Annotated in this window: 45 protein-coding genes (2 of these 45 only partly in view); 23 read left to right on the top strand and 22 right to left on the bottom strand. The window is 66.9% G+C overall.

Annotated features, from left to right (window positions below):
* The 7 genes from F0P95_RS03680 to dnaA all read right to left on the bottom strand — a co-directional run.
* Window positions 1-368, bottom strand: partial view of a heme biosynthesis protein HemY gene (locus tag F0P95_RS03680; RefSeq protein ID WP_182335737.1) — the beginning only. The gene continues 826 nt to the left of window position 1, outside the view; only the first 368 of its 1,194 coding nucleotides appear in the window; it begins with the start codon at window positions 366-368; its stop codon lies beyond the left edge, outside the window.
* A 153-nt stretch (window positions 369-521) separates the two neighbouring features.
* Window positions 522-1,328 (bottom strand): M48 family metallopeptidase, encoded by an 807-nt coding sequence (locus tag F0P95_RS03675; protein ID WP_182335736.1) that lies wholly within the window; start codon window positions 1,326-1,328, stop codon window positions 522-524.
* Window positions 1,329-1,400: 72 nt separating this feature from the next.
* Window positions 1,401-2,243: a CPBP family intramembrane glutamic endopeptidase gene (locus tag F0P95_RS03670; protein ID WP_182335735.1), complete on the bottom strand. Its 843-nt coding sequence runs from the start codon at window positions 2,241-2,243 to the stop codon at window positions 1,401-1,403.
* A gap of 73 nt (window positions 2,244-2,316) precedes the next feature.
* Window positions 2,317-4,776 carry a DNA topoisomerase (ATP-hydrolyzing) subunit B gene (gene gyrB / locus F0P95_RS03665; RefSeq protein WP_182335734.1) on the bottom strand — a complete coding sequence of 820 codons (2,460 nt, stop codon included), beginning with the start codon at window positions 4,774-4,776 and terminating at the stop codon, window positions 2,317-2,319.
* A gap of 109 nt (window positions 4,777-4,885) precedes the next feature.
* Window positions 4,886-5,986 (bottom strand): DNA replication/repair protein RecF, encoded by a 1,101-nt coding sequence (gene recF / locus F0P95_RS03660; RefSeq protein ID WP_182335733.1) that lies wholly within the window; start codon window positions 5,984-5,986, stop codon window positions 4,886-4,888.
* A gap of 591 nt (window positions 5,987-6,577) precedes the next feature.
* A complete protein-coding gene (dnaN, locus tag F0P95_RS03655; RefSeq protein WP_054661226.1) occupies window positions 6,578-7,678 on the bottom strand; it encodes a DNA polymerase III subunit beta in 1,101 nt (366 codons plus the stop codon).
* A 321-nt stretch (window positions 7,679-7,999) separates the two neighbouring features.
* Window positions 8,000-9,328, bottom strand: coding sequence for a chromosomal replication initiator protein DnaA (dnaA, locus tag F0P95_RS03650; RefSeq protein ID WP_182335732.1), 1,329 nt, complete (start codon window positions 9,326-9,328; stop codon window positions 8,000-8,002).
* A gap of 254 nt (window positions 9,329-9,582) precedes the next feature.
* On the opposite strand from dnaA, the gene rpmH reads away from it, so the two are divergent.
* The 12 genes from rpmH (at window position 9,583) to F0P95_RS03590 (ending at window position 26,307) form a co-directional block, all read left to right on the top strand.
* Complete coding sequence (rpmH, locus tag F0P95_RS03645; protein ID WP_006404565.1) at window positions 9,583-9,723, top strand: 50S ribosomal protein L34; 141 nt, start codon at window positions 9,583-9,585, stop codon at window positions 9,721-9,723.
* Between the two features lie 38 nt (window positions 9,724-9,761).
* The gene (rnpA, locus tag F0P95_RS03640; protein ID WP_056931421.1) at window positions 9,762-10,223 is read left to right on the top strand and encodes a ribonuclease P protein component; all 462 of its coding nucleotides are present in this window, start codon (window positions 9,762-9,764) and stop codon (window positions 10,221-10,223) included.
* Complete coding sequence (gene yidC / locus F0P95_RS03635; RefSeq protein WP_182335731.1) at window positions 10,223-11,935, top strand: membrane protein insertase YidC; 1,713 nt, start codon at window positions 10,223-10,225, stop codon at window positions 11,933-11,935. The genes rnpA and yidC overlap by 1 nt, the downstream gene beginning before the upstream one ends.
* Window positions 11,936-12,081: 146 nt before the next feature.
* Window positions 12,082-14,742 (top strand): polysaccharide deacetylase family protein, encoded by a 2,661-nt coding sequence (locus F0P95_RS03630; RefSeq protein ID WP_182335730.1) that lies wholly within the window; start codon window positions 12,082-12,084, stop codon window positions 14,740-14,742.
* A 3-nt stretch (window positions 14,743-14,745) separates the two neighbouring features.
* A complete protein-coding gene (gene mnmE / locus F0P95_RS03625) occupies window positions 14,746-16,098 on the top strand; it encodes a tRNA uridine-5-carboxymethylaminomethyl(34) synthesis GTPase MnmE (protein WP_182335729.1) in 1,353 nt (450 codons plus the stop codon).
* Between the two features lie 183 nt (window positions 16,099-16,281).
* Window positions 16,282-17,472 (top strand): tyrosine-type recombinase/integrase, encoded by a 1,191-nt coding sequence (locus F0P95_RS03620; protein ID WP_033936968.1) that lies wholly within the window; start codon window positions 16,282-16,284, stop codon window positions 17,470-17,472.
* A gap of 167 nt (window positions 17,473-17,639) precedes the next feature.
* A complete protein-coding gene (locus F0P95_RS03615) occupies window positions 17,640-17,957 on the top strand; it encodes an HVO_A0114 family putative DNA-binding protein (protein ID WP_025981589.1) in 318 nt (105 codons plus the stop codon).
* A 128-nt stretch (window positions 17,958-18,085) separates the two neighbouring features.
* A complete protein-coding gene (locus F0P95_RS03610) occupies window positions 18,086-19,642 on the top strand; it encodes a type I restriction-modification system subunit M (protein WP_033978286.1) in 1,557 nt (518 codons plus the stop codon).
* Complete coding sequence (locus F0P95_RS03605) at window positions 19,639-20,955, top strand: restriction endonuclease subunit S (protein WP_033072626.1); 1,317 nt, start codon at window positions 19,639-19,641, stop codon at window positions 20,953-20,955. The genes F0P95_RS03610 and F0P95_RS03605 overlap by 4 nt, the downstream gene beginning before the upstream one ends.
* A gap of 1 nt (window position 20,956) precedes the next feature.
* Window positions 20,957-22,099, top strand: coding sequence for an ATP-binding protein (locus F0P95_RS03600; RefSeq protein ID WP_019727090.1), 1,143 nt, complete (start codon window positions 20,957-20,959; stop codon window positions 22,097-22,099).
* A complete protein-coding gene (locus F0P95_RS03595; RefSeq protein ID WP_033936963.1) occupies window positions 22,092-25,193 on the top strand; it encodes an HsdR family type I site-specific deoxyribonuclease in 3,102 nt (1,033 codons plus the stop codon). The genes F0P95_RS03600 and F0P95_RS03595 overlap by 8 nt, the downstream gene beginning before the upstream one ends.
* A gap of 70 nt (window positions 25,194-25,263) precedes the next feature.
* On the top strand, window positions 25,264-26,307 hold the full coding sequence (locus F0P95_RS03590) for a virulence RhuM family protein (RefSeq protein WP_019727088.1): 1,044 nt from the start codon (window positions 25,264-25,266) through the stop codon (window positions 26,305-26,307).
* 3 nt (window positions 26,308-26,310) lie between these two features.
* On the opposite strand, the gene F0P95_RS03585 is transcribed toward F0P95_RS03590, so the two are convergent.
* On the bottom strand, window positions 26,311-27,174 hold the full coding sequence (locus tag F0P95_RS03585; protein ID WP_019727087.1) for a phage integrase N-terminal domain-containing protein: 864 nt from the start codon (window positions 27,172-27,174) through the stop codon (window positions 26,311-26,313).
* A gap of 582 nt (window positions 27,175-27,756) precedes the next feature.
* Window positions 27,757-28,923, bottom strand: coding sequence for an STY4528 family pathogenicity island replication protein (locus F0P95_RS03580; protein ID WP_019727086.1), 1,167 nt, complete (start codon window positions 28,921-28,923; stop codon window positions 27,757-27,759).
* 609 nt (window positions 28,924-29,532) lie between these two features.
* Between F0P95_RS03580 and F0P95_RS03575 the strand changes: the two genes are divergently transcribed.
* Together F0P95_RS03575 and F0P95_RS03570 are read left to right on the top strand one after the other, a co-directional pair.
* Window positions 29,533-31,149: an ATP-binding cassette domain-containing protein gene (locus F0P95_RS03575; protein WP_182335728.1), complete on the top strand. Its 1,617-nt coding sequence runs from the start codon at window positions 29,533-29,535 to the stop codon at window positions 31,147-31,149.
* Between the two features lie 148 nt (window positions 31,150-31,297).
* Window positions 31,298-32,353 carry a glycerophosphodiester phosphodiesterase gene (locus F0P95_RS03570; RefSeq protein ID WP_425515902.1) on the top strand — a complete coding sequence of 352 codons (1,056 nt, stop codon included), beginning with the start codon at window positions 31,298-31,300 and terminating at the stop codon, window positions 32,351-32,353.
* Window positions 32,354-32,360: 7 nt separating this feature from the next.
* Here F0P95_RS03570 and F0P95_RS03565 read toward each other — a convergent pair whose 3' ends face one another.
* Both F0P95_RS03565 and F0P95_RS03560 read right to left on the bottom strand, forming a co-directional pair.
* The gene (locus F0P95_RS03565) at window positions 32,361-33,152 is read right to left on the bottom strand and encodes a rhomboid family intramembrane serine protease (protein ID WP_182335727.1); all 792 of its coding nucleotides are present in this window, start codon (window positions 33,150-33,152) and stop codon (window positions 32,361-32,363) included.
* 99 nt (window positions 33,153-33,251) lie between these two features.
* A complete protein-coding gene (locus F0P95_RS03560; protein ID WP_182336740.1) occupies window positions 33,252-34,211 on the bottom strand; it encodes a TerC family protein in 960 nt (319 codons plus the stop codon).
* A 277-nt stretch (window positions 34,212-34,488) separates the two neighbouring features.
* Between F0P95_RS03560 and F0P95_RS03555 the strand changes: the two genes are divergently transcribed.
* Entirely contained in the window at window positions 34,489-35,658 is a 1,170-nt protein-coding gene (locus F0P95_RS03555; protein ID WP_056931422.1) for a class I SAM-dependent rRNA methyltransferase, read from the top strand.
* A 269-nt stretch (window positions 35,659-35,927) separates the two neighbouring features.
* Window positions 35,928-37,169 (top strand): dipeptidase, encoded by a 1,242-nt coding sequence (locus F0P95_RS03550; RefSeq protein ID WP_182335726.1) that lies wholly within the window; start codon window positions 35,928-35,930, stop codon window positions 37,167-37,169.
* A 291-nt stretch (window positions 37,170-37,460) separates the two neighbouring features.
* Here the strand turns inward: F0P95_RS03550 and F0P95_RS03545 are convergent, their stop codons facing one another.
* From F0P95_RS03545 to leuE, 3 genes are all read right to left on the bottom strand, one after another.
* Window positions 37,461-38,900, bottom strand: coding sequence for an amino acid permease (locus F0P95_RS03545; RefSeq protein WP_182335725.1), 1,440 nt, complete (start codon window positions 38,898-38,900; stop codon window positions 37,461-37,463).
* A gap of 206 nt (window positions 38,901-39,106) precedes the next feature.
* On the bottom strand, window positions 39,107-39,466 hold the full coding sequence (locus F0P95_RS03540) for a DUF488 domain-containing protein (protein ID WP_182335724.1): 360 nt from the start codon (window positions 39,464-39,466) through the stop codon (window positions 39,107-39,109).
* A 22-nt stretch (window positions 39,467-39,488) separates the two neighbouring features.
* Window positions 39,489-40,112: a leucine efflux protein LeuE gene (leuE, locus tag F0P95_RS03535; protein ID WP_182335723.1), complete on the bottom strand. Its 624-nt coding sequence runs from the start codon at window positions 40,110-40,112 to the stop codon at window positions 39,489-39,491.
* A 229-nt stretch (window positions 40,113-40,341) separates the two neighbouring features.
* Between leuE and F0P95_RS03530 the strand changes: the two genes are divergently transcribed.
* The 4 genes from F0P95_RS03530 to F0P95_RS03515 all read left to right on the top strand — a co-directional run bounded on the left by F0P95_RS03530 (window position 40,342) and on the right by F0P95_RS03515 (window position 43,481).
* Complete coding sequence (locus tag F0P95_RS03530) at window positions 40,342-41,907, top strand: DNA recombination protein RmuC (RefSeq protein ID WP_182335722.1); 1,566 nt, start codon at window positions 40,342-40,344, stop codon at window positions 41,905-41,907.
* Window positions 41,908-41,974: 67 nt separating this feature from the next.
* A complete protein-coding gene (locus F0P95_RS03525; RefSeq protein ID WP_182335721.1) occupies window positions 41,975-42,739 on the top strand; it encodes an alpha/beta fold hydrolase in 765 nt (254 codons plus the stop codon).
* Window positions 42,709-43,254 carry a glutathione peroxidase gene (locus F0P95_RS03520; protein WP_182335720.1) on the top strand — a complete coding sequence of 182 codons (546 nt, stop codon included), beginning with the start codon at window positions 42,709-42,711 and terminating at the stop codon, window positions 43,252-43,254. The genes F0P95_RS03525 and F0P95_RS03520 overlap by 31 nt, the downstream gene beginning before the upstream one ends.
* 44 nt (window positions 43,255-43,298) lie before the next feature.
* Window positions 43,299-43,481: an antitermination protein NusB gene (locus F0P95_RS03515; RefSeq protein ID WP_182335719.1), complete on the top strand. Its 183-nt coding sequence runs from the start codon at window positions 43,299-43,301 to the stop codon at window positions 43,479-43,481.
* 67 nt (window positions 43,482-43,548) lie between these two features.
* Here the strand turns inward: F0P95_RS03515 and F0P95_RS03510 are convergent, their stop codons facing one another.
* The 6 genes from F0P95_RS03510 to F0P95_RS03485 all read right to left on the bottom strand — a co-directional run bounded on the left by F0P95_RS03510 (window position 43,549) and on the right by F0P95_RS03485 (window position 47,723).
* Window positions 43,549-44,583, bottom strand: coding sequence for an MlaA family lipoprotein (locus tag F0P95_RS03510; RefSeq protein WP_182335718.1), 1,035 nt, complete (start codon window positions 44,581-44,583; stop codon window positions 43,549-43,551).
* Window position 44,584: 1 nt separating this feature from the next.
* Complete coding sequence (locus tag F0P95_RS03505; protein ID WP_182335717.1) at window positions 44,585-44,893, bottom strand: STAS domain-containing protein; 309 nt, start codon at window positions 44,891-44,893, stop codon at window positions 44,585-44,587.
* Window positions 44,883-45,557, bottom strand: coding sequence for an MlaC/ttg2D family ABC transporter substrate-binding protein (locus F0P95_RS03500; protein WP_182335716.1), 675 nt, complete (start codon window positions 45,555-45,557; stop codon window positions 44,883-44,885). The genes F0P95_RS03505 and F0P95_RS03500 overlap by 11 nt, the downstream gene beginning before the upstream one ends.
* Window positions 45,558-45,559: 2 nt before the next feature.
* Window positions 45,560-46,078, bottom strand: coding sequence for an outer membrane lipid asymmetry maintenance protein MlaD (gene mlaD / locus F0P95_RS03495; protein ID WP_054668498.1), 519 nt, complete (start codon window positions 46,076-46,078; stop codon window positions 45,560-45,562).
* Window positions 46,079-46,185: 107 nt separating this feature from the next.
* On the bottom strand, window positions 46,186-46,935 hold the full coding sequence (locus tag F0P95_RS03490; protein ID WP_054668497.1) for an MlaE family lipid ABC transporter permease subunit: 750 nt from the start codon (window positions 46,933-46,935) through the stop codon (window positions 46,186-46,188).
* On the bottom strand, window positions 46,935-47,723 hold the full coding sequence (locus F0P95_RS03485; protein ID WP_182335715.1) for an ABC transporter ATP-binding protein: 789 nt from the start codon (window positions 47,721-47,723) through the stop codon (window positions 46,935-46,937). Before F0P95_RS03485 ends, F0P95_RS03490 begins: the two co-directional genes overlap by 1 nt.
* 284 nt (window positions 47,724-48,007) lie before the next feature.
* Between F0P95_RS03485 and recC the strand changes: the two genes are divergently transcribed.
* From recC to recD, 3 genes are read left to right on the top strand one after another with little or no spacing between them, the layout of a single operon-like run.
* The gene (recC, locus tag F0P95_RS03480) at window positions 48,008-51,364 is read left to right on the top strand and encodes an exodeoxyribonuclease V subunit gamma (protein WP_182335714.1); all 3,357 of its coding nucleotides are present in this window, start codon (window positions 48,008-48,010) and stop codon (window positions 51,362-51,364) included.
* The gene (locus tag F0P95_RS03475; protein ID WP_182335713.1) at window positions 51,361-54,987 is read left to right on the top strand and encodes a UvrD-helicase domain-containing protein; all 3,627 of its coding nucleotides are present in this window, start codon (window positions 51,361-51,363) and stop codon (window positions 54,985-54,987) included. The genes recC and F0P95_RS03475 overlap by 4 nt, the downstream gene beginning before the upstream one ends.
* Window positions 54,984-56,900, top strand: coding sequence for an exodeoxyribonuclease V subunit alpha (recD, locus tag F0P95_RS03470; protein WP_182335712.1), 1,917 nt, complete (start codon window positions 54,984-54,986; stop codon window positions 56,898-56,900). The genes F0P95_RS03475 and recD overlap by 4 nt, the downstream gene beginning before the upstream one ends.
* A 304-nt stretch (window positions 56,901-57,204) precedes the next feature.
* Here recD and F0P95_RS03465 read toward each other — a convergent pair whose 3' ends face one another.
* Both F0P95_RS03465 and F0P95_RS03460 read right to left on the bottom strand, forming a co-directional pair.
* On the bottom strand, window positions 57,205-57,567 hold the full coding sequence (locus F0P95_RS03465; RefSeq protein ID WP_182335711.1) for a hypothetical protein: 363 nt from the start codon (window positions 57,565-57,567) through the stop codon (window positions 57,205-57,207).
* 33 nt (window positions 57,568-57,600) lie between these two features.
* On the bottom strand, window positions 57,601-57,671 hold the end of the coding sequence (locus tag F0P95_RS03460) for a LysR family transcriptional regulator (RefSeq protein WP_182335710.1). The gene runs 859 nt beyond the window's last position; the window shows 71 of its 930 coding nt (coding positions 860-930); the start codon falls outside the window, past its right edge; the stop codon is at window positions 57,601-57,603.

Below are 57,671 nucleotides of genomic sequence, written 5' to 3'. Positions count from 1 at the left end.
GCACTGTCGTCCAGGTTGTAGGCCGCCTGCGAGGCGAGCTGGTTGGCGACCGCCTTGTCGTACTCGTTGGCGCCCTCGGCGGCGATGATCTCATCGGCCAGCTTGCGGGTCTCCTCGTATTCTTCCTTGTTGTAGGCGGCGAACAGCTTCTGCAGCTTGCCATTCATCTTCGAGGACGACTTGCCATTGGGTTCCTGGCGGGTTGCCTCCGGATACAGCACCTCGGCCTTGGCCGCACCGCGGCTGCGGCGTTCGCCACCACGGTCGGACGAACGCGCCTGGGCGGCAGCATCGGCAACCACGACACCACCAAGCACGGTCGCGATGAGGACGGAAAGCAGGGCCTGCTTATGGCTGCGGGAGATCATGGGTCACCTCGATGGAACCGCGGGGGCGGGGCTGTAGACGGACTGTCTGTGGAGACAGAGCCGCCAAACGTAACAGAAAAATTTTGACGGAGAAATCACTTCCGATGCTGTAGTGCACCAATGTCCAGGGCCCGGGACGGTCATGTCCACGGGTCAACCGCAGCGCGGCGTCCTTCCGGACTGCCGCGCCTGGCGGTAGACGGGTTCCAGCATGGCCACATCGCGTTGCAGCTCGCGGATCCGGTTGGTCGGGTCCGGGTGGGTCGACAGCCACTGCGGGGGGCGTCCGCCGCCGGCCGCCATCATGTTCTGCCACAGGTCCACGGCCTGGGCGGGATCGAATCCGGCCTGGGCCATCAGCCGCTGGCCGACCACGTCGGCCTCGCTTTCCTGGGTGCGCGAGCCGGGCAGCAGGATCAGTCCCTGTGCGCCCATGCCGCCGAACTGGTTGACCGCACTGGCGGCGGTATCGCCATAGGCGGCACCTGCCAGCGCGCCGATTATGCCCAGGCCCAGCTGCGTGCCCTGCTGGCGGGTCAGGCGCTCCTCGTGGTGCCGCGAGATCACATGGCCGATTTCATGGCCGATCACCGCGGCCAGCTGGTCCTGGTTCTTCGCCACCGTGAAGATGCCGCTGTTGACCCCGACCTTGCCGCCGGGCAGGGCGAAGGCGTTGGGTTCCTTCTCGACGAACAATGCCGTTTCCCAACGTACGCCGCGGTACTGTTGCGGCAGCTCGGCGACCAGCGCGTTGACCACGCACTGGACGTATGCATTCTGGCGGGCGTCCCGGCTCAGGGTCTGCTTGGCCTTGGTTTCGGCAAAGGCCTGCGCGCCGAGCTGGTCCAGCTGCTGTGGGGAAATCCCGCCCACGACCTGGCGGCGCCCGGTGGGCGAGGTCGTGGTCGCGCAGGCGCCGAGCAGCAGGGCGATGGCGGCGCCGAACAGCAGCGGTTTCATGGCGTACTTACCCTCATTCATGCGGCCAGTGTGCGAGCGCCCGGCTTAAATTTCCGTCAACCCGCGACGCGCTTACTGGAGCCCGAAAAACACCAGCGCCGTCAGTGCGATCGCGTTGTTGAGCGTATGCGCGGCGATGGCCGCCCACAAGGTGCCCGTGCGCCGGTACAGCCAGGCGAAAGCCACGCCCATGCCGCCATAGACCAGCCACAGCTGCAGGATTTCCGGCAGTCCGTTGGCGGTGGTCCCGGGAATCTCATGGATGAAGGCGAAGGCCGCGCCACTGAGCACCATCCCCAGCCACGGCCGGCCCGCCGCCCATAGACGCCCGAACAGCACCCGGCGGAACAGCAGTTCCTCGTAGGCCGGCGCCAGGAACACCGCGAAAACCACCAGGAACACGGGGTAGTGGGCCAATGCCTGTTCCATCAGCGGCAGATTGGTCGGTACCGGCTCGATGCCGAGCTGCTTGCCGATCCAGCTGATCAGGCTGCTGCCGGCAAACACCCCGGCGGCCACCAGCAGGGTCCAGCCCCAGGTGGAACCACGACGGGCGGCGGCGTGGGACGCGGCGCGTTCGGCCTGCGAGGCCGGCCGACGCCAGAAATACAGCACCAGTGCGGCAAGGCCGGTGGACACCAGTGCGATCAGCATCTGCGCCAGGGCGCCGGGCTGGCCCAGCTGCGAACCCAGCTGCGCCGCATCCGGCGCTCCGCCACCTTCGCGCGCCAGCGCCATGCCGACCTCGATGCCGCGCCATAGGCCCCAGGCCAGGCCACAGACCAGGCTCAGGCCCAGCAGGATGCTGGCTGCCAGCAGGATATCCAGTCCGAAGCCCAGCAGTGGCGAACCCGGGCGGGAGACGCGGGGTGCGGCAGGCGGGACGGACAGCGGAACCGGTGGGGGTGCGGACATCATGATCCTGCGGCAGCAGCGGAAGTCGTGGGCAGGCGCCAGCTGCGGCCCCTGCCCGTGTTGCCGGATTGTGTCAGATATCCAGGTTGGTGACCTTCAGCGCGTTGTCCTCGATGAAGTCGCGGCGCGGTTCGACCACGTCGCCCATCAGGGTGCTGAAGATCTGGTCGGCGGCCACGGCATCCTCGATCCGCACCTGCAGCAGGCGGCGGGTATCGGGATTGACGGTGGTGTCCCACAGCTGCTCGGGGTTCATTTCGCCCAGACCCTTGAAGCGCTGGATCTGGCGGCCCTTCTTGGCTTCCTCCATCAGCCAGGCCTGGGCCTGGGCGAAGCCGGTGACCTCGGCCGAACGGTTGCCGCGGTTGATGGTCGCGCCTTCGCGGATCAGGCCATGCAGCAACTGCGACGCCTGGTGCAACGGACGCAGGTCGCCGGATTCGAATGCCGCCAGCGGCAGCACCTGGATGTGTTCCTCGCCCATGTGGCGGCGGGTGACCAGCACCGCGGCCGGACGCTGCTCGGTGGGCTCCTGCAGGACCAGGCTGAAACGCGGCGTGCCCAGGCTGCCCTGGTTCAGGCGCTTGGCCAGCGCGTCCAGGCCTTCGCCGGCCGGGGCGTTGCGCAGGTGCTCCAGGTCCATCGGGGTGAAGTCGACCAGGGCTTCGAGCAGGCTGCGATCGTAGCGGTGGGCGTTGCGGTCGATGGCGTCCTGGGCGCTGGCGTAGGTCATCAGCAGCTTCTCCAGCGCGACCCCCTCGATCGGCGGTTCGCCGCTGGCCGGGATCAGCGAAGCGTTTTCGACCGCGTTGTTGGCCAGGTAGGCATCCAGTGCCGGATCGTCCTTCAGGTACAGCTCGGTCTTGCCCTGCTTGATCTTGTACAGCGGCGGCAGGCCGATGTAGACGTAGCCGCGCTCGATCAGCTCCGGCATCTGCCGGTAGAAGAACGTCAGCAGCAGCGTGCGGATGTGCGCGCCGTCGACGTCGGCGTCGGTCATGATGATGATCTTGTGGTAGCGCAGCTTGTCCGGGTTGTACTCATCGCGGCCGATGCCGGTACCCAGCGCGGTGATCAGCGTACCGACCTGGTCGGAGGACAGCATGCGGTCGAAGCGTGCGCGTTCCACGTTGAGGATCTTGCCGCGCAGCGGCAGCACTGCCTGGTTCTTGCGGTTGCGGCCCTGCTTGGCCGAGCCACCTGCCGAGTCGCCCTCGACGATGAACAGTTCCGACAGCGCCGGATCCTTTTCCTGGCAGTCTGCGAGCTTGCCGGGCAGGCCGGCGATGTCCAGCGCCCCCTTGCGGCGGGTCAGGTCGCGGGCCTTGCGCGCGGCCTCGCGGGCGCGGGCGGCGTCGACGATCTTGCCGGCGATGGCCTTGGCTTCGTTCGGATTCTCCTGCAGGAACTCCTCCAGGCGCGCGCCGAAGGCATTTTCCACGGCCGGGCGCACGTCGGAGCTGACCAGCTTTTCCTTGGTCTGGCTGGAGAAGCTGGGGTCCGGCACCTTCACCGACAGCACCGCGATCATGCCTTCGCGCATGTCGTCGCCGGTCAGGCTGATCTTGGCCTGCTTGGCGATGCCGTTCTGCTCGATGTAGTTGTTCAGCACGCGGGTCAGCGCGCCGCGGAAGCCGGCCAGGTGGGTGCCGCCGTCCTTCTGCGGGATGTTGTTGGTGAAGCAGTACATCGTTTCCTGGTAGGAATCGGTCCACTGCAGCGCCACTTCCACGGTGATGCCGTTGTGCTCGCCGCTGACCGCGATGACATTCGGGTGCAGCGGGGTCTTCAGCTGCGCCAGATGCTCGACGAAGCTCTTGATGCCGCCTTCGTAGTGGAAATCGTCGCGACGGCCCTCGCCACGCTCGTCGGCCAGGACGACCTTGACCCCCGAGTTGAGGAACGAGAGCTCGCGCAGGCGCCGCGCCAGGATTTCGTAATGGAACTCGACGTTGCCATGGAAGGCCACGGTCGAGGGCCAGAAGCGCACGGTGGTACCGCGCTTGCTCGTGGTACCCAGCTGCTTCAGCGGGCCGACCGCGGCGCCGTTGCTGAATTCCTGCTGGTAGTGGAAACCGCCCTGGAACACATCCAGCAGCAGCTTTTCCGACAGGGCGTTGACCACGCTGACGCCCACGCCATGCAGGCCGCCGGACACCTTGTAGCTGTTGTCGTCGAACTTGCCGCCGGCGTGCAGGACCGTCATCACCACCTCGGCGGCGGACACCTCGCGGCCGAGCTTCTGGCTCATCTGCTCGTGCTTGCCCACCGGGATGCCGCGGCCGTTGTCCGACACCGATACCGAGCCATCGGCATGGATCGTCACCAGCACGTTGTCGGCATGGCCGGCCAGCGCTTCGTCGATGGAGTTGTCGACGACTTCGAACACCATGTGGTGCAGGCCGGTGCCATCGTGGACATCACCGATGTACATGCCGGGACGCTTGCGGACAGCCTCCAGGCCTTCAAGGGCGGTGATGCTGTTGGCGTCGTAATTGCCGTTGCTGGCCGGAGTGTTCTGTTCTTCGCTCATCGCGCTTGCCGTTGGCTCCACAGGTCACGCGCCGGCCCGGAGGTCGGGGCGTGAGTAAAGAGGGGATCGTCGAAAGTATACCAGCCGGGCCATGACGCACCCGGAACGGTCATTGCCGGGCCTGGATGGCGCCGTGTTCCACGTGGAACACGGCAGCCGGGTGCAGGTGTTCTTCAAGTACGGCGGGGAGTTCGGTGGCGGTAATGAAAACCTGGGCGGGCGTTGCGGCCAGCAGCTGCAGTACGCGCTGCTGGTGGTGCCGGTCCAGTTCCGCCCCCAGGTCATCCAGGGCGATCACCGGCCACTCGCCCCGCTGGGCCGCGTAATCGTCCGCCTGGGCCAGCAGGCAGGCCAGGGCAGTGAGTTTGGCCTGGCCGCGCGACAACGCATCGCGGCCGGGGATTTCCCCGTAGCCCACCGACCAGTCGGCCCGGTGTGGCCCCACCGAGGTGTGGCCCATGGTGCGGTCGCGCTCACGGGACAGCAACAACGCGTCAGCCAGCGACATCTCGTGCCGGCGCCAACCGGGTTGCAGCTCCAGGCCCTGCAACTGTAGCCCTGGCGCCAGATCCGCGGCGATGGCCACCGCACGTTCCTGCAGGCGATCGAGGTACTGCTGGCGCCGCGAGGTCAATGGAACGCCGGCTTCAGCCAGTTCGTGATCCCAGGCATCCAGCTGGCGTGGGGCCGCCCCGGCCTTGAGCAGGGCGTTGCGCTGCTTGAGCGCCCGCGTGTAACGGCGCCACAGGGGAAGAAAGTCAGGTTCCACGTGGAACAATCCCCAATCGATGAAACGCCGGCGCGGTTCGCTGCCCCCACTCACGAGCGCATGGCTGCCGGGCTCGAAGGTGACCACCGCCAGTGCCGCGCACAGCGACCCCAGCTGCGCCACATCCTCGCCATCAAGACGGCCCTTCCAGGTCTGCCCCCCATGGCGCAGGCCGGCGCGCCGGACCCGTTCCCCACTGGCGGCGCCGGCACGTTCCTGCCATTCGACGAAGACCTCCAGGGCCTCGGCGCCTTTCTGTACCAGTCCATCGCGGACCCGCCCCCGGAAACTGCGCCCGTAAGCCATCAGGTGCAGGGCTTCGAGCAGGCTGGTCTTGCCGGCACCGTTGTCCCCCGTGATCAGGTTGATCCCCGGGCGGGGAGCCAGCTCCACGGAGTCGAACCGGCGAACGCGGTTCAGCGAGATACGGACGATGTGCATTGATGCTCGGGAGTAGAAGCAACGCCCCGGCGTGGCATCCGGGGCAGGATCGGCAGCTTAAAGCATCCGCCCGTCGAACCGGGCGCCGGACCTGCGCTGCAAATCGACACACGCCGCCGCCGGATCCTGTGTGTCGAGGGTGGGGCACCCGTTGGCATCCTGTGGATAGATTTGCTGGTTCTTGCTCCGGAATCGCTTGCCCACAGCTATCCACAGGCTCATCCCCGGCTCTTCCATAGGGGTTTCAGCATGCAAATATCATTTAAAAACAATGAGATAACTGTGTTTTACATGAAATCCAGCCCTACCATCACCACCAAGCTTCTGATTTATTCCCAGATTTAAAGCTTTACAGGCTCACAGGAACAACGTTGGAACGGCATTCGATCCGTTGTCCGGCTCATGACGCAATTCGGGATTGAAAGCCGATGCCAACCTGCTGAGCCGGGCCGTCATGACCAGGATCCTTCCAGGATCGAAGGTCAGCGCGTACAGGTCAGTTCCACGTGGAACTCCCTTTCGGGCAGGCAATAGCCAGGCAAAAAAAAGCCCGGCACTGCCGGGCTTATGTTCCACGTGGAACCAGAACTGTCACAGACGCAGCGGCATGACCACATGCCGCGATTTTTCGCTGCTGGCTTCGCGCACCAGGGCCGAGGAGTTGGAATCGCGCAGCAGGATGACGATGTGCTCGTCGCGCAATGCCGACAGCGCATCGAGCAGGTAGTTGACGTTGAAGCCGATCGCCAGGTCGCTGACCTGGGTTTCCGCCTCGATCTCTTCCTGCGCTTCTTCCTGCTCGGGATTGTGCGCACTGATCTTCAGCTGGCCCGGGGTGACCTCGACGCGGACGCCGCGGTACTTCTCGTTGGACAGGATGGCCGCACGCTGCAGCGACGCACGCAGGGTTTCGCGGTCCACCTTCACTTCGCGGTCGGCGCCGATCGGAATCACTGCTTCGTAATCCGGGAAACGGCCGTCGATCAGCTTTGAGGTGAAGGTGACATCGTCGCGCTTCACCCGGACGTGGCTGCGGCCGACTTCCAGCTCCACCTCGCGGTCGCCCCCCTCGAGCAGGCGCTGCAGCTCGGTCACGCCCTTGCGCGGCACGATGATCTGGCGCTTGGAACCGGTGCTGTTCTCCAGCGCGGTTTCGCACAGGGCCAGGCGATGACCGTCGGTGGCCACGCAGCGCAGCAGCTGGTCGCGCAGGTCGAACAGCAGGCCGTTGAGGTAATAACGCACGTCCTGCTGCGCCATCGCGAATGCGGTGCGCTCGATCAGTTCCTTCAGTGCGGACTCCGGCACCGCCACGCGCTCGGTGGCCTCGACTTCATCCACCGACGGGAAATCGTTTGCTGGCAGCGTGGCCAGGGTGAAGCGGCTGCGCCCGGCCTGCACGGTGATCTTCTCGCCGGTCTGCGACACGGTGACGCGGCTGCCGTCGGGCAGGGCGCGGACGATCTCGAACAGCTTGCGTGCCGGAATCGTGGTTTCGCCGTCCTGCGCATCCTCGACCGCGATGCGGGAAACCATCTCCACTTCCAGGTCGGTACCGGTCAACGACAGCTGGCCGCCCTGCACCTGGACCAGGAAGTTGGCCAGAACCGGAAGGGTCTGACGGCGTTCGACCACGTTGACGACCTGCGCCAACGGCTTGAGGAAGGCTTCGCGCTGCAGTGTGAAACGCATGTGGTTTCGTGCCCCTATGCTTTTAAAGATGTGGGTTAAATCAAAAGCTTGGTGGTGCTGGTAGAGCCAGATTTGGTTTAAAACACACCCAAGTATTTGTTTTTAAAGGGTTTCATTGCATCGAAACCCTCTGTATTACTGGCCCGGAACGGGTGGGGAAAGCTGTGGATAAACTGGCGCCGATCCGGAACCGTATTTTTATCCACAGATTCTCCAGCGTCTGCCCCCGAATGATGCACCGTTTTGTGCGATGACGCCCGCATGGCGCCGATGCATCATCTGCCGGCCCTGCTGCCTGGCCGTTCCCGGTGCCCCGATGACTCACTCACTCAACTTGCGGATGAGCTTGTCCCAGTCCTCGCGCAGCTTGCCGTCGGTCTCCATCAGCGTGCGGATCTGGCGGCAGGCATGCAGGACCGTGGTGTGGTCGCGGCCGGCGAAGGCGTCGCCGATTTCCGGCAGGCTGTGCTCGGTCAATTCCTTGGTCAGCGCCATCGCCACCTGGCGTGGGCGCGCCAGCGAACGGGTCCGGCGCTTTGACAGCAGGTCCTTGATCTGCAGGCCGTAGTAGTCGGCCACGGTCTTCTGGATGTTGGGGATGCTGATCGCCTGCTGCTGGGCGCGCAGCAGGTCGCGCAGGGTTTCCTGGGCGAACTCGGTGGTGATGGCGCGGCCGGTGAAATTGGCGCGCGCGGTCAGCGTGTTGAGCGCGCCTTCCAGGTCGCGCACGTTGGAGCGCATCTTCTTGGCGATCAGGAACGCCACGTCATCGGGAATCTCGGCGCCGCGTTCGCGTGCCTTGGCCAGCACGATGGCCGCGCGGGTCTCGAAATCCGGCGGTTCGATCGCCACCGACAGGCCCCACGCCAGGCGCGACTTCAGCCGCGCTTCCAGGCCCTCGACTTCGCGCGGGTAGCGGTCGCAGGTCAGGATGATCTGCTGCTTGCCGTCGAACAGCGCATTGAAGGTGTGGAAAAACTCCTCCTGGGTGCGGTCCTTGCCGGCAAAGAACTGGATGTCGTCGATCAGCAGCGCGTCCACCTGCTGGAACTGGCGCTTGAACTGGTCCATGGTCTTTTCCTGCAGCGCCCGGATCATGGCGCTGAAGAACTGCTCCGAACGCAGGTACAGCACCCGCGCGGCGGGGTTGGCCTGGCGCATCGCGTTGCCGGCGGCCAGCATCAGGTGGGTCTTGCCCAGGCCGGTGCCGCCGTACAGCAGCAGCGGGTTGTGCGCACGGTCGCCGGGCTTCTGCGCCGCCTGGAAAGCGGCGGCCAGGCCCAGCTGGTTGCTGCGGCCCTCGACGAAGTTGGCGAAGGTGTAGTGCGCGTCGAGGTTGCCGTTGAACGGCACCACCGGCGCGGCCGGCGCCATGCCGGCGGCGGGGGCCAGGGCGGCCACCGGTTCGACCGCGCGCGGGCGCGAGCCGATTTCCAGCTGCACGTCGGTGATGTCGGCGAAATAGCGCAACAACTCCTGGATGCGCGGCAGGTAGCGCTCGCGCACCTGGTCGACGATGAAGGCGTTCGGGGCGTACAGCACCATGCTGTCGGCGCGGTGGTCGGCCTGCAACGGCTTCAACCAGGTGTGGACATCTTCGGGCGGGAACTCCGCTTCAAGACGTTCGATACAACGGGACCAGGCATCCATCGGGAATAATCGTCGAAGGCACGCGGGACGGGCGCAGTGAAGCCGCCCGGCCACGTGCCGGATAGGGGGAAAGTGGATGGCCCAGACTACCACCGCGCGGCGGGGGCGGGAATGCTTGTCCCTGACTTGTTCACAGATCCATCCACAGCCTGTGGATGAAACCCCTGCACGACAGGCGGGATATGGCTTGACGCGGTGGGGGGGAGGTCTATAGAATTTCCGGTTCTTTCCGTCCCATTCATACAGGTGCCCCCATGGCCACCAAGCGCACGTTCCAACCCAGCAACCTCAAGCGCAAGCGCGATCACGGCTTCCGCGCGCGTATGAAGACCGCTGACGGCCGCAAGATCCTGTCGCGTCGCCGCGCCAAGGGCCGCAAAGTCCTCAGCGCTTGATTGCGTTGCCGCCCCGTGCGGCAGATGCAACTCCGATCGTGAGCAGCACCGACCCGCGCAAGCGATTTCCTCGCTCTGCGCGGGTTCGTACGCGTGCCGAATATACAACGGTCTTCAACGGCGCCCGCCGTGTATCCGACCCGCTGATGACACTGCACTGGCTGAAAGGGGATTCCCCCGCCCGGCTGGGCCTGGCCGTGTCACGCAAGGTCGATACGCACGCGGTGGGCCGCAACCGTATCAAGCGTGTGCTGCGTGATGCCACACGCCACCTCCGGGCAGGCATGGCCGGGGGTGACTACGTCGTGGTCGCCCGCTCGGCGGCCAAACTTGCCAGCAACCGGCAGATCCGCGAGGCGTTCGAACGCCTGCTCCGCCGTGCCGGCGCATTGCCCGCCGTGGTCGCTGACGGCACAATGCCGCCGCGCGAGGGCAACGAACCCTCTTCTTCCTTGAACGCGCCGGGCACCCTGCCTGGTCGAGCCGAGCCTGCCTGCTGATGAACCAGACCCGTGTATTCCTGATTTTCGCCTGGCTGATGGTGGCGGTGCTGCTGTGGATGGAGTGGGGCCGCGAAAAGAACGCGCCGGACCCGGCCACCGTCGCCGCGACCCAGCCGGCGGTGCCTGCCGCCAACGACGCCGACCTGGCCCCGCCGGCCGCCGGCAACGTGCCGCAGGCAGCGGTTCCGGGGCAGACCCCGGCCGCCCCGGCGCCGGCCATGGAAGCGGCCACCACCGCCAGCCGCGTGACTGTCACCACCGACGTGCTGAAGCTGGTGCTCGATGGCCGCAGCGTGGTCGACGCCGACCTGCTGCAGTTCCCGCAGACCAAGGCCGCCGGCAGCCCGCCGGTGCAGCTGCTGACCGAGGAAAAGGCGCATCCGTACAGCGCCACCAGCGGCTGGGTTGGCCAGGGCGGCTCGGCCGCGCCGGGCGCCAACGGCTTCCAGCCGACCCAGGGGGCGAAGGAATACACCCTGGCCGATGGCCAGAGCGAGCTGCAGGTGCCGTTCGTCTGGAACGGCCCGAATGGCGTCAGCATCCACCGCACCTACACCTTCAAGCGCGGCGACTACGCCATCGGCGTCAAGGATGAAGTGGTCAATGCCGGCACCACGCCGTGGCAGGGCTATGTGTTCCGCAAGCTGGACCGCGTGCCGGCGGTGCTCAGCCGCAGCATGACCAACCCCGATTCCTTCAGCTTCAACGGCGCCACCTGGTACGACAACGACAAGAAGTACCAGCGCCGGCCCTTCGCCGACTACCTGGAGGACGGCAACCTCAACCAGACCATCACCGGTGGCTGGGTGGCGATGCTGCAGCACCACTTCTTCACCGCGTGGATCCCGCAGGCCGACCAGGCCTCGCTGTATCTGCTTTCGCAGAACGGCCCGCGCAACGTGATCGAGGCGCGCGGCCCGGGCTTCACCGTGGCCCCGGGCCAGAAGGTCAGCACCCAGGCACGCCTGTGGGTCGGCCCGAAGCTGGTCAACCAGATCGCCAAGGAAGACGTGCCCGGCCTGGAGCGCGTGGTCGACTACAGCCGTTTCTCGCTGATGGCGATCATCGGCCAGGGCCTGTTCTGGGTGATGAACCAGGTCCACAAGCTGGTCGGCAACTGGGGCTGGTCGATCATCGGCCTGGTGATCCTGCTCAAGCTGGCGCTGTTCCCGCTGGCCAACGCGCAGTACAAGTCGCAGGCCAAGATGCGCAAGTTCCAGCCGCGCATCGCCCAACTCAAGGAGCGCTATGGCGACGACCGCCAGAAGTTCCAGACCGCGATGATGGAGCTGTACAAGAAGGAAAAGATCAACCCGATGGGCGGCTGCCTGCCGCTGCTGATCCAGATGCCGATCTTCTTCGCCCTGTACTGGGTGCTGGTGGAATCGGTGGAGCTGCGCCAGGCGCCGTGGTTCGGGTGGATCCAGGACCTGACCGCGCGCGATCCGTACTTCATCCTGCCGGTGATCAACGTGGCGGTGATGTGGTTCACGCAGAAGCTGACGCCGGCGCCGGGCATGGACCCGATGCAGCAGAAGATGATGCAGTTCATGCCGCTGGTGTTCGGCGTCATGATGGCCTTCATGCCGTCCGGCCTGGTGCTGTACTGGGTGGTCAACGGCGGCCTGAGCCTGGCCCAGCAGTGGTGGATGACCAAGAAGCACGGCGAGGACGCACCGACGCCGCCGGCCAAGGCCGAAGCCAAGTAACCGCGAAAGCCCGCCGCAAGGCGGGCTTTTCGCATGCGCGGCGCATGCCGCCGCCACCCGCGGGGGATTGCCGCGACTGCGGCGGGGCCAGCGGCGCACGCGCGGCTCCACTAGAATCGTCCGGCCCCCGCCTGTCTTCGCCTGCCATGTCCCGTCTTCCAGCACTGCGCGGTTTCCTGTTGCCGATCGCGATCATCGCGTTGCTGGGCGGGTGCGGAGGGGGACAGGGCGCCGCGCCTCCCGCGGCGGCGCTGGCACCCGGCCAGGCCACGACGGCCGATCCGGCTGCCGCTCCGCTGCTGGCGGCGCTGCAGAAGCAACTGGACAGCCACCGCCGCATCATCGTGCTGCTGGCCGACGAGGACACGCAGGGCGAGCGCGACCGTGCCACCTCCACCCGCATCGGCCAGCAGTTGTTCCACCAGGGACTGGAGCAGCGCGACGCGATCGCCGCGCAGTTCGATGCGCTGCTGCGCACCGCCAGTCCGCAGCGGTTCGCCACGCTCGGCGCGGTGCTGGACTACATCGAATCGGCACCGGACCTGTTCGACGCCGACCGCCTGGCGTTCCGCGAGGTACTGCGCGACCTGCACGCGCGCGTCGGTGCCGACTCCTCGCTGCCAGCGGTGAAGCTGCACCAGCGCATCGGCGAGGACCTGGAGGCGCTGGACGAGATCGAGCGCAACTACAACCAGGAAGTCACCCGCATCTTCAGCCGCTTCGAGCGCACCCGCGCCATCGCGCTCAAGCGCGAGAAGTGGGAGGACTACCTCGCCCACCTGCGCACGCGCTACGACCGCGAGGCGATCCTGCGCGACCACGGCGTGATCGAGCCGTACCCGATGTCGATGAAGGACAGCGAGCGCGAGATCTTCGGCCGCGACCTGCCGGCCAAGACCGTGGTGCTGACCTTCGACGATGGCCCGCACAAGGCCCATACCGAGGAGATCAGCGCCATTCTCAAGCGCTACGACGTGCCGGGCGTGTTCTTCGAGGTCGGCCGCAACATCGGCACGGTTGGCGCCGATGGCACGGTGGCGCTGGGTGCGATGGCCGGGATCAGCCGCCAGCTGATGGCCGACGGTTATGCGGTGGGCAACCACAGCCTGACCCATGCGCAGTTGTCGCGTACCAGCGGCGACGCGCTGCGCGAGCAGGTGCTGGGCACCGATGCGCTGCTGCGCCGGGTCGGTGGCGAGCGCGCGCCGCTGTTCCGCTTCCCGTATGGCGCGCGCAACGCCGAGGGCCTGCAGCTGCTCGGCGAAGCCGGCCTCAAATCGATCATGTGGAACATCGACTCGATGGACTGGGCCGACCCGGTGCCGGAGTCCATCGTGCAGCGCGTGCTCGCGCAGGTGCAGAAGGAGCAGAAGGGCATCATCCTGTTCCACGACATCCACGACCGCGCGGTGAAGGCGCTGCCGCAGATCCTGGACCGGCTGATCGCCGACGGCTACCAGTTCGCCGGCTGGAACGGACGCGACTTCTCCGTCAGCCGCGCGCGCCGCGACGCCGGCAACGCGGCCACCGTCACCACCGGCTACGAGAAGTCCTGGGCCATCGTGATCGGCATCGACGACTACGCGAAGTGGCCGAAGCTCGAATACGCCAGCCGCGATGCGCAGGCCGTGGCCGATGCCCTGACCGGCCAGTTCGGCTTCCCCTCCTCGCAGGTGATCGTGCTGAAGAACCGCGATGCCACCCGCAACAACATCCTGGCCGCGTTCCACGACCGCCTGTCCGATGGCCGCACGCAGAAGAACGACCGCGTGTTCGTGTTCTTCGCCGGCCATGGCGCCACCCGCCAGCTCGCCTCCGGGCGCGACCTCGGCTACATCATCCCGGTCGATTCGGATCCGCGCGAGTTCGCCACCGATGCGATCGCCATGACCGACGTGCAGAACATCGCCGAGAGCCTGCAGGCCAAGCATGTGCTGTTCGTGATGGATGCCTGCTACAGCGGCCTGGGGCTGACCCGCGGCGGCCCGGCCTCGTCGTCGTTCCTGCGCGAGAACGCGCGGCGCACCGCGCGGCAGATGCTCACCGCCGGTGGCGCCGACCAGCAGGTCGCCGACAGCGGGCCCAACGGCCATTCGGTGTTCACCTGGGTGCTGCTGCAGGCGCTGTCGGGCAAGGGCGACCTCAATGGCGACGGCCTGATCACCGGCACCGAACTGGCGGCCTACGTCGCGCCGGCGGTCTCGGCGGTCTCGCGGCAGACGCCGGCGTTCGGCAGCCTGCCCGGTTCGCAGGGCGGCGAATTCGTGTTCCAGGTACCGGACAGCCAGGAGTTCCTCAACGCCGGCAGCACCCAGCTCTCGGCCGATGCCATCGCGCTCAACAGCCGCGCCGATGCGGCACAGGGAGGCATCGACGCGACGGTGAAGGTGGCCGGCCTGCAGGGCGGCAGCAGCACGCTGGTGGTGCCGGCGGCGGTGCCGGCGTCCGATCGCCAGCGCGCCCAGCAGGCCAACGACCGCGGCCTGCAGCTGTACCGCGAAAAGCGCTACGACGAGGCGGTGGCGCAGTTCACCGAGGCGCTGAAGCTGCGCCCGGATTTCGCCCAGGCCGCCAACAACCTCGGCTTCGTCTACTACCGCCAGCAACGCTACGCCGAAGCGGCACGCTGGCTGGAGAACACACTGAAGATCGACCCTTCGCGCGCGGTGGCCCATCTCAACCTTGGCGACGCCTATTTCCACGCCGGCGACAAGCTCCGGGCGAAGCAGGCCTATCTCACCTTCCTGGAACTGCAGCCGCAGGGCAGCGGCGCCGCGCAGGCCCGCGCGCAGCTGCAGAAGCTGTAAGCCATGAACGACAGCGCCCGCCGCGACACCATCATCGCCATCGCCAGTGGCGCCGCTGCGGGCGGCGTCGGCATCGTGCGTCTTTCCGGCCCGCTGTCGGCGCCGATCGCGGGTGGGCTGGGCTGCCCCGCGCTGCGGCCGCGCCACGCCCACTACGCGCGCTTCCGCGATGCGGACGGCGAGGTGATCGACGACGGCATCGCGTTGTACTTCCCCGGTCCGCGCAGCTTCACCGGCGAGGACGTGGTGGAACTGCAGGGCCATGGCAGCCCGGTGGTCCTGCGCCAGCTGCTGGAGCGTTGCATCGCCCTTGGTGCGCGCCAGGCCCGCGCTGGCGAGTTCAGCGAGCGCGCCTTCCTCAACGGCAAGCTCGACCTGGCCCAGGCCGAGGCCATCGCCGACCTGATCGCCGCCGGCGACGTGCGTGCCGCCCGCGCCGCCCGCCGCTCGCTCGACGGCGTGTTCTCGCGTCGCGTCGAGGACGTGGCCGAGCAGCTGGTGCGGCTGCGCATCCACGTCGAGGCCGCCATCGATTTCGCCGACGAACCGCTGGATACGCTGGGTGGAGCACAGGTGCGTGCCGGCGTCGCCCAGGCGCGCGAGGCGCTGGCGCGGCTGCGCGTCGATGCCGAGCGCGGCCGCAAGCTGCGCGATGGCCTGCATGCGGTGCTGATCGGCCCGCCCAACGCCGGCAAGAGCTCGCTGCTCAACGCCCTGGCCGGCAGCGAGCGCGCCATCGTCACCGATATCGCCGGCACCACCCGCGACACCCTGCGCGAGACCATCCGCATCGATGGCCTGGAGCTGGAGCTGGTCGACACCGCCGGCCTGCGCGAAGGTGGCGATGCCATCGAGCGCGAGGGCATGCGTCGCGCCCGCGAGGAGATGCAGCGGGCCGACCTGGCCATCGTGGTGCTCGATGCGCGCGACCCGGAGGCCGGCCGCCAGGCGATCGGCGATGCCGCCGCCCAGGCCACGCGCCAGCTGTGGGTACTCAACAAATGCGACCTGCTGCCGCAGTGGCCGCAGCCGCCGGACGCGGACAGCATCGCGTTGTCCGCCGCCAGCGGGCAGGGCCTGGAGCAGCTGCACGCGCGCCTGCGCCAGCTGGCCGGCGAGGGGGCCGGCGGCGAAGGCCAGCAGGGCGAATTCTCCGCGCGCCTGCGCCATGTGCAGGCCATCATCCTGGCCGCCGCGCACCTGGACGATGCCGAGGCGCAACTGCGCCACGACCACCTGGAACTGGCGGCCGAGGAACTGCGCCTGGCGCACCAGGCGCTGGGCGAAATCACCGGCCGCATGACCGCCGACGACCTGCTCGGCCGGATCTTTTCGAGCTTCTGCATCGGGAAGTGATGTGGGGTCCATGGAGGTCCACCGAAGTCTGCTGATGTGCCTGTGAGCCGCATAAATAAAGGGATTTTTGTCTATTGAGTGATTCGGTGATACAGTCAAAGCCATCGCTATTCGGGTCCATATATGGGTCCAAGCTCACCGAATAGCCTGACTATTGACTTTCATGGACCCAAAGGAGGGTCCATGTCTCTCACAGACACCGCACTCAAGGCGCTCAAGCCGAAGGATGCCTCGTACATCGTCAGTGACGATCGCGGGCTGTACGTAGAAGTGCTGCCGAGTGGCAGCATCGTCTGGCGTTACCGCTATCGGCTGGATGGCAAACGGGAAAAGCTCACACTCGGCAAGTACCCCGCCCTTACCCTGAAGAACGCCCGCCTGAAGCGGGATGAGGCGGCACATCTGGTGGCGCTGGGCCAGTCTCCAGCACAGAAAAAGCAACAGGAGAAAGTGGCCGGCGCAGAAGATGCCACCGTGGCCGACTTCGCCGAACGCTTCTTCAAGGACATCCAGTCGCGCGACCGCAAGGATGTGACCATGCCTCGCCGCTACCTGGAGAAGGACATCCTGCCGCACATCGGCAGCAAGCCGGTCCGGGACATTACCGCCGAGGATGTGCGCAGCGCCATCTGGCGCAAGAAGGAACAAGGCTTCGATGCCGCCGCCGGCCAGGTGCGCGGCCTGCTCAAGCGCATGTTCGATTACGCGCTGACCTGCGGCCTGATCCAGGCCAACCCGGTCATGGCCCTGCCGATGCGGCACGTCTACCGCGCCGCCGCCCGCGAACGGGCGCTGACGCCGGACGAAATCCGGCAGTTCCTGCGCGCCATGCAGGCTTCCAACATCCGTCGCCAGTTCAAGATCGCCTTCCAGTTGATCCTGATGACCCTGGTGCGCAAGTCCGAACTGATGCTGGCGCAGTGGAAGGACGTGCATCTGGACGAAGGCGAATGGCACATTCCGGTTGAGAACTCCAAGACCGGCAAGCCGCACATCGTCTACCTGTCCACCCAGGCGCAGACACTGTTCAAGGAACTCAAGCCGCTGGCCAGCAGTAGTGACTGGGTATTGCCGGGACGTGGCACCCTGGCCAAGCCCTTCGCCAACAATGCGCTGAACCAGGCGCTGAAGGTGTCATTGCAGGGGCAGGAGATCCCCGCCTTCACGATCCATGACCTGCGACGTACCGCATCGACGCTGCTGCACGAACAGGGCTGGGTTTCGGATGTGGTGGAAAAAGCGCTGAACCACACCATCGGCGGCGTGCGTGGCGTCTACAACCGGGCGGAGTATGCCGAGCAGCGGCGGGAGATGTTGCAGGCATGGGCGGACTATATCGACGGGCTGGCACCGTCGGCCAATTTGGTGGTGTGAGTCCGGCCGAGGCGTTGGTGGCCTTTTCCCTTTTTTGGGTAGGGCCGTTACCCCTGGGTTGCCATTCCCTTGCCTCTGCCTTTTCCTTTTTGGCAAGCATTTGTGATCGACGATGATTATCAGATACTGATACAATTTTGAATCAACGTGTCATTGGATTCGCGATCATGAAGCGCTGCATTGTGGGTATCCGACAGCCAGAAGGTCCGCCACCGAAGGGAAGCGAAACGCCCAGTATTTGGTTTCCGTCTCTGGCATCACTGGCCGCAGTGCTGTCGGACGACAACCGCCGCCTGCTGCGCCTGATCCATGACCAACAACCCAAGTCTCTGACTGAGCTGGCCGAGCTCAGCGGCCGCAAGGTACCGAACCTGTCACGCACTCTGAGAATGATGGCCGATTACGGCCTGGTATCGCTGCAGCGCAATGTTCGGGATGTTCAGCCGACCGCACTGGCGACTGAGTTCCTGGTGGTGCTGGATTAATGGGAGCGGACATGAGGATAGCTTGCTGATAAACCAGGCAGAACAACTGCTCGACAAGAAACTGCCCCATTTTCGGCACACGCTTCGTGCTTGCGCCAAACCAGATAAATTGAAACAGGAACAACCCTATGACCAGCACCCAACAACGCGCCGCCTTGCAACGACAGATTTGGCAGATAGCCAATGACGTACGCGGCGCGGTCGACGGCTGGGATTTCAAGCAATACGTGCTCGGCACCTTGTTCTACCGCTTCATTAGCGAGAACTTCGCCAGCTACATTGAGGGCGGTGATGACAGCATTGACTATGCCCGACTGCCTGACGGCGTCATCACTGCGGACATCAAAGATGATGCCATCAAGACCAAAGGCTACTTCATCTATCCCAGCCAGCTGTTCGCCAACGTAGCCGCCGGTGCCAACGCCAACGAAACTCTGAATACCGATCTAGCTCGCATCTTCGCCGCCATCGAAAGCTCGGCCAGCGGCTACCCGTCCGAGCTCGACATCAAGGGTCTGTTCGCTGATTTCGACACCACCAGCAACCGCCTCGGCAACACCGTCAAGGAAAAGAACGCCCGTCTTGCCGCCGTGCTCAGGCGTGTGGCCGAACTCGACTTCGGCGGCTTCGACGCCAGCCACATAGACCTGTTCGGCGACGCCTACGAGTTCCTTATCTCCAACTATGCGGCCAACGCCGGCAAGTCCGGCGGCGAGTTCTTCACCCCTCAGAACGTCTCCAAGCTGATTGCGCAGCTGGCCATGCACAAGCAGGCCAGCGTCAACAAGATCTACGACCCTGCCTGCGGTTCCGGCTCACTGCTGCTGCAGGCCAAAAAGCACTTCGATGCCCATATCATCGAAGACGGGTTCTACGGCCAGGAACTCAACCACACCACGTACAACCTGGCGCGGATGAACATGTTCCTGCACAACATCAACTACGACAAATTCAACATCCAGTTGGGCGACACGCTGCGGAACCCGCATTTCGGCGACGAGAAACCCTTTGATGCCATCGTATCCAACCCGCCGTACTCGGTGAAGTGGATCGGCGGCGACGACCCAACCCTCATCAACGACGATCGCTTTGCCCCAGCCGGCGTGCTGGCACCCAAGTCCAAAGCCGACTTCGCCTTCGTGCTGCACGCGCTGCACTACCTTTCGGCCAAAGGTCGCGCCGCCATCGTCTGCTTCCCCGGTATCTTCTACCGTGGCGGAGCGGAGCAAAAAATCCGCCAATACCTGGTGGACAACAACTATGTGGAAACGGTGATTTCGCTTGCGCCCAACCTGTTCTTCGGCACCACTATTGCGGTAAACATCCTAGTGCTGTCGAAACACAAGACCGACACCAAAATCCAGTTCATCAATGCCAGTGGCCTGTTCGACAAGAAAACCAACAACAACGAACTGTCCGATAAACACATCGAACAGATCATGCAGGTATTCGACAGCAAGGCCGACATTGAGCACTTTGCCAAAGCGGTGGATTACGACGCGATCGCTGCCAACGACTACAACCTGTCGGTGAGCAGCTATGTTGAAGCCAAGGACAACCGCGAGGTGGTGGACATTGCTCAGGTCAATGCCGCTCTGAAAACCACTGTAGCCCGGATCGACAAGCTGCGGGCGGAGATTGATGCGATCGTGGCCGAGATTGAAGATGGGGAAGTTAAAGCATGAGTCGAATTGCACAATTAATTTCGGAACTCTGCCCAGATGGGGTGGAGTTCAAAGCACTTGGGGATATCTCCGAACTCGTGCGAGGCAATGGCCTGCCCAAATCCGTATTTGCGGAATCTGGTATTGGCTGCATCCACTACGGTCAAATTTACACGTACTACGGAATTTGGGCGACAAAAACCATTTCCTTCGTCGCTCCGGAAACAGCCATGCCGCTCGCCAAGGTTGACACTGGCGACATAATAATAACCAACACGAGCGAAAATATTGAGGACGTGTGCAAAGCGGTCGCATGGCTTGGTGATTCGCAAATCGTGACGGGTGGTCACGCGACTGTTATCAAACATCAACAAGACCCAAAGTACCTGTCATATTACTTCTGCACCCCGGAGTTTTTCGATCAGAAGAGAAAGTACGCGACTGGAACGAAGGTTATTGATGTATCAGCGAAGAGCCTTGCGAAGATTCGCATTCCTGTTCCACCGCTCGAAGTACAGTACGAAATCGTGAAAATTCTTGACACTTTCACGGAGCTGGAAGCGGAGCTGGAAGCGGAGCTGGAAGCGGAGCTGGAAGCGCGTCGGCGGCAATATAAGTATTACCGCGACGCGCTTCTCGCGTTCAATGAACGCACAGATAGCGCAAGCAAGCAAGCAAGCAAGCAAGCAAGCAAGCAAGCAAGCAAGCAAGCAAGCAAGCAAGCAATTATAAGGTGGATGATGCTGAATGAAATAGGAAAATTCATCCGCGGCCGTCGATTTACCAAAGCTGACTATGTGGAAAATGGCATCAATGTCATCCACTACGGCGAAATCTATACGCAGTACGGTGTATGGACGGACAAGGCTATTTCGCAAGTCAGGTCGGACATGGCAAGCACCCTGCGCTATGCCCAACCTGGCGATGTCGTCATTACCGGTATCGGAGAAACCGTCGACGATGTCGGAAAGGCGACGGCATGGATTGGCGATAAAGAAGTAGCCATCCACGACGACTGTTATGCCTTTCGCCATGATATGAATCCGAAGTTCGTTTCCTACTGCATGCAGACAACTTCCTTCATTTCGGAAAAAGCGAAGTATGTGGCACGCACCAAGGTCAAAAGACTGTTGCTTGATGGTTTCTCAAAAATCCGTATTCCAGTGCCGCCACGGGAAGAGCAGGACCGCATCGTCGCCATCCTCGATAAATTCAATACCTTGACGAACTCCATCAGCGAAGGCTTGCCGCATGAAATCGAACTGCGACGCAAGCAGTACACGCATTACCGCGACAAGCTATTGAATTTCGTGGAGTTGGAGGAAGCCGCATAACATGGGCAAGACGCTCGGGGAAGTCGCCAAACAACTCGGAGAGACCGAAAAAAAGGTGCTGCTGATCTACGCCTTCAACGGTTCGGGCAAGACGCGTCTTTCCCGTGAGTTCAAGCAGCTAGTCGCCCCTAAGAATGGAGACACTGAAGGATTGGCTGCTGATCAATCCGAGTCGCCGCGCAATAAAATCCTGTATTACAGCGCCTTCACCGAGGACCTGTTTTATTGGGATAACGATCTGACTCAAGATGTTGAGTACAAGTTGCGAATTCAACCTAATTCATTCACGGACTGGTTGCTCACGCTGCTCAGGGATCTGGGGCAGGATGGAAATATCGTCAGATACTTCCAGCACTATGCCAACGACAAATTGACCCCCCATTTCAGCGAAGACTTCTCCGAAGTCACCTTCTCGCTGGAGCGTGGCGACGATGAAAGCTCCGGCAGCCTCAAAATCTCGAAAGGCGAAGAGAGCAACTTCATTTGGAGTGTTTTCTACACACTGCTGGACCAAGCCATCAGCACGCTCAATGTCGCCGAACCGGAAAATCGCGAAACCCGGCAATTCGACCAACTAGAATATGTATTCATCGACGACCCGGTGAGCTCACTGGATGAAAACCACCTGATCGAGTTGGCCGTCAATCTGGCGGGGTTGATCAAGACCAGTCCGCCCGGCCTGAAATTCGTCATCACCACCCACAGCCCGTTGTTCTACAACGTGCTCTACAACGAACTCAACGCCAAGACCTGCTATTTACTGGAGCGGCTCGAGGATGGCACCTTCGCCCTCTTGGAAAAGAAGGGAGATTCCAACAAGAGTTTTTCCTATCACCTGCATCTAAGAAAAACCCTTGAGCAAGCGATTGCCGCCAATCAGGTCGAGCGTTATCACTTCACACTGCTGCGCAACCTCTACGAGAAAACCGCCAGCTTTCTGGGCTACCCGCAATGGTCGGAACTCCTGCCCGACGACAAGCAGGCCTATTTGAATCGCATCATCCAATTCACCAGCCATAGCACCCTGTCCAATGAAGCGGTAGCCGAGCCAACGCCGCAAGAAAAGCAAACGGTCAAATTCCTGCTGGACAATCTGATCAACAACTATGGCTATTGGCAGCAACAGGAAATGCAGAATGGTTGAGTACATCAAGCCCATCGCCGAGTCGAACAACTTCATCGTGCTCGACAGGTACGTCAAGGATTGGAAGGTTGCCGAAAGCTACCAAAGCGAAGGCGACCTGGAACGCGAGTTCATCCAAGATCTGGTAAATCAGGGTTATGAATATCTGCCCGACCTGAAAACACAGCAAGGCTTGCTGGCCAACGTCCGTGAACAATTGCAAACCCTGAACGGCGTCCGATTCTCGGACGGTGAATGGGCGCGCTTCGTGGAAACCTGGCTGGACAAGCTAAGCGATGGCATCGTCGAAAGAACCCGCAAGATTCATGACGATTACATCCATGACTTCGTGTTCGACGATGGCCGTATCCAGAACATCTACCTGCTCGACAAGAAGAACATTGCCCGCAACAAGGTGCAGGTGATCAAGCAGTTCGAGCAAACCGGCAGCCATGCCAACCGCTATGACGTGACCTTGCTGGTCAACGGCCTGCCGCTGGTGCAGGTAGAGCTGAAAAAGCGCGGTGTGGCTATCCGTGAAGCCTTCAACCAGGTGCATCGCTACAGCAAGGAGAGCTTCAACAGCGAGCATTCCCTGTTCAGGTATTTGCAGCTGTTCGTCATCTCCAACGGCACCGACACGCGCTACTTCGCCAACACCACGCAGCGCAACAAGAACAGCTTCGACTTCACCATGAATTGGGCGCAGGCCGACAACAGCCCGATCAAGGACTTGAAGGACTTCACCGCGACCTTCTTTCAGAGGCATACCTTGCTCAATGTGCTGCTGACCTATTCGGTGTTCGACGTCGGCAATACTCTGTTGGTGATGCGGCCCTACCAGATTGCTGCGACCGAGCGCATCTTGTGGAAGATCAAGAGCGCCTATCAGGCCAAGCACTGGAACAGCACCGAAGGCGGCGGCTATGTCTGGCACACGACGGGTTCGGGCAAGACCCTGACCAGCTTCAAGGCTGCGCGCCTAGCGACGGAACTGGAGTTCATAGACAAAGTATTCTTCGTGGTAGACCGCAAGGATCTGGACTACCAGACCATGAAGGAATATCAGCGCTTTTCGCCAGACAGCGTGAACGGCTCGGACAGCACTGCGGGCTTAAAGCGTAATCTGGACAAAGACGACAACAAGATCATTGTCACCACTATCCAGAAGCTCAATAACCTGATGAAGAGCGAAAACGACTTGCCGATCTACGGTAAGCAGGTGGTCTTCATCTTCGACGAGTGCCACCGCAGCCAATTTGGAGAGGCACAGAAGAACCTGAAGAAGAAGTTCAAGAGGTTCTACCAGTTCGGTTTTACCGGTACGCCGATCTTCCCGCAAAACGCGCTGGGCGCGGACACCACCGCCAGCGTGTTCGGCCGGGAACTGCACTCCTACGTCATCACCGATGCCATCCGCGACGAAAAGGTGCTCAAGTTCAAAGTGGACTACAACGACGTTCGCCCGCAGTTCAAGGCCATCGAAAGCGAGCAGGACGAGAAGAAGCTCAGCGCGGCGGAAAACCGGCAGGCCTTGCTGCACCCGGATCGCATCCGCGAAATCACCCAGTACATCCTGAACAACTTCCGGCAGAAGACCCACCGCCTGCAAGCGGGTGCCAAGGGCTTCAATGCCATGTTTGCCGTGAGCAGCGTGGATGCGGCCAAGCTCTACTACCAAGCCTTCAAGACCCTGCAGAAGGACAGCGACAAGCCTTTGAGGGTCGCCACCATTTTCTCCTACGCCGCCAACGAGGAACAGGACGCAGTAGGCGACATCGCGGACGAAGGCTTTGAAGTTTCGGCCATGGACAGCAGTGCCAAGGAGTTCCTGGAAGCGGCCGTTGCCGATTACAACGCACTGTTCAAGACCAGCTTCAGCGTGGACAGCAAGGGCTTCCAGAATTACTACCGCGACTTGGCCAAGAGAGTCAAAGAGCAGGATGTCGATTTGCTGATCGTGGTCGGGATGTTTCTGACCGGCTTCGATGCGCCCACGCTGAACACCTTGTTCGTGGACAAGAACCTGCGCTACCACGGCCTGATCCAGGCCTATTCGCGCACCAACCGTATTTTTGACGCCACCAAGACCTTCGGTAACGTCGTCACCTTCCGCGATCTGGAACAGGCGACCGTTGCTGCCATCACCTTGTTTGGTGACAAGAACACCCGGAACGTGGTGCTGGAGAAAAGCTACGCCGAGTACATGGAGGGCTTCACCGATGTCGTCACGGGCGAGGCGCGACGTGGCTTCAAGGATGTGGTGGGTGAGTTGGAGCAGCGCTTTCCCGACCCCACCAACATCGTCAAGGAATCCGACAAGAAAGCCTTTGCCAAACTGTTCGGCGAATACCTGCGCGTGGAAAACGTGCTGCAGAACTACGATGAATTCGCCAGCCTGAAAGCCTTGCAGGACATTGACACGAGCGACCCGCAGGCGGTGGAGGACTTCAAGACGAAACACTACCTAAGCGACGAAGATTTGGCCGTATTGCAGGCGATACACATGCCCGCCGATCGGAAAATCCAGGATTACCGCTCCACCTACAACGACATCCGCGACTGGCTGCGCCGGGAGAAAGCCTCGGCGGAAAAAGAAAAATCCAGCATCGACTGGGATGATGTGGTGTTCGAGGTAGATCTGCTCAAGTCGCAGGAAATCAACCTGGACTACATCCTGGAATTGATCTTCGAGAAGAACAAGAAGACCAAGGACAAGGTGGCTCTGATCGAGGACGTGCGTCGGGTGATCCGCGCCAGCCTGGGTAATCGCGCCAAGGAAAGCCTGGTGGTGGACTTCATCAACCAGACCGACCTGGATGGGCTGGGCGACAAGGCCAGCGTGATCGAGGCATTCTTTAGCTTTGCCCAGGCCGAGCAGCAGCGCGAGGCTCAGGAGTTGATCAACGACGAGACGCTGAATGCAGAGGCGGCCAGACGGTACATCAGCACCTCACTGAGACGCGAGTTCGCCAGCGAGAACGGCACCGAACTCAATGCCCTGCTGCCCAAGATGAGCCCGCTCAATCCGGAGTACCTGACAAAAAAGCAAAGCGTCTTCCAGAAGATCGCCGCGTTCGTCGAAAAATTCAAAGGGGTAGGTGGGCAGGTGTAACCGGCCAGAGTTATCGCACTGGCGTTAAAGCGTGCCTGGTCGACGTACAGACCACGTTGAGATACTTGGTATGAATGGCAAAAAATTGATCCGCAACAGCACAGCCGAGTTTCTGATCTTCACTGGCCAGGCCGGCGAACAGAGCATCGAGGCCCGCTACGAGGACGAAACCCTGTGGCTGTCGCAGAAGCTGATGGCCGAGTTGTTCGGGGTGGACGTGCGCACCGTCAGCGAGCACCTGAAGAACATCTTTGCCAGTCATGAGCTCGCGCCTGAGGCAACTATCCGGAAATTCCGGATAGTTCAGCAGGAGGGCCAGCGGGAGGTGTCCCGCGCGGTGGACTTCTACAACCTCGATGCCATCATTTCCGTCGGCTATCGGGTCAACTCCCTACGCGCAACGCAGTTCCGCCAGTGGGCGACCGGCGTCCTGCGTGAGTTCGCCATCAAGGGGTATGTGCTGGATCGTCAGCGCATGGAAAACGGCAGCTTCCTGGGCGAGGACTACTTCGAGCGGCTGCTGGCGGAAATCCGCGAGATCCGCCTCAGCGAGCGACGCTTCTACCAGAAGATCACCGACATCTACGCCACCAGCGTGGATTACAACAAGGACGCACCAACTACCAAGGCATTCTTCGCCAAAGTACAGAACAAATTGCATTACGCCATCCACGGCCATACCGCGGCAGAGTTGATCCGCAAACGGGCCGATAGCAGCAAGCCACATATGGGGCTGACTTCCTGGGCGAGCGCGCCCGAAGGCAAGATCCTGAAAACCGACGTAGCCGTGGCCAAGAACTACTTGACCAAGGACGAGTTGGATTCATTGGGTCGTATCGTCAACGCCTATCTGGAGTTGGCCGAGGATCGTGCTCGCCGCAAGATTCCCATGAGTATGGAAGACTGGTCCAAGCGGCTGGACGCCTTCCTAGAATTTGATGAACGGGAAGTGCTACAGAGCAGCGGCAAGATTTCTGCGAAACTTGCCCAGACACATGCGGAAAGCGAATTTGAGAAGTACAGAATTGTGCAGGATCGCCTGTTTGAAAGCGATTTCGACAAAGCAGTGAAAAAACTGACGGCCGGTGAGTCAAACACCAGAGATGGCGGATAAGCCTCAGGTTCCCAGATAGATAGACGTCACTTTCAGCCTTTCATGCCCGAGTTCATGGCTGATCTGCTGTCGGGCGTGTTGGTCACTCATTCTCTGACTGCTACTGAGCTGAGCTTTATCAGGGCCACCCGCCGCCGGCGCCTTCCATCCCGTCAGCACCTCATACCGCATCTGCGCATACCGATGCCGCAGCCCGTGCATGTTGCTCAGCCCTGCTGCCTTGCACTGACCGTCGTAGGCATGGCGCTGTTGGATGTAGGTCTTGTGTGATGGAATCAATGATCCCAGGCCTGCCAAGCGATGGGCCTCATCCAGCACGGCACGCTGCTCCGGTGTCGTGATCGGCACCGTCCGGTCGCGTCCACCCTTGGCCCATGACCCCTTGATGGCGATGTGGTCGCTACGGTCGGCATAGCGGGGTTGGAACTTGATGGACTCTTCGCGGCGCAGGCCGAAGGCCGCTTGCAGGCGCAGGCTCATGCGGACGTGCGGATCGGTGATCCGGTCCAGCCTGTCATCGAGTTCCTTGGCCTTGCTTTCGCCGGTCACATAGCGTCGTTCAGGGATACCCAGCTTGGTGTTGTCCGCTGGCAGGATGCCTGCCTTGCCGACCTTTTCGGCCCACCAGCGCAGGTGCGCCATACGATTCTTCAGCGTGCCGGCCGACAGACCTTCGGCTTGCCAGCGCTGCAACAAGGCTTCGACATGCTTGCCCTTGAGCGAGGTGGCTTGCATCTGGCGGAAGCCTGCTTCGCGCAGTTGACGGGCGGCCAGGGTCAGCGACCGTTGCCGATCCGCCTGGGTGGCGTGGCTGCCGTCGCGGTTGCGTAGGCAGAGCTGGCGCAGGGTATAGGTCAGGTCGTCCATTGGTGTGGACCTCCATCGGCTTTGGGGCTGAGATACAAGGGTCAGTGTTTTTGCCAACTCGCCAAGGCGAGATCCCCGAAGGGCAAGGGCCAGGTGCTCAGTTCACCTGTGGCCTCGAATGAGACGTCCGCCTTGCTTCCTGTGGGAAGGCCGAGCGGAGGAATTGCGAGAGACGACAACACGATGTGCTGGGATGGGTACCTCCTGTGGTGCAGTGTGGAAAAGGTGCCGGCTGGCTGCGCAAGGTCGGGCGACCAGCGATGAGCGCCTAGAACGGGGATGTGTGTTGCGACGATGGCGGGACGAACCACGCCGAGAATGAGAAAAGCTCTGCCCATGGGTAGGGCGGCACACAGAGCGAGCCTGGGTGTGCCTGGTTGGTTCCGTCCGGCGAACCGGGTCGGCGCTTGCAGGAACCTGCGCCAGGGTTCCGGTGTTCATACCCACCGGCAGGTCGTTGCTGGGCCAGTGTGTCGGGGCATCGTCATGTGCGCAGCCATCAATGCGATGCTGCGCCAACCCGCATTGCTGCTGCAGTTTGCCGGGCCGTCACTGCGGCGTGCAGTGACGGCCCTATCGGCCTTACGTCGCACCCAGCGGATCGAGCCTTGCAGCAGCATGCGTGTTCCCTGGGCCTGTTGGCAGCGTTCCGCTGTCAGCCATGCATCCGATGATCTGCCCGATGGGCAGCGATGGCGTCTTCAGCATGCGCCGGATCTGCTCCAGATGCCGTTGCGCCACTTCGCGCGACGCAGGTTTTGCGGCTTGGTTGCTGGACGCTGGAGAAGGGGCCGGCGGCGAGCCATGCTGGCTGTTGCTGATGGCCTGCATGGGTGTCTGCTGTGGAGTGGATTTGCGCGCCGCCCAGAGCTTGAACACGCCTTCCACGGCCTTCTTGATCAACCCGTAGAGGTAGGCGATGGCGTTGTGCACGCTACCTGATTCGCAGCGCACGTTCCACTCGGCCAGCACTGCCAGGCGTTGCTCCGGAGGCAAGCCCCTGAGACGCGCGGTGAGAACCCGTTGCTGATCCTGCGGCAGTTGCCGGAAGCGGGCTGGCACATCTGACCTGGATACCTGCTCTTCGGTTGGTGAGCGGTACGTACGTACTTCTTTTAATACTTCTTTTACAGTACGTACTGCTGTCGCAGACGCCGGTACGGGTTTCGGAATGTCGCTGCTGGCTTCGGGCACGCGAGCATCAGGCGAAGTAGGACCACCAGGACTGCCCGGATCATGGTCATCGCCCCGGTGTTGCAAGCGCCTGATCCGCACTTGCATTGTTGCGGGCAGCTTTCCCAACCTGTCTGGATGGCGCATAGCCTCGTCGAGAATGGACTGTGCCAGTTGGCGAATCGTCGCACTGGCATGGCCGAGCGCCCGTTCCAGCAAGGGCAGGTAGTCCTCGTCCTCCATGCAGGCGTCGTCGAACGCGAGGGGCTGATTCCGCACCGCGTAGCGGCTGGCCATCGAGAAGCCGGTCATCGGGTTGCGGCGGTACTCGACCAGCGCAATCCACGTGGACAGCCGCAGGCACAGCACGGCCCTGGAGACGGTTTCAAGGGCAGCCCGCTTGCTGCCCGGCGCGCTCGGCAGGTACCCGCGCAGCGCGTCGTAACTGAGAACCACGGTGCTGTCGCTGCCGGCCAGCGCACGGAAAGTCAGCCAGGCGTTGCGCTCCAGTGGTGTCAGCCGCTCATCGAGCAACAGGGCTTTCGGGGTGATGATGTCCGAGGTTTGGTGTGACATGGTGAGGCTCCTATCGGTATCGGCCAACTGGCCAAAGGAGCCGTCATCTCACCCCGGCATCACCGCTGCCGCAGCCATCAATCCGAACTGCGCTCCTCCCGTTTTTTCGAGTTGAAGCAGAGCGCAACATCCTTGGTGTTCCGGATCAGGAGGTGGGAAAATGAGCCTTCGCTACGGTCATTGGACGTTGCTGAACGCCGATGGCCATGTTCGCCGTCCTTGATCAGACCGCTTACTGGCGCGCTGCACCGGCGACGAGAGCGCGGGGAGCGTACAAGGAGAGCCATCCGCCGCCACCAAGGGACACGCTTGGTATTTGGGTCCAAGAATAGGTCCAAGCGCGTTTCGTAACCGCCATGAATTCCTTGAAAATCAACGACATGCGGGATAAATGCCGCTTCTGCATCGGCAAGTGACCGGCCACCGGCGTTGAAACGTTCATCCGTCGCCGGTTAGTCTTCGCCCCTGCCGTCGCGATGGCGGCCCCGCTTTTCGAAGGAGTCCGGTCCAATGCGCCATTGATGCCCGCCCTGCCAGCCCGCGCTGGCGAGGCCTCGCGAAGTCCCGCTGCCGCCGGCAGCCGGGTGATCCGGGCATGGATGGAATGCAATGACCACGACTCCCTTCATGACGCTTGAACGCGTCTCCTGGCAGCTGCCTGATGGCAGGCTGCTGTTTTCCGATCTGGACGAAACCTTCGACGCCCGGCGCACCGGGCTGGTCGGGCGCAATGGCGTGGGCAAGAGCGTGCTGGCGCGGCTGCTGGCCGGTCGCCTGGCGCCTGCCCGCGGGCGCTGCCTGCGTTCGGGGCCGGTGGCCTGGTTGCCGCAGCAGATCGATGCGGCGCCCGGGGCCAGCGTCGCCGACCTGGCCGGCCTGGGCGATGCGCTCGCGGCCCTGCAGCGCATCGAGCAGGGCAGCAGCGACATCGCCGATTTCGAAGCGCTGGGCGAGCGCTGGCAGCTGCGCGAACACCTCCAGGCCGAGCTGGAACGGATGCAGCTGCACGGCGTGTCGGCCGCCATGCCCGCCTGCCGGCTCAGCGGTGGCCAGCGCATGCGCGTGGCGCTGGCCGGTGCGTTCCTGTCCGATGCCGACTTCCTGGTCCTGGACGAGCCCAGCAACCATCTCGACGCGGCCGGGCGGCAGCTGCTGCGCGAACAGCTGCGGCGCTGGCCGCGCGGCCTGCTGGTGGTCAGCCATGACCGCGAACTGCTGGGCGACATGCAGCGTATCGTCGAGCTGTCCGCGCTCGGGCTGCGCAGCCATGGCGGCAACTACGACCACTACGCGGCGCGCAGCAGCGAAGAGCGGCGCCAGGCCGCGGACACGCTGCAGCAGCGGCGCCACGAACGCCGCCAGGGCGAACGGGCGCTGCGCGAACAGCAGGAACAACGCGAGCGTCGCGCCACGCGCGGCGACCGCCAGGCCGCGCACGCCAACCAGGCGCCGATCCTGCTGGGCCGGCAGAAACAGCGGGCCCAGGCCAGTGCCGGCAAGGCGCAGCTGCAACAGCAGCAGCAGCGTGCACGGCTGGACGAACAGGTACGGCAGGCGGCGGCGCAGGTCGATGCCGCCGCGCCGGTGGTGTTGCTGCCGGCGGCCGATGCCGGCCCCGCGCCCGCCCGCGTGGCCGTGCTGCAGGATGTGGTGCTGCCGTTCGTCGATGGCCCGCTGGCGCGGATCGATCTGCTGCTGGGGCGGGGCGAGCGGCTGGCGCTCACCGGCCGCAATGGCAGCGGCAAGTCGGTGCTGCTGCAGGTGCTGGCGGGGCGGCTGCCGGCGCGGGGCGGCAGGCTGCAGGTGAACGCGCCGCACGCCTGGCTGGACCAGCATCTGTCCCTGCCGCTGCCGCAGGCCACGGCGCTGGAGCAGCTGCGCCATGCCAGTCCGTCGACCGGCGAGGCCGAGCTGCGCACCCGGCTGGCGTTGCTGGGCCTGGACGCCGGCCATGCGGGGCAGCCGCTTGCCGCGCTCAGCGGCGGCGAGCGCATGAAGCTGGCGCTGGCCTGCGCCCTGTACGCGCAACCGCCGGCGCAGCTGTTGCTGCTGGACGAACCGGCCAACCACCTCGACCTGGAGGCGATGCAGGCGCTGGAAGCGCTGTTGCGGCAATGGCCCGGCACGCTGCTGGTGGCCGCGCACGACGAGGCGTTCCTGCACGGCATCGGCATCACCGGCCGGCTGCACGCCGGCACCGGGGGCTGGTGCCGGCTGCCGCCATGAAACCCGGTAGCCGCAGGACGTGTCCCATGCCGGTCATATCCGCCGCGCACACTCCCGCTTCCTTCGATGGCGGCAACGGGAGCGCGCGGTGTTCGGCAGAGCGGTGATGGCGGTGGTGGCAGGGCTGTGCGTGGCATCCTCGACGGCAATGGCCGCCGTTCCCACCCCCTCGTCCGCGCAGGTTTCGGTGTATGCGCACCGCGGCGCCAGCGCGCTGCTGCCCGAGCACACCCTGGCCGCCTACGCGCAGGCCATCGTCGATGGCGCCGACTACATCGAGCCGGACCTGGTGATGACCCGCGACGGGGTGATGGTCGCGCGCCACGAGAACGAGATCGGCGGCACCACCGACGTCGCCGCGCGCCCGGAGTTCGCCGCGCGCCGCACCACCAAGCTGATCGATGGCAAGCGCGTCGAGGGCTGGTTCAGCGAAGACTTCACCCTGGCCGAACTGAAAACCCTGCGCGCCCGCGAGCGCCTTCCGGAGCTGCGCGGCACCGCGTTCGACGGCGAGTTCCGCATCGCCACGCTGGAGGAGATCATCGCGTTCGTGGTGCAGCAGGCGCGGCGCAGCGGGCGCGGCATCGGGCTGGCGCCGGAGATCAAGCATGGCAGCTACTTCCGCGGCATCGGTCTGCCGATGGAGGAGCGCCTGCTCGATGCCCTGCGCGGCAACCCCTACACCCATGTCGCGCCGATCCTGGTGCAATCGTTCGAGACCGCCAACCTGCGCCAGCTGCGCGCGCGTATCGGCCGGCAATCCAACATCCGCCTGCTGCAGCTGCTGGGCGAAGCCCAGGCCATGCCCGCCGACGTGGCACTGGCCGGCGGCGACCTGACCTACGCGCGCATGGTCACGCCGGCAGGCCTGCGCGAGGTGGCCGGCTATGCCGATGCGATCGGGGTCGAGCGCCGTGCCCTGCTGCCGCTCGATGCGCAGGGCCGGCTCGGCGCGCCCACGCCGCTGATCGCCGACGCGCATGCCGCCGGCCTGCAGGTGGTGGCCTATACGTTCCGGCCGGAAAACCCGTTCCTGCCACCGGCGCTGCGCCAGGGGGCGGCCAATGCGCGCAATCCGCAGGGTTCGGTGGCCGAGATCCGCGCCTATCTGCAGGCCGGGATCGACGCCTTCTTCACCGACGATCCGGCGCTGGGCCGGCGCGCGGTGGACGGGGACGCGCCCGCCGCCGGTGGCGCCGGCTGAGGCGCGGTTACGACGGGTCGCGCCGCGGGCGCGGCCGCAGCTGCACCACCACCTCGTAGTCGCGGCCCTCGCGCGGCTGCCACAGCACCGGCACCTGGCCGGGCGACGGCGGCTCCAGCTCGGCATCGGCCAGCGGCGCATCGGCGTCGTCCTCCTCGTCCTCGTCTTCCCAGCTGTAGCGCTTGCGCGGCGCCAGCGGGTCGGCATGGCGGAACAGCAGGGCGGCGATCACGCCGGCGGCGGCGCCGCCCATGTGCGACTGCCACGACACGCCCGGCTCGTGCGGCAGCACGGTCATCACCATGCCCCCGTAGAACAGCACGCCGATCATGCCGGCGGCGATGGCGGCGCGGTCGCGGCGCAGCAGGCCCAGCCCCAGCACCAGGAACATCAGGCCATGGGTGACGCCGCTGGCGCCCAGGTGGTGGCTGCCGGGTTCGCCCAGCATCCACGCGCCGATACCCGACCCCAGCCACAGCAGCGGCAGCGCGCGCACGGTCGCCTTCGGGTAGACGCTGCCGGCCAGGGTGCCCAGGATCAGCAGGGCGGTCGCGTTGGCGGCCAGGTGTTCGATGGAACCGTGCAGCAGTGGCGCGCCGAGCAGGCCCAGCAGGCCGCCGGTGTCGTGCGGGCCCACGGCCCACGGCCGCCAGTCCCAGCCGGTCTGCTGCAGCGCGAACAGCGCCACCAGCAGCAGCACGAAGCCCAGGCTCAGGTTGAAGGCGCGCAGTACGCGCCGGCGATCGCTGCGGTCGGTGGCCGGGGTGTCGCCGGCGGCGGGCGTGTTGGAAGTGTCCATGGCTTTCGGGATTGCGGCGCCCTGCAGTGAATGCAAGGGCGCCGCGTCGGGACGCCGGTGTGCCACCGGCGGGACAATCGGGGCCGTGTGCCCCGGGGATCAGGCCTTGTGCCCGCCCCTGGGCGGCAGCTTCAGGCTGAGCATCATCGTGACCACCAGGATCGCGGCGACCACGCCCAGCGACACCGGCACCGGGATCTTGAACACGTCGATCAGCAGCATCTTGGCACCGATGAAGCCCAGGATCACCGCCAGGCCGTATGGCAGCAGGTGGAAGCGGTCGGCCATGCCGGCCAGCAGGAAGAACATCGCGCGCAGGCCCAGCACCGCGAACACGTTGGAGGTCAGCACCACGAACGGGTCGGTGGTGATGGCGAAGATCGCCGGGATCGAGTCCACCGCGAAGATCACGTCGGTGACCGCGATCAGCACCAGCACCACGAACATCGGGGTGAACCAGCGCACGCCGTTCTTCTCGGCGAGCAGGCGGTTGCCGTTGTACTCATGGGTGATGCGCAGGTGCCTGCGCATGAACTTCAGCGCGGGATTGTCGTCCAGGCTCGGCTCCTGGCCGGCGGCGAACCACATCTTCCAGCCGGTGAACAACAGGAACGCACCGAACACGTAGAGCAGCCAATGGAACTGGCTGACCAGCACGGTACCGGCGAAGATCATCACCGTACGCAGCGCGATCGCGCCCAGGATGCCGATGATCAGCACCCGCTGCCGCGCCGTCTCGGGCACCGCGAAGTAGCCCATGATCAGCAGGAAGACGAAGATGTTGTCGACCGCCAGCGCCTTCTCGATCAGGTAGCCGGTCAGGAACTGCAGGCCGATCTCATTGGCCACCGCGGTACCGGCAGTCTCGTTCAGGTAGTACCAGAGGCCGGCATTGAAGGCCAGCGCCAGGGCGACCCAGCCGATCGACCACAGCAGGGCTTCCTTGAAGGTGACCTTGTGCGGGCCGCCGTGGCGCATCAGCACCAGGTCGATCAACAGGGCGGCGATGACGACGGCGATGAAGCCGCCCCAAAGCCAGGGATTACCGATTGTCTGGATCATGGGAGTTCCGGTCATGTGGAGGTTCTGGGGACCGCAGGGGCCAAGAACTGGACACGGAATCGGGGAGACCGGGGACAGAGCTTCGCCTATGCGGCGAAGGTCTTGCTCACAGTCCCGGGGGCCGGGACTGCCGTTGCACCGGAGCCTTGCGGCTCGAACTGACGGCGACAACGTCTGGGAGCTACTCCCCTTCAGCCGCCGATAGTGCGGCCTGGAGGCTTTGCCGTCAATGAACGCGCCGCGGCGGTGGCCCGGCGCCCGTTACAATGTCGCCATGAATACCCCCCTTCCCGTCGTACGCCTGAAGAACGCGTGGCGCTCCAGCCACCCGTGGATTTTCCAGAAGCTGGTCGAAAAGCCCGTCGCCAAGCCCAAGCCCGGCACCATCGTCGACGTGGTCGGGGTGGACGGGGAGTGGATCGGCCGCGGCTTCTACAACGGCCACTCGCGCATCGCCGTGCGCATCCTGGAAACCCGCCGCGACGTGGACGTGGACCAGGCCTGGTTCGCGGCCAGGATCGCCGAGGCGGTGTCGCTGCGCCGTGACGTGCTCAGGCTGGACCAGGTGTCCAACGCATGGCGCGTGGTGCACAGCGAGGGCGACGGCCTGTCCGGGCTGGTGGTGGACCGCTACGACGACCTGATCGTGGTCGAGTTCTTCGCCGCCGGCATGTTCCGCCACCGCGAATGGATCTACGAGGCGCTGCGTGCGCAGTTCCCGGGTTGCCGCTTCCACAGCTTCGCCGACGAGCACGTGCAGAAGCAGGAGAGCTTCGATTTCCACGGCAACACCACCACCGAACCGGCGGTGATCACCGAGCATGGCATCAAGTTCCGCGCCGACCCGGCCGGCGCGCACAAGACCGGCTTCTTCGCCGACCAGCGCGAGAACCGGCAGTGGCTGAGCCAGCAGGTCGAAGGCAGGAGCGTGCTCGACCTGTGCTGCAACACCGGCGGCTTCGCCGTGTACGCGGCCGCGCGCGGTGCCAGCGAGGTGCTGGGCGTGGACATCGACCAGGACGTGATCCAGATCGCCAAGGGCAACGCCCGGCTCAACAACGCCCGGCCGAAATTCGTGCAGGCCGACATCTTCCCGTGGCTGCGCGATGCCGCCAACCGCGGCGAGCAGTACGACGTGGTGATCCTGGACCCGGCCAAGATGACCCGCGACCGCGACCAGGTCATCAACGCGCTGAAGAAATACCTGGACATGAACAAGCTGGCGCTGGGCGTGGTCAAGCCCGGTGGCCTGTTCGCGACCTTCTCCTGCACCGGCCTGGTGGCCGAGGACCAGTTCCTGGACATGCTGCGCCGCGCCGCGTTCTACGCCGGCCGCACCCTGCAGATCCTGAAGGTGGCGGGCGCCGGCCCGGACCACCCGTTCATGGCGCACGTGCCCGAATCGCGCTACCTCAAGGCGGTGTTCTGCCGCGTGGTGGACTGAGCGGGGTAGTGCCGGCCGTTGGCCGGCACACGCCAGCGCCTTGGCGCTGGCGCCCCGCAGTTTGCGTAGCAAACCACGGGGCCCGTGCCGTTTTCTCCCATACCCCCGCCGCTTCGCGGCCGCCCCCTGACTCAGGGGGCTTTCCTCCAGATACAGCCCGCTTCTTTCCTAAGGCCGCGGTCGCGACAGGTGGTTCGAAGCCACCCGGCGTCGCTCCTGCAGCCACTCCTGCGGTATGGTCGTGGCCTTTCCCCGAAGCCGAGGCCCGCATGCCGCTGTGTCGTCTGTCCCTGCTGCTCGCCCTTGCGCTGGGCGCACCGCTGTCCGCCCAGGCGGTCGACTTCACCCAGGCCGAACTGGCCCGCGCCAAGGCGCTGCAGCAGCGCCTGCTGACCCTGGACAGCCACCTGGATACCCCGGCCAATCTGGCCCGGCCCGGCTTCGACATCCTGCACCGCCATGACCACAACGCGCTGTCGCAGGTGGACTACCCGCGCATGCTCGAGGGCGCGCTCGACGGCGGCTTCTGGGCGATCTACACCGACCAGGGCGACCGCAGCGCCGCCGCGCACCTGGCCGAGCGCGACCACGGCCTGCTGCGGTTGATCGAGATCCGCGAAATGCTGGCCGCGCATCCGGACAGGTTCCAGCTGGCGCTCACCGCCGACGATGCGGCGCGGATCAAGGCCGCCGGCAAGCGCGTGGTCTACATCAGCATGGAGAACGGCAGCCCGCTGGTGGCAGACCCGTCGCTGCTGGGCTTCTACCACAAGGCCGGCCTGCGCCTGCTGTCCACCGTGCACTTCGCCAACAACGAGTTCGCCGACTCGGCCACCGACCCCAAGGGCGCGGAGTGGAAGGGGCTGAGCCCGGCCGGAAAGGCGCTGGTCCAGGAGGCGGTGCGGCTGGGCATCGTGATCGACCAGTCGCATGCCTCCGACGCGGTGTTCGACGATCTGGCGGCACTGCTGCCGGTGCCGTTCATCCTCTCGCACAGCGCCGCCAAGGCGGTGTTCGACCATCCGCGCAACCTCGATGACGCGCGCCTGCGCCAGCTCGCCGCCAAGGGCGGGGTGATCCAGGTCAACGCCTATGGCGGCTATCTCCTGGACGAGACCCCCAGCCCGGAGCGCAAGCAGGCCGAGGAAGACCTGGAGAAGCGGCTGGGTGGCTGGGACGGCATGCCGATCGAAAAGGGCGTGGAGCTGGCGCGCGGGATGGCCGAGCTGGACCAGCGGCTGCCACGCCGGCGGGCGACGCTGGACGACTTCTTCGTCCATTTCGCCCACCTGCTCGACGTCGTCGGCCCCGACCACGTCGGCATCGGCATGGACTGGGATGGCGGTGGCGGCCTGCCGGGCATGACTGACGTCACCGACCTGCCCAAGATCACCGCCTGGCTGCAGCGCCGCGGCCTGAGCGATGCGCAGATCGCCAATATCTGGAGCGGCAACGTGCTGCGGGTGATGCGCCAGGCGCAGGACTACGCGGCGAAGAACGGCACGAAGTAAGCGGCCGCCCTTGCCTGCGGCACGTCGCGTGGCCGCGCTGGCCGCGCGACGGCAACAACCAACGCTGCACGCGCGGCGCTTTCCATGCCGGGGCAGCGGCACCACCGGTTCCAGGCCGGCCTGTCTGCCCGCGGCCGTGATCGGCCGCCGCCGGCTCAGCGGGGGGCAGCCGCCATGCTGGCCGCGCGCTGCGCCCGGCACCCGGGCGCGAAGCCCCGGCGCTCACCCTGCGCGTGCGTTGTCCGTGCAGGTCGACGCACGCCCCCGCCCGCGGCGGGGGCGACGCCGGCGTCAGCCCGCCTGCCTGCCCAGCACCGCGTTGCGGCGGCTGTACAGCACGTAGACCACCAGCCCGAACACGTTCCACAGCGCGAACCACAGCTGGGTCCGGGTGGGCAGGCTGAAGAACAGGTAGATGCATCCCAGGATCGCGATCGGGCCGACCACCCAGGCCAGCGGCGTGCGGAAGGTACGTGCGCGGCCGGGTTCGCGCCTGCGCAGCACCAGCAGGCACAGGCCGACCGCGGTGAACGCGGCCAGCGTGCCGGCGTTGGCCAGCGCGGCGATCTCGTCCAGGCGCGCCACCCCGGCCAGCGCGGCCACCAGCACCGCGGTGAACACGGTGATGGTCACCGGGGTGCCGGTGCGCTTGTTCACCAGCGACAGCCCGCGCGGCAGCAGGCCGTCGCGCGACATCACGAAGAAGATGCGGCTCTGGCCATAGAAGAACGCCAGCAGCACGGTCGGCAGGGCGATGATCGCGACCACGCCGATCACCAGCGCGGCGGTGCCGTGGCCCAGTTCGCGCATGATCAGCGCCAGCGGCTCGGCGCTCTTGCCGAACACGGTGTAGCTCATGGCGCCGACCGCGGCCAGCGCCACCAGCAGGTAGATCAGGGTGCAGCCGACCATCGAGCCGACGATGCCGATCGACAGGTCGCGCTTGGGGTTCTTGGTTTCCTCGGCGGCGGTGGAGATCGCATCGAAGCCGTAGAACGCGAAGAAGATGATCGCCGCCGCGGCCATCACCCCGCGCTCCACGCCATCCGGACCGATCGACTTGGGGAAGCCGTAGGGCATGAACGGCTGCAGGTTGGCCGGGTCGAACGCGGGCAATGCCACCCACACGAACACCGCCAGCGCGATCAGCTTGAACACCACCAGCACCGCGTTGAGCGTGGCGCTCTCGCGGGTGCCTGCGATCAGCATGCCGGCGACCAGGAAGGTGATGACGATGGCCGGCACGTTGAGGAAGCCGCCTTCCACGTGCGGGCCGGCGGCCAGCGATGGCGGCAGCACCACGTTCCAGCCGAAGGAGGTATGCAGCCACTCCAGGAAGCCGACGAAATAGCCCGACCAGCCCACCGCCACCGTGCTGACCACCAGCGAGTACTCCAGGATCAGGCTCCAGCCCACCACCCAGGCGATGGTCTCGCCCAGTGCGCTGTAGCTGTAGGTGTAGGCGCTGCCGGCGGCCGGCATCATCGTCGACAGCTCGGCGTAGGCCAGCGCCGCGCAGGCGCAGACGATGCCGGCGACGACGAACGAGATCAGCACCGCCGGGCCGGCCTTGTCCGCGCCCACGCCGATCAGGGTGTAGATGCCGGTGCCGACGATGGCGCCGATGCCCAGCGCGACCAGGTGGGGCCAGCTCAGCGAAGGAATCAGCCGGCGGCCTTCCTCGTGCTGGGTGAGCTGGTCGATGGATTTGCGCCGGAGCCAGGACTGCATGCGGACCTCGCGGTTCGTGGTATTCGGGAAAGGGGCCGAGTTTCGCCGAACGCAGCGCAGCAAAGCCAGAATTTCCCGCTGCTTTCATGGGCTTTGGCGATGGGCGGTAGCCGGGGCGACGGATCCGGCACAAAACCGGGTGCCCGGCCGGTTGCCGCGCCGAGGCCGCGCCCCGGTGGCCTGCGTGCAGCGGCGGGCTGGCCGCGCTACGCGGCGCGGCGCGGGTGCGCCAGCAGGTAGTCGCGCAGGGCCACGGCCTGGTTGTGCACGGTGTCGCGGGCGCCGTACACCAGGGTCACCGGCCCGGCGTCCAGCGCATCGCGCAGCGGCGCCAGCAGCCGTGGCTGCGCGGCCAGCTCGCGCCAGTAGCGCTGGCGGAACGCGTCCCAGCGTTCGGCGCGGTGGTCGAACCACTGCCGCAGCGCGTCGCTGGGCGCCACGTCCCTGAGCCACTGCGCCTGCAACCGGGCGTGGCTGATCCCGCGCGGCCACAGGCGGTCGACCAGGAAGCGCTGGCCATCGGCGGTGGTGGCGGCTTCATAGGCGCGCTTGCAATGGATGGGCATGCCGACCTCCCGGTGCCGGGGCTCAGCCTTCCAGTCCGAGCCGTACCCCGAATGCGATCAAGCATACGCCGACCGCGCGCCGCAGCCACACGCCCACCCGCGGGTACCCGGCCAGGCGCCGGGCGATGAACTGGCCGCCGAAGATCAGCACCGAGCACCAGCCCACGCTCAACACCGCGATCAACCCGGCCATCAGCCCCAGGGTCAACGCGCCGCGCTGCGTGGCCGGGTCGATGAACAGCGGGAAGAACGCCATGTAGAACAGGATCGCCTTGGGGTTGAGCACGCCCACCAGCAACGCCTGCCGGAACCAGCGCCGGCCCCACTGCTGCGCTGTCGCGCCGGCCACGGCGGCCGGTTCGCGCAGCAGTTGCAGGCCGACCCAGACCAGGTAGGCCGCGCCGACGTAGCGCAGTCCGGCGAACAGCAGCGGGTGCGCCTTCAGCAGCGCGGCCACGCCGGTGGCGGCGATGGCGATCAGGATCTGGTCGCCCAGCATCAGCCCGGCCAGCGTCGCGTAGCCGGCGCGCACGCCGCCGCGCGCGGTGGCGGTGAGCAGGGTGAAGGTGCCCGGCCCGGGCAGCATCAGGAACAGGATGACGGCCACCACGAAGGTGCCCAGGTCGTTGATGCCCATCCACGGCATGGTGTTGGTCCCGTGCGGCTCAGCAGGCGCGCCGCACCGCCGGCTCGCCGCCGGACGCCGCCGCTGCAGTGGCCCGGCCCGGGGTACGAGGCGCCGCCATCGCAACCGGCGACAGCGGCAACAGGCGGGACGGCGGCAACGGCTTCATGGCGGGGGGAATGCGCGTGGGGGCGCACATGATCGCAGAAGCGGCGCAGCCGTTGAGACGCGCGGGGCTACACTTTGTCCCATGCAAACCGAAACCCTGATCCTTGCCGGCCTGCTGCTGGCCGTCATCGTGCTGCTGGTGTTCCTGTTCCGCCGTACCGGCGGCAACGGGCACGCCGAAGCGCTCGCCCACGACCTGGACGCCGAACGCCAGCGCGCCAACGCCGCCGCCATCGACGCCGGCCAGCTGCGCGGGCGGCTGGAATCGCTGGCTGCGGAAATGGAACACGAGCGTCGCGAACAGGCCGAGCAGGCCCGGCAGCTGGCCGCCATGAACCAGCGCATCGAACGGGAAGCCACGCAATCGGCCGAGGCCGCGGTGCGCCTGGCCGAGCGTGAGGCGGCCCTGGCCGACGCCCGCGCGCAGCTGGCGGAACTGACCGCGGCCCTGGACCGCGAGCGCCAGGCCCTGCACGCCGCGCAGGCCGGCGCCGCGCGCCTGCAGGCCGAGCTGCAGCATGCGCGGCAGGCGCAGGAAGAGCTGCGCGACTGGATCGGCGCGGCGCGCGAGAACCTGTCCGGCGCCTTCACCGAACTGGCCGCCAAGGTGTTCGACGAGAAGGGCCAGCAGTTCGAGAAGAACGTGCGCCTGGCCACCGGGCAGTCGCGCACCGACATCGAGACCCTGCTCAAGCCGTTCGCCGACAAGCTGGGCGAGTTCCGGCAGCGCGTGGACACCCTGTATGGCGAAGAGGCGCGCGAGCGCGCCAGCCTGCTCGGCGCGGTGGGTGAGCTCAAGACCCTCAACCAGGACATGGCGGCGCAGGCCGCCGCCCTGACCAGCGCCCTGAAGGGCAGCGCCAAGGTCCGCGGCGACTGGGGCGAGCTGATGCTCGACAACGTGCTGCGCGGTTCCGGCCTGGAAGAAGGCATCCACTACGAGCGGCAGGCGCATGCCACCACCGACGAGGGCGACAGCCTGCGCCCGGACGTGGTGGTGCGTTTCCCCGACCAGCGCGCGGTGGTGATCGACAGCAAGGTCAACCTCATCGCCTGGCAGGAGGCGATGAACGCGGCTACGCCCGAGCAGCAGGACGAGGCCCTGCGCCGCCATGCCGTCGGCCTGCGCCAGCACGTCAAGGACCTGGGCGACAAGAACTACCCCAAGGCCATCGGCGGCGATGCGCTGGACGTGACCATCGCCTTCGTCCCGATCGAAGGCGCGCTCTCGGCCGCGCTCGGCGTGGACATGGACCTGCAGTCCTATGCCTTCGATCGTCGCGTGGTGTTCGCTTCGCCGAACACGCTGATGGCCCTGCTACGCGTCACCGAGCGGCTGTGGACGCGCGACAAGGTACAGCGCCAGGCGCTGGAGATCAGCGACACCGGCGGCAAGGTGCTCGACGCGCTGGTCGCCTTCCTGGCCGAGTTCGACATGGTCGGCAGGAAGCTGGAGGAGGCGGGCAAGGCCTTTGCCCAGGCGCGCAACCGCCTCACCGAGTCGCCGCAGTCGGTGTCCAACCGCGCCCGCCGCCTCGCCGAGCTCGGCAGCAAGGCGCGCAAGGCGCTGCCGCCGGAGCTGCAGCCGGAGAGCGTGCGCGCCTTGACCGACGGAATGACGGGGGACGATGCCACCGCAACGGACTGAAGATCCGCGGCGTCGCACCGCATCGCGGATGCCCGGTACCCGGCAGCGGCATCGATGGAGAATGTAAATGACCGCATTGCTCATCCTTCCCGGTCTGGACGGAACGGCAACACTGCACACGGCATTCATTGAGGCCGCTGCGGCGTGGTTTGACTCCGTTGAGGTTGTGGCGTATCCCCCGCACCGGCCGCTGGATTATGCCGAGCTGGAGGCTATCTCCAGGGCTGCATTGCCAGACAAGCCGTTTGTGCTGCTGGGCGAATCCTTCTCCGGACCTGTTGCGCTTTCCATTGCCGCAGACCCGCCCGCCAACCTGCGGGGCCTGGTTCTTTCCACTACGTTCGCAACCGCGCCGGTTCCCTTCTTGCGCACGTTTGCCCCATTGCTGCATGCCGTTCCCTTCCCGCTCCCGCCATCGATGCTGCTGTCCTGGTGGCTCTACGGGCGTTGGGCGACGCCAGCGCTTGAGACCGCGCTGCGGGATGCATTGCGCCAGGTTTCCCCCCGTGTCCTGCGTTTCCGCGCCGCCATCGCGCTGCGGGTCGACGTGCTGGCGCGATGCGCCGCCATCGCCGTGCCCGTGCTCGATCTGCGTGCCAGCGACGACAAGCTGCTCCAGCGCGATCCGGGCAAGCGGATGAGCGCAGCGATACCACGTTGTCGGACGGTGGAAGTGGCAGGTCCGCATCTGTTGCTGCAGGCCGAGCCGGAGGCCTGCGCCAGGATCGTCGGCGAATTTGCGGCAGGGATAGACGTGGGACGGGATATGCTTGGGCTGCCTCCCCAACCACAGGAACCCCCATGGCTACCGCCATCCAGGACATCCCCCTGACCACCCTCGACGGTACCCCGGCCTCGCTTGGCGACCATGCCGGCAAGGTGCTGCTGGTGGTCAACGTCGCTTCCAAGTGCGGGCTGACGCCGCAGTACGAAGGGCTGGAAAAACTCTACCGCGAGAAGAAGGACGCCGGCCTGGAAGTGCTGGGTTTCCCGGCCAACAACTTCAACGGCCAGGAGCCGGGCAGCGAGGACGAGATCCGTCAGTTCTGCTCGCTGACCTACGACGTGACCTTCCCGATGTTCGCCAAGATCAGCGTCGCCGGTGCCGACGTGCATCCGCTGTACCAGCAGCTGATCGCGGCGCAGCCGGTGGCCACCGGCGAAGGCCCGATGCGCGAGAAGCTGGTTGGTTTCGGCATCGAACCCAACCCCGCGCCGGGCATCCTGTGGAACTTCGAGAAGTTCCTGGTCGGCAGGGACGGGCAGGTCATCGGCCGCTTCTCGCCGGACACCACCGCCGATGATGCCGGCCTGCGCGCGGCGATCGACGCCGCGCTGGCGGCCTGAGCCGTGACCCGCGCCGGGCAACAGACTGAAGAGGCAATCGCAGGATGACTGCAGGCAATTCCGGTGGGTTCGCGGTCGGCTGGTTCACCCTGGCGCTGATCAACGCCGGTCTCGCCCAGGGCAAGGGACGCAGTGGCATGAACTGGGGGCTGCTGTCGCTGCTGCTGGGCCCGCTGGCCACGCTGCTGCTGGTGCTCCAGGCATCCCCGCGCCCGGACGGCCGTTGAGCTCCGGTCCAGAAAAAAAAGCCCGGGATTTCCCCGGGCTTTTTTCCATCCATCGCCGACAGCGCGCTCAGCGCCCCCAGTCCGGCATCGGCATCGCATCGACCGGGATGGTGGTCTGCTCGTCGTCGCCGTGGCGGCGGCGGTCGTGGCGCAGGTCCTTCTCGATCTGGTAATTGCGCCGCTGCAGCCAGGCATCGCGGGTCAGCGCGTACTCGTCCACCGCGTTGTCGCGGATGTCGTCCAGCGACAGCAGCTGCACGCGGGTATCGACCAGCTGCAGGCCCTGCAGGCCGACGCGCAGCGTGTCCATCTCCACCCGGCGCAGCGGCGACAACGGTACGTCGCCGGCCAGCCCGAACACGTCGCGTACGGTGCGCGGGCCGAAGAACGGCAGCTCCACGTAGCGCGACTGGCGCCAGCCCCAGATACCCAGGGTCTGCCCGAAATCCTCGCTGCGACGGGGCACCATGGCCTTGCTGGCAGGGTCGAACAGGCCACCGATGCCGAGCGTGGAGTTCATCAGGAACCGGCCCAGCGAGTCCCAGGCGTCGTCGGCGTGGCCCTGCAGCAGCTGGTTGACCATGGTCACCGGCAAGCGCAGGTTGCTGAAGAAGTTGCTGACCCCGGTACGCGCCACGCGCGGCACCACATGCACGTAGGCGGTGGCCAGCGGGCGGGCGATGCCGCGGTCCACCGCCAGGTTGAAGCGGTGCATCCGGCGGTTGTACTTCTCCCACGGATCGTAGGTCGGCGCGGCGCCATCGCCGCCCTTGCCGGCCTCCGTGCCCGGGGTGCCGTACAGCGCGGCGAAGTCATCCTCGGCGTCGGTGGCCGCGGCCGGGCTGGGCGTGCTCGCCTGCGCCGGGGTACCCGCGACCGTGTCGCCGGATGCCTGGGCGGGCTGCGCTGCCGCGTCGGCAACCGGCGCCGGTACCGGTGCGGTTGCCGGCGCGCCCGCGCAGGCGGCGGGGTCCGCGCAGCCGGGCTGCTCGGCGCTGACGCTGGCGCTGGCGGGCGGTGCGGTCGCGCGCACGGGCTTGCCGGCGCAGGCGCCCAGCAGGAGCACGGCAGCCAGAAGGGGAAGGGTGCGGAAGAGGCTCATGTCAGTGTTCGCCCGATGAGGCGTTGAAATCCAGGTCCGGCGACAGCCGGTACGCCGCGCGCAGCTCGTCCAGGCCCACCGGGGCACCGACGATGGTAGCGCCGCCATTGCTACGCATGCGTGCAGACAGCTCGGCCAGCAGCGCCACCCCGGCGCTGTCCACGCGCTCGACGGCGTTCAGGTCGAGCCGCCGCAGCCGGCCGGCCAGCGCCGCCAGCTGCGGCCACAGCGCGATCGCCGCGGCGCGGTCGAGCGTGCCGGCCAGGTGCAGGGCGTCGCCTTCGACGCGCGCGGTGGCGTCACTTGCCACGGGGTGCCGGGCCCGCGGTGGCCTGCATGCTGCCGTTGCGCAGTTCCGCCGCAACGTCCTTGATCGACTTCTGCCGCAGCGGGGCGTCGAACTGGTTCTTGAAGGTCTGCACGTAGGAGATGCCTTCGATCATCACGTCGAAGATCTTCCACTGGCCACCGACGTTGCGCATCAGGTACTCGACCGGGGTCGGTTCGGCGCCGGCGCGCACCAGTTCGGTGGACACCTTCACGCCACGGTTGCCCGGCAACGGGGCCTCGCCCTTGAAGCGGAAGCTGGGCTTGCCCTGGATATCGAGCAGGGCCGAGCCGTAGCGCGCCATCAGGTTGTCGGCCATCGCGTCGGCGAACAGCTTCACGTCGGCATCGGCGGCGCCGCGGCCATGCACGCCCAGCACCAGGCGGGCGGCGTAGTCGCGATCGAAGCCACGGCTCAGCTCGCCGTCGATGAAGCCGCGCAGCGCGGTCGGATTGGCGCGGAACTCGCTGCGGCGGGTTTCCAGCGCGGACAGGATGCGCGAGCTGGCGTCGAGCACGGTGCGCGCGGCGGCCGAAGGCTGCGCGGCGCTGGTCGCCGGGCGTGCCTGCGCCTGCGCCATCGCCAGCGACGGGGCCGCGGCGAGCAGGGCCGCGGCGAGCACGGTGGTGAGCAGTCGGGTTTTCATGATTACGGTTCTTCCTTGGTGGGCGTCGGGTGGGGGCCCGGGGTGGACTCGGTGGCGTTGTTGCCGCCGCCGCTGAACATGTATTTGCCGACCAGCTGGATCAGGTCCACCGCCGGCTGCGTGAATACGATCTCGTCGCCGGACTTGAGGACGTCCGGATCGCCGCCCGGCTGCAGGCCGACGTAGCTCTCGCCCAGCAGGCCGCTGGTGAAGATGCCGGCCGAGGTGTCCGCGGGCAGGTCCTTGAACTTTCCGTCCAGCGACAGGGTGACGATGGAGTCGTATCTAGCGGGGTCCAGCTGAATGTCGGCCACTTGGCCGATGGTCACCCCGCCTACCTTCACTGGCGCCTGCGGGCGCAGCTGGCCGACCTGGCTGAAGCGCGCCTTGAGCACGTAGTCGCCGCCGCCCATGCCGAAGCGCTGGTTGGTGGACGCCACCGCCAGTACCAGCAGCGACGCCAGCGCCAGCAGCAGGAAGGCGCCGACGGAGAATTCGAGTCGAGGTCCACGAATGGCCATGTTGTTGTCTCACTCCTGATCCAGCAGGTGCCTCGCCGGTGCCGGCGAAGCGGGTTGTTCGTCGGATCCCCGCACCGGAACGTGCGGGTCCCCGGCAGGGATTGGCATCAATGGAACATCAGTGCGGAAAGCACGAAGTTGAACATCAGCACCAGCAGCGAGGCGTTTACCACCGCGCGGGTGGTGGCCACCGAGGTGCCTTCGATGGTGGGCTCGGCATGGAAGCCGACGTAGGCCGCCACCAGCGCCGCGGTGCCGCCGAAGATCGCCGACTTGAGCAGGGCCACGGCGAAGTCGTCCCAGAAATCGACGCTGTTGCGCAGCCCCGACCAGAACGTGCCGTTGTCCTGGCCGAGTACCTTCACCGCTTCGAACCAGCCGCCGGTGATGGCCAGCGAGCAGAACACGCCGGTCAGCAGCGGCACGGTCAGCACCGCCGCCCAGAAGCGCGGCGCCACCGCCTTGGCCACCGGGTCGATGGCCATCAGTTCCAGCGCCTTGATCTGGTCGGTGGCGCGCATCAGCCCCAGCTCGGCGGCGATCGAACTGCCGGCGCGGCCGATGAACAGCAGCGCGGTCAGCACCGGCGCCAGTTCGCGGTACAGCGACAGCCCGAGCAGGGTGGACAGCGCGTCGGCGGCGCCGAACGTGGTCAGCGTGCGGTAGCCCTGCAGGGTCAGCACCAGGCCGACGAAGGCACCGCCCACGGCGATGATCGGCAGCGAGCGCGCGCCGATCTTGTAGATCTCGCGGGTCAGCTCGGCCAGGAAGTCGCGGGTCGGCAGCGAGCCGCGCAGCACCGTCAGCGAGAACAGGCCGGCGCGGCCCAGCGAGCGGATCGAGGAAACGAACGGCATCAGGCAACCCTCGGCCGCGGGGCGGCATCGAACGGGATCGGGCCATCGGGCTGGCCGTGCAGGAACTGCCGCACCAGCGGGTCGCTGCTGGCCTGCAACTGCTCCGGCGTACCGGAGAACACGATGCCCTCGTTGGCGATGACCAGCGCCTGGTCGCAGATCGGCAGGGTCTCGTGCACGTGGTGGCTGACGATGACGCTGGTCAGCCCCAGGCTGTGGTTCAGGCGCTGGATCAGGCTCATGATCACCCCGGAGGCGATCGGGTCCAGCCCGGTCAGCGGCTCGTCGTAGATCATCAGCGGCGGGTCCAGCGCCAGCGCGCGGGCCAGCGCCACGCGCCGCGCCATGCCGCCGGACAGTTCGCGCGGCCACGCATCGGCCGCGGCCAGCAGGCCCACCGCGTGCAGCTTCATCCGCACCAGGCGCTGCAGCACCGGCTCGGCCAGGCGGGTGTGGGTACGCAGCGGCAGGGCCACGTTCTCGGCGACCGTCAGGTCGGTCAGCAGGCCGTTGCCCTGCAGCAGCACGCCGATGTTCTTGCGCATCTCCAGCAGCGCGCGGTTGCCCTGCGGGATGTCCTGCCCGAACAGGCGCACCTGGCCGCTGACCGGGCGCAACTCGCCGGTCAGCGCCGCCAGCAGCGTCGACTTGCCGGTGCCCGAGGGGCCGAGCACGGCGGTGATGCTGCCACGCGGCACGTCCAGCGAAACGTCGCGCAGGATCGTGCGCCCGCCGCGGTCGATGCGGACGTCGGACAACTGCACCAGGGGTGTCCGGGGAAGGGACATGGCGGCCTTTAACGGAAAACCAACGTGGCAGGATTATCGGGTCCGCCTGAACAAAAGAGAACTGGACCGTGCAGTATTGTCGCCGTACCGGCGGCGCGCGTCAGTGACCATGCGCGGAACGCCCAGTCTCCCTGGTGTCGTCACACGCGCAGCGGCGGCGCGTGCGCGCGTCCGTGGCGGACGCCACGCGACCCGCGCCATCCACCGCCGATCACCGCCACGTCCACGTCGCGCCCGCGCGCGTCGCAGTCAACGCGACGCCGCTCCGGCACAATGGCGCGGCCATGCCCGACGCCTCCGCGGACTTCCGCCTCTACCACTCCAACGCCCTGGACGTGCTTGCCTCGCTGCTGGCCCATGCGCTGCGCGAGCCCGATCCCGGCCGGCCGCTGCTGGCGGCCGACACGGTGCTGATCCCGCAGGTGGCGATGCGCCGCTGGCTGCAGTCCACGCTGGCCGCCGAGTACGGCATCGCCGCCAACCTCGAGTTCCTCACGCCCGGCGAGTTCGTCGCCCGCGCGCTGAAGGAAAACGTGCCCGGCGAGCAGGACGACCTCGGCGCGGCCGGGCTGCACTGGCGGCTGTACGTGGCGCTGACCGACGCGGCGCTGATGCGGCAGCCGGCAATGGCCGCGCTGCGCGCCTACCTGGCCGGCAATGCGCCCGGCGGCGACGACCCGTTGCGGGCGTGGTCGCTGGCCGCCGAACTGGGCGGGGTGTTCGAGAAGTACCAGGCCTGGCGCCGCGACTGGCTGCTGCGCTGGGAGGCCGGCGCCGACGCCGCCGACCCGCAGGCCATCCTGTGGCGCCACATCGCCGGTGGCCAGCAGCACCGCGCACGCCGCATCAACGACTACCTGGCGCGGTTCGAGGGCGCTGGCCAGCCGCTGCCGCGCGGCCTGCCGTCGCGGCTGTTCGCCTTCGCCACGCTCAACGTCTCGCCCGACGTACTGCGGGTGATCGCCACCCAGGCACGGGTCGGCACGCTGCACTTCTACCTGCCCACGCCGACGCGCGCCTACTGGGGCGACCTGCAGACCCTGGCCGAGCGGCTGCGCGGCGGCATCGACGACCCGTTCGGCAGCGCCGCCGGCGAGAACCCGCTGCTGCAGGCCTGGGGCGCGGCCGGGCGCGACTTCATGGCGGTGCTGGGCAGTTACGAGGTGGTGCACCCGTCCGGCGAGATCGCCGCCTATGCCGATCCGGAGCTCCGCGAGGGGCCGATGCTGGACCAGGGCGGCCTGCGCGACAGCCTGCTGCATCGCCTGCAGGCCGACCTGTTCCACCGCCGCGCGCGGCCGCCGGCGCCACTGCGCCCGGCATTGCGGGTGGACGACCCCAGCGTGCAGGTCCACGCCTGCCATACCCGCCTGCGCGAAATGCAGGTGCTGCACGACCAGCTGCGCGCGCTGCTGGACGATCCGCGCTTCGACCCGCCGCTGCAGCCGCGCGAGATCGCGGTGCTGGCGCCGGACATCGACCCCTACGTGCCGTACCTGGAATCGGTGTTCGGCGGCCGCGGTGGCGGCGAGGGCCATATCCCGTGGGCGCTGGCCGATGCCAGTCCGCTGCAGGACGAGCCGCTGGCCGAGGTGTTCGTGCAACTGCTGGGGCTGCCGGTCTCGCGCTTCGGCGTCAACGAGATCCTCGACCTGCTGGCCAGCCCGCCGCTGGCCGCCGCCGCCGGACTGGATGCGGCCGCGTTCGAGCGCCTGCATGGCTGGCTGCAGGCCGCCGGCGCGCGCTGGGGACTGGATGCGGCGCATCGCGGCCAGCACCAGGCGCCGGCCGACGACGCCTGCACCTGGCAGTTCGCGCTGGACCGGCTGCTGCTCGGGCACGCCAGCGGCAGCGATGACGACCTGGCCGGGGTCGCGCCGTGGCCGGAGCTGGAGGGCAGCGCACTGGCCGCGCTCGATGCGCTGATCCGCCTGCTGCGGGTGCTCGCCCGCCACCAGAAGACGCTGGCCGAGGCGCTGCCTCCGGCGCAGTGGCGCGAGCGCCTGCTCGGGCTGCTGGCCGCGCTGCTGCCGGACGCCCCGGCCGAGCCGTCCACCCAGCGCGCGCTCGAACGCCTGCGCAAGCTGGTGGACGAGTTCGCCGGCGAAGCCGCCCGCGCCGGCTTCGAGGCCCCGGTGCCGGCCGAAGTGGTGCGTGCGCATTTTTCCGCGGTGCTGTCCGAGGCCGACACCCGCGCGCCGCTGCTCACCGGCGGCGTCAGCTTCGGCCGCATGGTGCCGATGCGGCTGCTGCCGTTCCGCGCGATCTGCGTGCTGGGCCTGAACGACGGCGATTTCCCGCGCCGCGACCCGGCCGCGGGCCTGAGCCGGCTCACCGCCGAACTCGGCACCGCGCGTCGCCGTCATGGCGACCGCTCGCTGCGCGAGGACGACCGTTTCCTGTTCCTGCAGCTGCTGGCCTCGGCGCAGGACGTGTTCTACCTGAGCTACCTCGGTGCCGACGCGCGCGACGGCAGCGTGCGCGAGCCCTCGGTGCTGGTCAGTGAGCTGATCGATGCGGTGGCCGCCTGCCACGCCGATCCGGCGGCCGCGCGCCACGCCATGGTCGTGCGCCATCCGCTGCAACCCTTCGCCCCGGCCGCGTTCGGTGGCGACGGCGAGCCACGGCGTTTCAGCTATCGCCGCCAGTGGCACCCGGCCGCCGGCGCGGTCGGTGGCCAGCGCCGGCAGCTGGCGCCGTGGTCGGCCGGCGTGCTGGATGCGCCGCTGCCCGCTGCCCTGCGCGAGCCCGGCGTGTCGCTGGATGCGCTGCGCCGTTTCCTGGCCGATCCGGCCGGGCAGTTCCTCGAACAGCGCCTGGGCCTGCGCCTGGGGGGCGAGATCGAGGCCAGCGACGATGTCGAACCGCTGGTGCTGCCCGAACGCGGGCGCGAGCACGGCACGCTGCAGCAGCAGGTGCTCGCCGCGCTGCTGGAGGGCCGCGAGCAGGGGCTGTACGCACGCCTGCGCGCGCGCGCGCTGCTGCCGTCCGGAGCGCTCGGCCGGCAACAGTTCGAACAGCTGCTGGGCCGCATCCGCCCGTGCGCGGACAGCTTCGCGCAGTGGTACGACGGCACGCCGCTGCAGTCGCAGCGGCTGGAAGTGGCGATCGACGACTGCATCGTTCACGGTCGTATCGCACAGATCCATCCACAGGGACTGCCACGCCTGCAGGCCGGTGCGCCGGGCGTGGCCTGGGTGCTGCGCAGCGGCCTGGACTGGCTGCTGGCCAATGCCGCCGGCGTGCCACTGCCCCTGCTGCAGTTCATTGATGCCGGCGATGGCGGTTTCGGTCCGCACGTCCTGCCGCCGCCATCCGCTGAACAGGCCAGGTCGGCCCTCAAAGCCTTGCTGCAGTTGCGCTGGCAGGGGCTGCAGGCGCCACTGCCGTTTGCCCCGTACACCGGCTGGGCGATCTACAACGCCGATCCGGACGCACGCGAAAAGACCGCGCGCGAGAAGTGGCATGGCAGCGAGCGCAGCTGGGGCGAGCGCGATGGCGAAGCCCTGCAGCTGGCGCTGCGCGGCGCCGATCCGTTCGCCGATCCAGCCACTACCAACAGATTTATCCACAACAGCCTGCTGGTGTTCACCGCACTGCGCGAGGCCCGGGTGCCGGCCGGCAGCGAGGACCGCGCATGAGCGCCGCGCCGCTTGCGACCGACCCGTACCTGGACCTGCCGCTGGACGGCCTGCGCCTGATCGAGGCCAGCGCCGGTACCGGCAAGACCTTCACCCTGGCCACCCTGTTCACCCGCCTGGTGGTGGAGCAGAACCTGCGCATGGGCCAGATCCTGGCGGTGACCTTCACCGACGCGGCCACCCAGGAACTGCGCCGGCGCATCCGCGAGCGCCTGGACCTGGCCGCGCGGCTGGCCGACGCCGTGCCGGGGCCGGGCGACGGCAACGAAGCCGCGCTGACCAGCGCCATCCTGCAGCGCCATCTGCAGCAGGGCACGGAAACCGCCGCGCAGCTGGCCCGGCGCCTGCGCATCGCCGCCGAGGAAACCGACCTGGCGGCGATCTTCACCATCCACGGCTTCTGCACCCGGGTGCTGGCCGAACACGCGCTGGAGAGCGGCCACAGCTTCGCCGCGCCGGAACTGCTGACCAACACCCGCCAGCTCCACGCCGGGCTCGCCGCCGACCTGTGGCGCCAGCATGCCGCCCGCGCCGATGTACTGGCGGCCCTGACCGGCCTGTGGAAAAGCCCGGACGCGCTGGCGGCCGACCTGCCGGTGCTGGTCGCCGACCTGCCGCTGCTGCCGACGCTGCCGCCGGCGCCGCTGGACGATGCCCGTCCGCTGCGCGATGCCGCCGCCGGGCACCTTGCCGCCGGGCTGGCCACGCATGGCGAGGCGTACCTGCACCAGCTGCGCGCCGCGTTGGAAGGCGGCGTGCTCAACAGGAGCAGCTACAAGGCCGAGTGGATCGAACCGCTGTTCCGGCAACTGCTGCAGTGGGCCCGGCATCCGGATCCGGATGCCGGGCTGGATGACCGGCTGCAGCGGCTGACCCTCGACGCGCTCACCGCCAGGACCGTCAAGGCCAAGGCCGGCAGCACCCCGGTGTCGCCGCTGCAGCCGCTGATCGCCGACTACGCGCAGGCACAGGCACGCTTCAGCGAGTGGCGCATGCAGCAGTCCATCGCCCTGCTGCATGCGCTGCGCGATGAAGCCCGCCAGCGCCTGGCACGGCACAAGCAGCAGTACCGCGTGCAGACCTATGACGACCTGATCGACGGCGTGCATGCGGCGCTGGACGGCGAAGCCGGCGCGGCGCTGGCCGAACGCCTGCGTGCGCAGTACCGCTTCGCCCTGGTCGACGAATTCCAGGACACCGACCCGCGGCAGTGGGACATCTTCCGCCGGGTGTTCGCCGAACCGCCCGCCACTGCCGCGCTGTTCCTGATCGGCGATCCCAAGCAGGCCATCTACGGCTTCCGCGGCGGCGACGTGCATACCTACCTGCAGGCCCGCGAACGCGCCGCCGAGGCGCCGCGGCTGGCGCACAACTTCCGCTCGCGCCCCGGCCTGCTGCGCGCGATCGACGCGCTGTACGCCAACGCCGGCGACCGTGCCTTCGTCGATCCTCGGATCCGTTTCGAACCGGTGCAGGCCGGCAGCAAGCGAGGCGATGCCGACTACCTGCTCGATGGCGCCCCGGCCCCGGCGTTGACCCTGCACCTGATCGAAGCCGATGCCGACGGCAAGCCGCTCAAGGCCGACGACTCGCGCCACGCCGCCACCCTGGCCTGCGTGGCCGACATCCACCGCGTGCTGTCCGCCGCACGCCAGGACAGGGCGCGGGTCGATGGTCGCCCGCTGCGCCCGGGTGACATCGCCGTGCTGGTGCGCTCGCACCGCGAGGCCACGCGCATCCAGCAGGCGCTGGCGGCGGCGGCGATCCCGGCGGTCGCCGCCGGCCGCCACAGCCTGTTCTCCACCGCCGAGGCGCACGAACTGCGCCTGCTGCTGCTGGCGCTGCTGCAGCCGGCCGACGAAGGCCGCCTGCGTGCGGCGCTGGCCACCGTGCTGCTGGGCGAAAGCGCCGCCGGCATCGCCGCGATGGAACACGATGGCGAGCGCCAGCGCACGCACCAGGAACGCCTGCTGCAATGGCGCGAGCGCTGGCAGCGTGGCGGCGTGCTGGCGATGCTGTCCGACCTGTGCGCGGAACAGGCCGAACGCCTGCTGGCGCTGGTCGACGGCGAGCGCCGCCTGACCAACTACCTGCAGCTGGGCGAACTGCTGCAGGAGGCCGGCACCCGCAGCATCGGCCTGCATGGCCTGCTGGATTGGCTGCAGGCGCGCATCGCCCATGCCGATGACGGCGACGAGACCCAGCTGCTGCGCCTGGAATCGGATGCGCACCGGGTCCAGGTCATCACCCTGCACAAGAGCAAGGGCCTGGAGTACCCGCTGGTCTACCTGCCGTTCGTCGGCATCGACGGCGGCGCGCCGGCCACCGATGCCCACCGCATCGTGCACGACGGTGAGCGGCGCGTGCTGCACTGGAAGATCGACAAGGACGCGGCCGACTGGAAGGCTGTCGGCCAGCAGGCTGCCGCCGAGGACGCGGCCGAAGCCGCGCGCCTGCTGTACGTCGGCCTGACCCGCGCCGAGCACGCGCTGTGGATCGCCGGCGGCGCGCTGGCGGGGCTGCCCGGCTCGCAGCTGGGGCCGATGCTCGGCGACCTGGAACGCCTGGCCGCGCATGCCGACATCCGCATCGTCGAAGGTGGCGCGGACGCGCTGCCACCGCGCCTGGCGCCCGTGCGCGAGCCGGCGTTGCCGTCGGTGCGCAGCGTGCGCCGCGCGCTGTCGCAGGACTGGTGGGTGTACAGCTTCACCCAGCTCGCCCACGCCGAGGCCGGCCACGACACCGCGGCCGCGGCCACCGAGGACAGCGGCGGTGCCGCCGACGAGCCGCCGCAGGCCGCCGACGAGGCGGTGCAGGATCCGGCGGTGGCGCAGGATGCGTTCGATCCGCGCTTCGCCGGCAGCCGCTTCGGCAACGTGCTGCACGCGGCGCTGGAGACCACCGAGTTCGGCGCCTGGAGCGGCTGGCGGCCCGGCGACGACGCGCCTGCGGGGCAGGCCGGAGTGATTGCCGCGGCACTGCGCGCCGAAGGCTATGCCGAGGCCGACATCGACGACGGCGTGGCCCTGCTCACCGCGCTGGTCGGCCAGACCCTGACCGTGGCCCTGCCCGAGGGCGGCGCGCTGCATGCGCTGGGGCCCGGCGAGCGCCGCGCCGAAATCGAATTCCACTTCGCCATGCAGCCCACCGCGGTGCCGGCACTGCTGCGCGTGCTGCACGCGCATGGCGTGGTGCGCGGCCGCCACGGCTTCGGCGCGCGTGGCCGCCTGGAAGGACTGATGACCGGCAAGATCGACCTGACCTACCTGCGCGATGGGCGCTGGTACGTGCTCGACTACAAGTCCAACCGCCTGCCCGGCTACGCCGCGGCGCAACTGGAGGTGGCCATGCGCCACAGCGAGTACGACCTGCAGGCGCTGATCTATACCGTGGCGCTGCACCGCTGGCTGCGCTTCCGGCTTGGCGGCGGCTACGACTACGCGCGTGATTTCGGCGGCATCCGCTACCTGTTCTGCCGTGGCCTGGACGCGACCCGCGTGCCGTCGCCGGGCGTATACGCGCATGTCTTCGCGGCGGAACTGGTGCATGCGCTGGACGCGCTGTTCGCCGGCGGCGATGACGCCCACGCGGCCATGCTGGCGCGCCTGGGAGACCGCGCATGAGCCTGTTGGCCGCACTCAGCAAGGCCGGCGTGCTGCGCGCGCTCGACCACGCCCTGGCGCAGAGCCTGCGCCGGCTCGATCCGGACACCCCGGACGCGGTGCTGGCCGCCGCCGCGCTGGCCTCGCTGGCCGTCGCCCACGGCCATGCCGGGTTCGACCCGGCGCGACCGGCGCGGCTGCTCGAGGGGCCGTTGCCCTGGCCCGACGCGCAGGCGTGGATCGCCCAGCTGCAGGCCTCGCCCTGGGTGGCGCAGCCGCATGACGATGCGGCCGAGGCCGCGCAGGCGCCGCTGGCCTGGGAACACGGGCTGCTGTACCTGCGCCGTTACCGCGAGTACGAACGGCGGCTGGCGCTGGGCCTGCAGCGCATCGGCCAGGCACCGCTGGAGCGGGCCGATCCGGCGGCATTGGCGCCGCTGTTCGCGCAGCTGTTTCCGGGCACCGTGGATGCCGCGGCAGGCGTGGCGTCGGCACAGGGCGATCTGTTCGCGCAGTCGGCCGTGGCCGATGCGCCCGCCGCTGGCGACCAGCAGGCGCGCGCTGCCGCGCTGGCGCTGCGCCACGCCCTGCTGCTGGTCACCGGCGGGCCCGGCACCGGCAAGACCACCACCATTGCGCGGCTGCTGGTGCTGTTGGCCGCGCAGGCCCATGCCGACGGCCGCGCGCCGCCGCGCGTGGCCCTGGCCGCGCCGACCGGGCGCGCCGCCGAGCGCATGGCCGAGAGCCTGCGCAATGCCGTGCAGAAGCTGCCACAGCAGGGCGTTGACCCGGCGCTGTGCGCGCAGCTGCCGACCACCGGCACCACCCTGCATCGCCTGCTGGGGGTGGTCCCGGATTCGCCGCGCTTCCGCCACCATGCCGACAACCCGCTGCCATACGACACCCTCGTGGTCGATGAGGCATCGATGATCGACCTGCCGCTGATGGCCAAGCTGGTCGAGGCGGTGGCCAGCGGTACCCGGCTGGTGCTGCTGGGCGATCCCGACCAGCTGCCTTCGGTGGAAGCCGGCGACGTGCTCGGCGCGATCCTGCGCGCCGCCGGCGACGGCACACGCATCGCGCCCGACGACGCACAGGCGTTGCAGGGCCTGCTGGGCAGCCTGCCTGCGGCGGCGGTCGCGGCCCCGGCCAGCGGTTTTGCCGGCACCCGCGTGCAGTTGCAGCGGGGCTACCGGCAGAGCGAGGCGCTGCGGCTGGCGCCACTGGCCGCGGCGATGCGCGAGGGTGACGCCGCGCGCGCGCTGTCGCTGCTGCGCGACGCACAACTGCCCGGCGTGCACTTCCACGAGAACGAGGACGATCCGCTGCAGGCCTGGCGCGAACCGCTGCAGCGCTACTGGGAGGCGCTGGCGAGCGCGCAGACGCCGGCGCAGGCCCTGGCCCTGGCCGGGCGCCTGCGGCTGCTCACCGCCGTGCGCGAAGGCCCGCAGGGCGCACGCGGGCTCAATGCGCGCATCGAGGAACTGCTCGCCGGCGGCACCGCGCGGGGCGCCGCCGCGCACTTCCACGGGCGCCTGCTGCTGGTCACCGAGAACAGCTATCGCCACCGCCTGTTCAACGGCGATGTCGGCATCTGCCTGCGCGGCGAGGGCAGTACCCATGGCACCACCGCCTGGTTCCCCGGCGACGATCCGGACGATCCGCGCCCGTTCCACCCGGCGGCGCTGCCCGCGCACGAGAGCGCCTTCGCCATGACCGTGCACAAGGCGCAGGGCTCGGAGTTCGACGAGGTGTGGCTGCAACTGCCGCGCCGCGACAACCGCGTGCTCAGCCGTGAACTGCTCTACACCGGCATCACCCGCGCGCGCCACGCCGTGCACGTGGCCGGCGACGCGGCGGTGATCGAAGCGGCGCTGTCGCGCCACGCCAGCCGCTGGTCGGGCCTGGCGCAGCGGCTGGGCCGCTCGCGATAGGGGTGCACTGAAGTCAGCTCCTGTCGCCCCAGGTACTCCTCGGCATAAAAGCCGCGCAGGAAACCGTCGATCTCCTCCGCACTCATGCTGCCGCCCTGCCTGCGGGCGGCGGCCACGGCTTCGCGGTACTGCGCGGTCTGTCTGAACGCCTGGAACTTCCGCTCGCGCCAGACGCGGAACTGTTCGGCACCCATCGACAGCGCCTCGAGAACCCGGCCCCTGGCGATGCGGTAGACGCGGTAGTGCGCATGGGGGGAGCCATAGCCCATGTGCACGTAATCGACCAGGCGCCCGTCGGGGACGATCACCGCATCGCTGTACCAGGTGGCGGCCACCGGCGCGCCTGGGGGAAAAGCTCCGGCAGCAGGTCGATGACACTTTCCTGTTCAGTCTGGCGGTCGTACAGGCGTAGCTCGACCTTGCGCAGCAGACGGTCGCCGTCTATCGCCCAGTGCGCCATGTACCCGCGCCAGTTGGCGCTGCTGCGCGAGACATTCTCCGGCGGGAACCCGGGGCGATCACGCAGCTGGCTTTCCAGCGGATTGGTATCGAGCGCGTAGTCGCGGTCTTCGATGAAGATCCGGTCCGGTACCTGCGCGGTCGCGCCCGCGGTTCCCGCCACCACCAGCAGCAGGCCCGCCAGCAGCATGCGCATCGCCAGGTGCATCGCCTTCTCCGTGGTCCTCGTCCAGCCGCGAGGTTAACGGCCTGCACCCGCGCCCGTCGCCCACGGCGCACGTTCCAGCCCGGCGGCCAGGTAGTCGATCAGCC

The sequence above is a fragment of the Stenotrophomonas acidaminiphila genome, assembly GCF_014109845.1.
Lineage (GTDB): Bacteria > Pseudomonadota > Gammaproteobacteria > Xanthomonadales > Xanthomonadaceae > Stenotrophomonas > Stenotrophomonas acidaminiphila.
This window is presented reverse-complemented; position numbering and strand designations above follow the sequence as displayed.

Coding starts and splice junctions, on each gene's coding strand:
- yidC (WP_182335731.1), top strand. CDS start 10,223: ATGAACCAGACCCGTGTATTCCTGATTTTCGCCTGGCTGATGGTGGCG.
- recF (WP_182335733.1), bottom strand. CDS start 5,986: ATGCACATCGTCCGTATCTCGCTGAACCGCGTTCGCCGGTTCGACTCC.
- F0P95_RS03465 (WP_182335711.1), bottom strand. CDS start 57,567: ATGCACCTGGCGATGCGCATGCTGCTGGCGGGCCTGCTGCTGGTGGTG.
- F0P95_RS03510 (WP_182335718.1), bottom strand. CDS start 44,583: ATGAGCCTCTTCCGCACCCTTCCCCTTCTGGCTGCCGTGCTCCTGCTG.
- recC (WP_182335714.1), top strand. CDS start 48,008: ATGCCCGACGCCTCCGCGGACTTCCGCCTCTACCACTCCAACGCCCTG.
- leuE (WP_182335723.1), bottom strand. CDS start 40,112: ATGCCGTGGATGGGCATCAACGACCTGGGCACCTTCGTGGTGGCCGTC.
- F0P95_RS03500 (WP_182335716.1), bottom strand. CDS start 45,557: ATGAAAACCCGACTGCTCACCACCGTGCTCGCCGCGGCCCTGCTCGCC.
- mnmE (WP_182335729.1), top strand. CDS start 14,746: ATGAACGACAGCGCCCGCCGCGACACCATCATCGCCATCGCCAGTGGC.
- F0P95_RS03670 (WP_182335735.1), bottom strand. CDS start 2,243: ATGTCCGCACCCCCACCGGTTCCGCTGTCCGTCCCGCCTGCCGCACCC.
- F0P95_RS03525 (WP_182335721.1), top strand. CDS start 41,975: ATGACCGCATTGCTCATCCTTCCCGGTCTGGACGGAACGGCAACACTG.
- F0P95_RS03570 (WP_425515902.1), top strand. CDS start 31,298: ATGGCCGCCGTTCCCACCCCCTCGTCCGCGCAGGTTTCGGTGTATGCG.
- F0P95_RS03600 (WP_019727090.1), top strand. CDS start 20,957: ATGGGCAAGACGCTCGGGGAAGTCGCCAAACAACTCGGAGAGACCGAA.
- F0P95_RS03520 (WP_182335720.1), top strand. CDS start 42,709: ATGGCTACCGCCATCCAGGACATCCCCCTGACCACCCTCGACGGTACC.
- F0P95_RS03615 (WP_025981589.1), top strand. CDS start 17,640: ATGAAGCGCTGCATTGTGGGTATCCGACAGCCAGAAGGTCCGCCACCG.
- F0P95_RS03590 (WP_019727088.1), top strand. CDS start 25,264: ATGAATGGCAAAAAATTGATCCGCAACAGCACAGCCGAGTTTCTGATC.
- F0P95_RS03515 (WP_182335719.1), top strand. CDS start 43,299: ATGACTGCAGGCAATTCCGGTGGGTTCGCGGTCGGCTGGTTCACCCTG.
- F0P95_RS03485 (WP_182335715.1), bottom strand. CDS start 47,723: ATGTCCCTTCCCCGGACACCCCTGGTGCAGTTGTCCGACGTCCGCATC.
- recD (WP_182335712.1), top strand. CDS start 54,984: ATGAGCCTGTTGGCCGCACTCAGCAAGGCCGGCGTGCTGCGCGCGCTC.
- F0P95_RS03610 (WP_033978286.1), top strand. CDS start 18,086: ATGACCAGCACCCAACAACGCGCCGCCTTGCAACGACAGATTTGGCAG.
- F0P95_RS03490 (WP_054668497.1), bottom strand. CDS start 46,935: ATGCCGTTCGTTTCCTCGATCCGCTCGCTGGGCCGCGCCGGCCTGTTC.
- gyrB (WP_182335734.1), bottom strand. CDS start 4,776: ATGAGCGAAGAACAGAACACTCCGGCCAGCAACGGCAATTACGACGCC.
- F0P95_RS03555 (WP_056931422.1), top strand. CDS start 34,489: ATGAATACCCCCCTTCCCGTCGTACGCCTGAAGAACGCGTGGCGCTCC.
- F0P95_RS03540 (WP_182335724.1), bottom strand. CDS start 39,466: ATGCCCATCCATTGCAAGCGCGCCTATGAAGCCGCCACCACCGCCGAT.
- dnaA (WP_182335732.1), bottom strand. CDS start 9,328: ATGGATGCCTGGTCCCGTTGTATCGAACGTCTTGAAGCGGAGTTCCCG.
- F0P95_RS03475 (WP_182335713.1), top strand. CDS start 51,361: ATGAGCGCCGCGCCGCTTGCGACCGACCCGTACCTGGACCTGCCGCTG.
- F0P95_RS03580 (WP_019727086.1), bottom strand. CDS start 28,923: ATGTCACACCAAACCTCGGACATCATCACCCCGAAAGCCCTGTTGCTC.
- F0P95_RS03530 (WP_182335722.1), top strand. CDS start 40,342: ATGCAAACCGAAACCCTGATCCTTGCCGGCCTGCTGCTGGCCGTCATC.
- dnaN (WP_054661226.1), bottom strand. CDS start 7,678: ATGCGTTTCACACTGCAGCGCGAAGCCTTCCTCAAGCCGTTGGCGCAG.
- F0P95_RS03550 (WP_182335726.1), top strand. CDS start 35,928: ATGCCGCTGTGTCGTCTGTCCCTGCTGCTCGCCCTTGCGCTGGGCGCA.
- F0P95_RS03565 (WP_182335727.1), bottom strand. CDS start 33,152: ATGGACACTTCCAACACGCCCGCCGCCGGCGACACCCCGGCCACCGAC.
- F0P95_RS03605 (WP_033072626.1), top strand. CDS start 19,639: ATGAGTCGAATTGCACAATTAATTTCGGAACTCTGCCCAGATGGGGTG.
- F0P95_RS03630 (WP_182335730.1), top strand. CDS start 12,082: ATGTCCCGTCTTCCAGCACTGCGCGGTTTCCTGTTGCCGATCGCGATC.
- mlaD (WP_054668498.1), bottom strand. CDS start 46,078: ATGGCCATTCGTGGACCTCGACTCGAATTCTCCGTCGGCGCCTTCCTG.
- F0P95_RS03585 (WP_019727087.1), bottom strand. CDS start 27,174: ATGGACGACCTGACCTATACCCTGCGCCAGCTCTGCCTACGCAACCGC.
- F0P95_RS03575 (WP_182335728.1), top strand. CDS start 29,533: ATGACCACGACTCCCTTCATGACGCTTGAACGCGTCTCCTGGCAGCTG.
- F0P95_RS03545 (WP_182335725.1), bottom strand. CDS start 38,900: ATGCAGTCCTGGCTCCGGCGCAAATCCATCGACCAGCTCACCCAGCAC.
- F0P95_RS03675 (WP_182335736.1), bottom strand. CDS start 1,328: ATGAAACCGCTGCTGTTCGGCGCCGCCATCGCCCTGCTGCTCGGCGCC.
- rpmH (WP_006404565.1), top strand. CDS start 9,583: ATGGCCACCAAGCGCACGTTCCAACCCAGCAACCTCAAGCGCAAGCGC.
- F0P95_RS03595 (WP_033936963.1), top strand. CDS start 22,092: ATGGTTGAGTACATCAAGCCCATCGCCGAGTCGAACAACTTCATCGTG.
- F0P95_RS03620 (WP_033936968.1), top strand. CDS start 16,282: ATGTCTCTCACAGACACCGCACTCAAGGCGCTCAAGCCGAAGGATGCC.